Below are 55,378 nucleotides of genomic sequence, written 5' to 3' on the forward strand. Positions count from 1 at the left end.
CGAGGGCTTTTTTTACTTGGGGGGTGGCGGGGGCCCGCCCGGCCGCCCGGTGGGGGGGGGGGGGGGCGCGCGGCGCGGGGGGGGGGGGGCGCCCGCGCGCCCCCCCCCCCCCCCCGACGCGTCATGTCCCGGTGGTCAGCGCGTGTCGAGCACGTCGGCGACCGCGCGCCTCGGCGTCACCGGGCCCTGCGGGCCGTAGCCGAGCCGGATCACCATCTGGACGTGACTCATCCCCGCCAGCGGGTCGCGCACCGTCGGACGGAGTTCGGGCCACTCCAGCGGCTGCGAGGTCAGGGAGGTGACCAGACCGTCCGAGGTGGCCTGGAGCAGGACCCGCTGCATGGCCTGACCCGCCAGCAGCCAGTCTCCGGGGGCGTCGCCCGCCGTGCCCAGCAGCGCGATGTGCGGCCGGCGCTCGAAGACCGCCCATCCCCGGCTGGGTACGTGACGGGAGCGGCCGAAGTCGCGCACGGTGGCCCCGGGCCCGGACCGCACGGGCCCGAAGGCCTCGGCCGGGATCCCGTCCGGTCGTTCCTCCTCGCCGGGCGCACCCGTACCCGTCCACGCCGTGGTCTCCGCGCGCAGCGCGGGATCGGTGTCCTCGCGGTGCTCGGCGTCGTGGACCAGGCCCAGCAGCGTCTCGGTGTGCCAGGCGTCCGGCACGGCCAGGCGGCACCCCTCCAGGAGCGCGGCGCCCCGCAGGGCGTCCAACAGCGGCTCCTCGATGTCCTCCTCGGTGAAGGGAAAGCGGCTGGTGTGACGACGCCGCAGCGCGGGGTGCAGGGGGGCGAGGTCGGCGTCCGCGGACGTCGGCGACCGCAGGGCCACGGACGCCAGGAACCACGGATCGCCGCTGTCCGGCAGCAGCTCCACCACGGGACCCCAGCCCGCGTGGACGGCGGACACGCGCAGGTTGAACAGTGCGGCGGCGCAGCTCAGGTGCAGGGCCCTGTGATCCGGGTCGGCCTGCGGCATGGTCCGTTCCGGATCCCCGTGCAGCTCGATGACGCCGGTGTCCGGCCGGAAGACGAACCTCCAGGGCTGGGCGTTGTGCATGGACGGCGCCGTGATCGCGTCCTCGACGAGGGCGACGGCGGCCGGGGCGTCCAGGAGCGGAGCGGTCATGGGATTCACCTTTCACCTGCGTGCGCGGCTGCCCTCGGCGACTTCACCACTTCTCGTGCCAATTGTCTCAGGAAGGGACCATTCGGCCGGGAACGACCGGCCCGGGTCGGGGCACTTCGGACACGCCGCCGGCCGTCGTTGCCCGAGGGGCCGGACCGGCGTGCCGTACGGTGACCGGGCCCGGCTCGCCCGGAGCCGGCCTGGAGGCGAGGGATGGCCATGGGACGGACCGAGGACCCCGGGCCGACGGCTCCCGCGCACCGTGCGGGCCCGGCCCGCCGACGGGTGCTCGGCCTCGCGGCCGGCTTCGTCGTATCGGCACCGCTCCCCGCGGCCGCCGCTCCGGCTCCCGCCGGGCCCCCGGCCGCCGCTCCCGCTCCCGCACCCGTGACGGAGGTCTGGCCCCCGCCCTTCGACGTGGCGGCCGAGAACCGGCGCCCCGGCGATCCGGACTGGAGCATCACCCACGTCGGCAAGGCCCGCGCGATCGAGGGCTTCGCCGACCGCACCTCCGTCCTCCCGGGCGAGCCCCTCGGCCTGAGGGTTTCGACGAAGGCGCCCTCCTACACCGTCTCCGCCTACCGCATGGGCTGGTACGGCGGTGCCCGCGCCCGCCTGGTGTGGCGTTCGCCCGCGCTGCCCGGGGTGCTCCAGCCGGCGGTGCGGGTCGATCCGGCCACGAGGAGCGCGCGCGCCGAGTGGCGGCGGACCGCCGAGGCCGACACCACCGGCTGGCCCGAGGGGAACTACCTGCTGCGACTGGACACCGTCGGCGGTGAGCGGGCGCAGCGGTACGTCCCCGTCACCGTGCGCTCCGCCTCGGCCGCCGGCCGGATGCTCTTCGTCAACGCGGTCGCCACCTGGCAGGCGTACAACCGCTGGGGCGGCGCCGACCTGTACACGGGCACCACCGGCAAGTCGGGCTCGCGTTCCCTCGCGGTCACCTTCGACCGGCCCTACACGAACGCCCGCGGCGCGGGCCAGTTCCTCACCTACGAGGCACCGCTGCTCGCCCTGGCGGAGCGGATCGGGATGCCGCTCGCCTACGCCACCGGGATCGACGTGGCCCGCGACCGGGCACTGCCGCGGGGGGCGGTGGCCCTCGTCTCGCCCGGCCACGACGAGTACTGGAGCCCCGAGCAGCGCGGCAACGTGACCGAGGCCCGGGACGCGGGCACGAACCTGGCCGTGTTCGGGGCGAACTGCTGCTACCGGCGCGTACGGCTCCGGGAATCCACCGTGGGAGCCGACCGGACCGTCGTCTGCTACAAGGACGACTACGCCCTGGACCCCGGGTTCCGGCGCGGCCTGCCACCCACGAACGACTACCGGCGCCGGCCGTCCCCCGAGCCCGAGAGCAGCCTGCTGGGCGTCATCTACGACGGCTATCCGGTCGACGCGCCCCTCGTGGTGACCCGGCCCGGGCACTGGCTGCTCGCCGGCACCGGGGCGGCCTCGGGGGAGTCCTTCCGCCACCTCGTCGGCGTCGAGTTCGACCGGATCGACCTGAGGTACCCCACGCCCCGGCCGGTCGAGATCCTGGCCCACTCGCCGGTCGTCCACAAAGGGCGGCACACGTACGCGGACACCGTCTACGCCTCGCTGCCGTCCGGCGCCGGCCTCTTCGCGACGGGCACGATGCGCTGGGTGGAATCCCTGGAGGCGGGTCTCGCCGGCGCCAAGGTGAAACACGGACTGGACGCCCGCACCGGGAGGTTCACGCGCACCGTCACCGAGAACGTCCTGCGCGCCTTCGCCGCCGGCCCCGCGGGGAGCGCGCGGCCCGCGCTGGACAACGTGCCCCTCCACTACGGTGCGGACGGTACCCCGACAAGACCAGCCTCCGGCGTGTAACCGGAGCGCCCTGCTCCGCAGTCGCTAGCGTCGGCCTCCGACCATCCGACGACCATCCGACCGGCGACACGTCGACGGTCGGCCCCGGCTTCCTTGGAGTGTCCGATGCTGCGTCTCGCCACCGCCCTGACCCTCCTCACCACGCTGGTCTCCGGCGCCGCCTGGGCCGGCCCGCCCGCCGCCGGTTCCGCCACCGGCCGGGGGACGAACGTCCTCGTCGTCGGCATCGACAGCCGGGAAGGGCTGTCCAAAGCGGAGAAGGACCGGCTGCACGTCGGCGGCGCCGGATGCAACTGCACCGACGTCATGATGCTCGTGCACCTGTCGCAGGACGGCCGCCGGGCGAGCGTGGTGTCGATCCCGCGGGACTCGTACGTCGAGTACGCGGACGGCACCGGGGTCCGCGGCAAGATCAACGGCGCGTACAAACGGGGCGGCGGGCCCCTGACGGTCAAGACCGTCGAGAAGGTCACCGGCCTGCACGTCGACCACTACCTCGAAACCGGCTTCTCCGGCTTCGAGCAGGCGATCAACGGCCTCGGCGGAGCGACCCTCTGCACCGACAAGCACCTCCAGGACGAGAACTCCGGACTCGACCTCACCCCCGGCATCCACAACGCCAACGGCCGGATCGCGCTGCGCTACGTCCGCGCCCGGCACATCGAACGCCCCGGCGATCTCGGCCGGGTCCGGCGCCAACAGCGCGCGGTCTCGGACCTGCTGAGCCGCCTCACCCTCGAAGGCGCCCTGGCCGACCCGGTGGCGACCGCCGACACCGTACGGACCCTGCTCGGGTCCGTGCGCACCGACGAGGGCACGAACGCCGCCGACCTGGTCCGCCTCGGCATGGCGGCGGGCAGGCTGACTCCGGAACGGACCGAGTTCGCCACCGTCCCGATCCGGCTCTTCGACAACCGGGTACCCGGCGTGGGATCCACCCTCGTCTGGGACGAGGAACGCTCCCGCGCCCTGTGGGACGCGCTGGCGCAGGACCGGCGGATCACGGGCGACACCCGGATCCAGCCCGTCCCCGAGACCCCGGCGCGCACCAACCCCGCCGGCATCAAGGTCCGTGTGGACCGGGCCGACGTGGCCACGGCCCTGCGGGCCGCCGGATTCGCCGTCACCGACACCTCGGCATCGGCCCCCGCGCGACGCCCGGCGGGCCCCCCGGTGATCCGGTACGCCCCCGGGCTGGAGGACGACGCGGCGACACTGGCGGCAGCGCTGCCCGGAGCCCGCCGCCAGGTCGTCCCGGGCCACGACGCGTACTTCGACGTCGCCGTCGGCACCCGGTCCGTCGGCGTCAAGACCGTGACGTACGACCGGAACACCCTCGACGGCGCCCCGACCACCGGCGACCGGCTCGGTTGCCTGGGCTCCCGGGCCCGCCGGGCCGGGACGAGCCCGGTCGACAACTGAGCCGGCGTTCCCTCCGAGCCGGCGCACCGTCGATTCCCGGCCTGATACACCCGATCGGACGCCATACTCCGGCCGGCCCTCGCGTTCCCCGCCGCCGGGCGGACAGCATGGTGGCGGCGGATCCGGCGGCGGATCCGGCGGCGGATCCGGCGGCGCGGGACGGGACGAAGGAGCGGGCATGCGGGGCGGAACGGTGGCAGTGGTCGGCGGGAGCATCGCGGGCTGCGCGTTCGCCTCGGCGGCCGCGCGGGCCGGAGCGGAGCGCGTGGTGGTCTTCGAACGCACCGGCGGGCGGATGGCCGACCGGGGAGTGGGCCTGTGCGTCCACGACGAACGGGCCGCCGAACTCGCCGCCACGGGCACACTGCCCGCAGGGATCCCCACCCACCGGCTGACCCGCCGCCGGTGGGTGGTGCGGGACGGCTCCGCGTCGCCCGCCGGGAAGCTGTTCTGGGAGCAGCCGTTCCCCTTCCACTCGTACCACTGGGGCCTGTTGTGGCGCGGGCTGCGCGAGGCGACGCCCGCCTCCGTCGTCTATCGGCAGGGCGTCACGGTGACCTCCGTCGCCCGGGACGGGGCCGGTGAGGGCGGGCAGGTCGAGCTGGTGCTCTCGGGGCCGGCCGACGCCGGTGGGGACCTCGAACGCCACGACCTCGTCGTCGGCGCCGACGGGTACCGTTCGGTGGTCCGTGACGCGGTCTGCCCCGGATCCCGCCCGCACTACGCCGGATACGTCTGCTGGCGCGGGAACTTCGACGCCCGGCTGCTGGACGGACTCGGCGAGGCCGACGTCTGGCCCTCCGACGCCGTGACCACCGTGTGCTTCCCCGGCGGCAGTTGCGTCGTCTACCGCATCCCCGGCCCGGACGGCACCCGCGTGAACTGGGTCCTCTACGCGGTGCCCCCGCGGTCCGGGAACCTGCGCCTCGACGACCCGACGAGCTTCCCCCCGGGCCGGCTGACCGCGGAACTCGCGGACGGACTCGCCGATTTGCTCGCCCGGGAGTTCCCTCCGTACTGGGCCCGGCTGCTCGCGCTGACCCCGCCGGAGGACACCTTCGTCCAGCCGATCTACGACCTGGAGACCGCCCGGACCACCGCCGGGCGCCTCCTCCTCGCCGGTGACGCCGCCACCGTGGTGCGGCCGCACAACACCAGCGGGGCGGCCAAGGCGCTACAGGACGCGGCCGCCTTCGAATCCGCCTGGGGCGCCGCCGCCTCGTGGGACGAACTGCTGCACGCCTACCAGGAGGCGCGGGGCCCGGCCGGACGCGAACTGGTGGCGCTGGCCCGCCGCCTGGGCCGCGCCCAGGTCGAGCGGACCCCCGACTGGGCGGCGATGGGCCGAGGCGAGGTCGAAGCCTGGTGGCAGGGGCAGCTCGGGGGCGCCGCGGGGATCGGCGGCCAGGCCATGGCGTCGGCCCCCTGAGCGGTCAGTGCCGGGGGAGGTGGGTCTTGGCGTCCTCGTACGTGCCGTGGCCGGCCGAGGCGGTCGGGGAGTAGAACAGGTTCAGCACCCCGGTCCGGAAGGTCTCGCACGAGAGCAGCGTCAGCGGGACGGTGGTCTCGCCCTCCTCGAAGAGCCGCAGGCCCTTGCGCACGGCGATCGGGTGCACCAGCAGGTTCAGCTCGTCCAGCAGCCCCGCGGCCGTCAGTTGACGGACCACGGAGACCGAGCCGCTGATCCAGACGCGACCGGTGCCCGGCCCGTTCTTCAGGGCCGTGACAGCGGCGGCCAGATCGCCCTCGACGCGCTCGGAGTTGCGCCAGCCCGGGTCGAGCGGCCGGTGCGACACGACGATCTTCCTCGCGTCGCCGAGGACCTTGGCGAAGGGGGCGTCCTCACCACCGGCGGCTTCCCGCCCGGGCCAGGCCCCGGCGAAGCTTTCGTAGGTCCTGCGGCCGAGGAGCAGCGTGTCGGCCGAGCCGAGGGTGGCGTCCACGGCCGCCCCCATCTCCTCGTTGAAGTAAGGGAAGTGCCACTGGTCGGGCGCCTCCACGACGCCGTCGAGCGAGATGAAAAGCTGTGCCGCGATCTTCCGCATGCCGGCCCGTCCTCCACAGAAGCCGTCGTGATCCCTGACGCTCCCAGTAGACGGCGCCGCCGGCCGAAGCGGTCGGCGGCGCGCCCGGTCAGCCGATCGGCCGACGGGTCTCCGCGCGCACCCGGAGGGTGGTGTCGGCCAGCTTCGCGAGGTCGACGGACTTGGGGTCCTGTTGCGGACCCTCCAGCCTGACGACGCCGACCACGGCTTGAGTGTTCCCGTCCGCCCAGGCGCACATGGGCATGGTGACCGTGCCACCGTCCTGCTTCGCCGTCAGAACCTGGCAGGACAGGGTGATGTCGGAACCCGCGGGAGTGATGTTCCGGGGCGGGACCGCCAGGGTCGCGTCGTTGTTGTCGGCGGCGCCGTGCAGCATCTTCCTGCGACCCCCCACAGGGTCTTTCGACTGGCCGTACATCCCCGAAATGGCGAGGACGGTCAGCCCTTGCGGCGAGTCCGACGTGTACCGACCGGCAACACCCTGAGGGTTGCGGAGCGTGGAGGAGTACGTGTCCTCCAGATTCTCCCTGCTCTTCCGCGACAGGTCCTCGTCCAGTTCGAACTCGCCCCCCAGCAGGGTCTTCGGCAGCGTGAGCCGGTACTCGGCCTTCGGGAAGCCCGCTCCGCTCGCCATGGACATCCGGTCCACCGCGAACCCGAGGACCCCGAGTCCGACCAACGAGCCCACGACGATCCAGACCACCATGCCGGTCCGGCTCTTGCGCGGCGGCGGCCCCATCGGCGGCTGTCCCCAGGGGCCTTGACCGGGGTAGGGCTGCTGCGGGAACGGCTGCGGCGGATAGGGCTGCGGCGGGTAGGGCCGAGGCGGGTACTGCTGGGGGAACGGCTGCTGCGGGTACTGCCCTCCGCCGTACGGATTCGCGGGCTGCGGGGGCCCGTACGGGCCGGTGGGCGGCTGTTGGGGCGGCGGGGGCGTGCTCATGACCAAACGCTACTTCAGCCGGCGGCGGACCCGAGTCCCCGGGCCCGCCGTCCCACTCCGGCGCCCCCAGGGCCCGAGTCCTCGGGCCCGCCGCCCCGTGTGCGTCAGCGGCCGGACAGGACCACGTTGCCCGTGATCGCCCCGTCCGTACCGGACACCGTGACGGCGTGCCGGACGCCGTCCGGACCGACCACCACGGCCCGCCACGCGCTGCCGCCGCCCTCCTGCCCGACCACCCGGATGCCCTCGACCTTGCCGCCGGTCACGGCCGCCGCGGCCTTCTCCACCGCCTCGCCGATCGGCGGCGACGGCAGCGGCGCGGGAGCCGCCTTCTTCAGGCCCCCGGCGCCGTGCTCCCCGGGCCCGCCCGGCAGCCCCTCGCGGTGCTTGCCCATGCCCTCGGGCCGCCCGCCCTTGCCCATCCCCTCGGGACCGGCCTTGTGCGGGCCCTGCGGACCGCCCTCGCGCACCTCGAAGCGGACCGGGTGGCCGTCGCGGTGGTGGCCGGACACGGCCAGCGCCGTCAGCGCGGCCGTCCCGCCGCTCACGAGCACCACGGCCGCGCCGATCGCCGCCCAGCGGGCGCCCTTGCCGCGCGGAACGAGCCGCGCGGCACCGGCGGACTTCGCGGGTTCCGCGGCCGGCTGCTCGAACTGCGCCGTCTGCTCGGGCTCCGGGTGCGGCTGCTGCTCCGGCGGCGGGGGGAAAGACTCAGACATACGGGTGCTCCTCATGACCCCGGGCACTCCGCCCGGCTGCTCGCCCAGAGCATGCGCAGGCAAAGCTGAAGCCCACCTGAAGCCTCCTGAAGACCCCTTCAGCCTCACGTCCGCGCGGCCTGAGACCCTGGGCGCCATGCGCGTACTGGTGGTGGAAGACGAACGGCGGCTCGCCGTGGCCCTGCAGCGGGGGCTGCAGGCCGAGGGATTCACGGTGGACCTGGCCCACGACGGCCCGCAAGGGCTGTGGATGGCCACCGAGCACGACTACGACGTCATCGTGCTCGACATCATGCTGCCCGGTCTCAACGGATACCGGGTCTGTGCCCGGCTGCGCGCCGCCGGCGTCGAATCGGGCATCCTCATGCTCACCGCCAAGGACGGCGAGTACGACGAGGCGGAGGCCCTGGACACCGGCGCCGACGACTTCCTCTCGAAGCCGTTCTCCTACCTCGTCCTCGTCGCCCGCCTCCGGGCGCTCGGCCGGCGCACCGGCCGCCGCAGCCCGCAGACCATGCGCTTCGGAGACCTGGTGCTCGACCCCGCCCGCCACCTGTGCTCCCGCGGCGACACCCGGATCCGCCTGACGGCGCGAGAGTTCGCCGTGCTCGAATACCTCGCCCGGCGCCCCGGCGAGGTGATACCGAAGCGGGAGATACTCGAACAGGTCTGGGACAGCGCCTTCGACGGAGACCCCAACGTCGTCGAGGTCCACATCAGCGCCGTGCGCCGCAAGATCGACGCTCCGTTCGGCCGGGCGGCGCTGGAGACCGTGCGCGGCGCCGGCTACCGGCTGGCGGCCGACGGTGGCTGAATCCGCGGCCCCGCGCCGCCGCCCCCACGGGCCCCACCGCCTGCGCCGGCTGCCCGGGCCGCGCCGCCTGTGGCCCACGACCGTCCGCGCCCGGGCCACCGCGGGCGCCGTCGCCGTGGTCGCCCTGGCCCTGACCCTGGCCTCGTACGTCCTGCTCGGACTGCTGGAGGCCAACCTGGTCCGCGGCGCCGAGGAGGACGCGCTCCGGCAGGCCCAGAGCGTGGCCCGGCTGGCGGCCGCGGGCAACCTCGACCGGGTGCGGCCGCTCGTCCACGGAGTGGACTTCGTCCAGGTCGTCGGAGCCGACGGCCGGGTCGTGCTGGCCACCCCCAACCTGGCCGGAGTCCCCCCGATCGGCCCCGCCGAAGCCCCGGTGCCCGGCAGGCGCGTCCGGGCCTGGAAGGGCCGCCCGCTCGGCGTCGAACACCGCCAGCAGGTCGTCCAGGTCACCACGGACACCCCCGACGGCGTCATCACCGTCTACGCGGGCACCTCCCTGCGCGACGTCGACGCCGCCGACGACACCACCACCGCCGCGCTCGCCTTCGGCGTACCGCTGCTCCTGCTCACCGTCGGCCTCGTCACCTGGCGGGTCACCGGCCGGGCCCTCGGCCCGGTCGAGGCCATCCGCGCCGAGGTGGCCGCCATCACCGACCGAGACCTGCACCGCCGGGTGCCCGTGCCGGACACCCGCGACGAGGTCGCCCGGCTCGCGCAGACCATGAACACCACCCTGGACCGGCTGGAGGCCTCCGGCGTCCGCCAGCGCCAGTTCATCGCCGACGCCTCGCACGAGCTGCGCAGCCCCATCACCGTGCTGCGCACCCAGCTGGAAGTGGCCCTCGCGGTCCGGGACCCGGAGCTGTGGCCCGAGCTGATCGGCGGCGCGCTGGAGGACACCGAGCGCCTCCAGCAGCTCGCCGCCGACCTGCTCCTGCTCGCCCGCATCGACGCCGCCCAGCCCGTGGCGGCCGTCCCGCTCGACCTGACCGCACTGGTCGGGGCCGCCGTCGACGCCCGTCTGGGGGACCGCGTCCCCGTGCGGACGGAGCCGGCGCCCCCGCTCCCGGTGTCCGGCAGCGAGCTGTGGCTCACCCGGGTGGTGACGAACCTGCTCGACAACGCCCAGCTCTTCGCGGACCGCGAGGTCCGGGTCGTCCTGCACGGCGGGGAGCACACCGCCGTGCTGGAGGTCACCGACGACGGTCCCGGCATCCCTGCGGAGGACCGGGAGCGGGTCTTCGAACGGTTCACCCGCCTCGACGACGCCCGCAGCCGCGACCACGGCGGCGCCGGCCTGGGCCTCGCCATCGCCCGCGACCTGACCGCACATCACGGTGGCACGCTCACCGCCGAGGACTCCCCGCGCGGGGCCCGCTTCGTGGTCCGCCTGCCGCCGGCGCCGACGGAGGCACCGGCGTCGTCGGGGCTCAGCGCTGGGACAGCTCCGAAGGAGCCTCCTGCACGATCCAGCCGTTCCCGTCCGGATCAGCGAACGTGAGGAACGAGTTCCAGGTGTCGCCCTTCCCGTCCTCCCACCCGTCGTCGCCGATGTGCCGGACGGGCGACACGTCCACGCCCCGGGCCACCAGCTCGTCGCGGGCCGCCTCGATGTCCGTGACGCAGAGCTGGAGGCCCCGCAGGGTCCCCGGCTCCATCGGCTCCGTCCCGGGCATCGACGGCATGCCCCGTTCCATCGTGATGGAGCACCGGGAGCCGGGCGGGGTCAGCTGCAGGATGCGCACCCCGGGGGCGACCTCGGCGTCCAGGTCGACCGTGAAGCCCACCTTGTCGGCGTAGAACTCCTTCGCCCGGTCCAGGTCGGTGACGGGCACCAGGACCACTTCGAGTGTCCAGTTCACGCAGAGCCTCCTCAGCTGCGCCGGCGGGTCCGGCCGGTCCCACCGTCGCCCACGAGGCCGCCCCGGCGCACGCCGAAAACGCGACTCCGCCCTAACGGACGACGAACTCCGCGCCCGGCGCGGCGTACTCCACGGGCCCCCGGTACCGCGCGGCGGCCCGTGACACCGCCTGCTCCGGGGTGAGGGAGGGCCCCACGTGCGTGACGACCAGCCGTCCGGCCCCGGCCGCGCCCGCCGTGTCGCCGGCGTCCTCGGGCGTGTGGTGCACCCGCTCGCCGACGGCCGGCGGCTCCGTGCTGTCGGCCTCGCACAGCAGTACGTCGCACCCCCGGGCCAGCTCGGTCAGCGCGGCACACGGGGCGGTGTCCCCCGAGTACACCAGGGACCCGCCCGCGGAGCCGCCGCCGTCCTCGATCCGTACGGCGAAGGCGGGCACACCGTGCTCCACGGACCGGCTGGTCAGCGTGAGCGCACCGACCCGTGCCCGGTGGCCGTCGTACAGCTCGTGGACGGCGAACGCCGACTCGACGGGGCTGCGGTTCGAGGTGTTGGTGAGGAAGTCCGCCAGCCGGTCGGCGATGCCCGGCGGCCCGTACAGCGGGATCGGCGCGGGCAGCCGTACGTCCGCGTAGAGCGCGCCGTAGTAGGCGGTGAGGAGGTCGGCGGTGTGGTCCGCGTGCAGGTGCGAGATCCATATCGCGTCCAGCTCGTCGAGGCCCACGTGCCGCCGGAGCTGCGCCAGGGTGCCGGTGCCCGCGTCCACCCACACCCGCGTGCCGCCCCCGGACACCAGGTAGCCGGAGCAGGCGTTGTCCACGTCGGGATAGGGCGTCGCGGATCCGAGAACCGTCACACGGAGAAGATCACTGGTCATCCCGGGAGTCTAGGAGTGGCCGTTCCGGGCGGGACGCGCGCGGCGGGCCGTCCGGAAATACGATGAGGGGCGGGCTTTTCGTACGTCGGAAGCAGAGGCGAATGGATTCACCTGCACCTCGGAGCGGTCCATGAGCCCGCGGCGGACGCCGCGGGCGACCAGCGCCGAGCTGCTGAGCACCCTGCGGCGGCTCGCGGCGCAGACCCGGGAAGGGGTGGAGCACCAGCAGGCCCGTGTGGAGCTGGCCGAGGCGCTGCAGCGCGAGCTGCTGCCGACCTCGCTGCCCGTCGTGCCCGGACTGCGGGCCGCGGCCCGGTACGCGCCCGCCCGGCACGGACTGGACATAGGCGGCGACTGGTACGACGGCTTCCGGTTGTCCGAGGGCGCCCTCGCCTTCTCCATCGGCGACGTGCAGGGCCACGACGTGGAGGCGGCGGCCTTCATGGGACAGGTCCGCATCGGCCTGCGCGCCGTGGCCTCCGTGGTCGACGACCCCGGCGAAGTGCTGACCAGGGCGAACGAGGTGCTGCTGGCCATGGACCGGGAACTGTTCGCCACGTGCACCCTGCTCCGCTTCGACCCGGAGACGTGGGAGATCGAAAGCGCCAGGGCCGGTCACGTCCCCGCCGTCTGGGCCACGGTCGACGGTCGGTGCGGGATCGCCGAGGACGCCGGAGGTCCGCCGCTGGGCATGCTGCCCGGCGGCGGGTACGCGGTCACCCGCCGCCCGATCGCCGCCGCCGGGTCGATCGTCCTCCTCACCGACGGAGTGGTCGAAGGACCGGCGTTCCCTCTCGACGAGGGGCTGGAGCGGGTGGTGCGCGTGGTCAGGGAAGGGGCCGGCACCGACCCCGAGGAGCTGGCCGCCGAGGTGATGAAGGTGGCCGATTCCACCGGGCACGCCGACGACGCCGCGGTGCTCGTCCTCAGCCATGACGGGCCGGAGCGGGCCGGAACGAGGCCTGACGAGCGCTGAACGACAGCCCGTGACGGCCCATGACGAGCCACGAACGGCGGCCCATGACGGCCCATGAGGGTCCATGACGAGCGATGGCGGCCCTGAGCGGGCCGACCGGCCGTGACGGAGCCCTGACCTCCGCTCGCGCGTGTCACGGTCCGCCCGGCAGGGCGACTGTTGTCTGATGCTGTGGTGCGCACCGAGCCATGGCGACGTTTCCCCGCGGTCATCCTGCCGATCCTCGCCGTCGCCGTCGTCTACTACGCGAGCGCCCGGCTCGGCCTGCGGCATCGCGTGGTCGTCGAGGGAGCGATCGTCACGCCCCTGTGGCCGCCTACCGGCGTCGCCGTCGCCTGCCTGCTGTGGCTGGGCATCGGGATCTGGCCGGGGATCGCGATCGGCACGTACCTCGCGATCCAACAGATCACCACCTTCGACGCGCCCGGTCTGGGCATCGTCGCCGGGAACACCCTCGCCCCGTTGTGCGCGTACCTGCTGCTGCGCCGGGTCGGCTTCCGCATCGAGCTGGACCGGCTGCGCGACGGGCTGGCGCTGGTCTTCCTGGGCGGCCTCTTCCCCATGCTGATCAGCGCGAGCGCCGGGACCGGGACGCTGTTGCTGACCGGGGACCTGCCGGCCGCCGACTTCTGGCCGACGTGGTGGGCCTGGTGGGCGGGGGACGCCATGGGGGTGCTGATCGTGACCCCGATGCTGCTCGTCCTGCCCACGCTCAGGTGGCCCGCCGACGCCTACCGCGTGGCGGAGGCGGTCGCGTTGTTGGCGGCGGCGGTGGGCGTCACCCTCTTGGTCACCCAGACCAGGCTGTCCCTGCTGTTCCTGGTGTTCCCGCTGCTCATCTGGGCGGCGGTACGTTTCCAACTGGCCGGGAGCGCGCCGTGCGCCCTGATCATCTCCGTCGTGGCGATCTCGGCCGCCATCGACCGGGAGGGGCCGTTCGCCGGTCGCACCCTCTTCGAGATCATGGTCAACCTCCAGGCCCTCAACGGGGCCGCGGCCCTCACGGGCCTGCTGCTGTCGGCGCTCGTCGCCGAGCAGAACAACGTCCGCCTGAAGATCGAACAGGTCTGTGAGGACCTCGCCGAACTCGTGGACCAGCTCAGCCGTGGGAAACCCGATCGGTGACGGGTGCGCTCGCGAACACCCCCGCGCGGGCCGCCGCGACGGCGGCCGACGCCGCGCGTTCCGCCGTGGCCTCGTCCAACGGTGCTCCGGAGGTCAGGAAGCGGTAGTAGAGGGGGGCCGAGACCGCGCGGACGACCTCGGCGGCGTCGGTGCCCTCGGGTAGCTCGCCCCGCTCGACGGCCTCCCGGACGCACGGCGCCCACTCGGCGACGCGGACCTCGTAGAAGCGGTGCAGCGCCTCCGCGGTCTTCGCGTCGCTGGTGGCGGCGGCGATCACGGCCTTGAACAGCGCCCCCTGACGGGGGTCGGTCAGCGTGCGTCGCACGAGGGCGGCGTTCGCCCGCATGTCCTCCGACAGCGAGCCGGTCTCGGCGCGCGGCAGGGACTGTTCCGCCATGTCCGCCAGCAGGTCCGCGACCAGGCCGGTGACGGTTCCCCAGCGGCGGTACACGGTCGTCTTCCCCACCTCGGCGCGGCGGGCGATCTCCGCCAGGTCCAGCCCGTGGAAGCCCTGCTCGGCGAGGGTGTCCCCGGCCGCCTCCAGCACCGCGGCCCGGACCCGGGCCGTACGGCCCCCGGGGCGCACGCTTCCCGGCTCGGCTTCCCCACTGACTGTCATAACGGGTCTCCGGTTCCATTAGTGCCGATCTCCTGCTACGTTGAAGTCACCTTAACGGGTCCAACGTTCCATTACCGCTCGCTGGAGGGATCCACCATGGAACACAGGCAGCTCGGTACGTCCGGCCTCGACGTCCCCGTACTCAGCTTCGGCGCCGGCACCTTCGGTGGGCGGGGGCCGCTGTTCGGCGCCTGGGGCACCACCGACGCCCGGGAGGCGCGCCGGCTGGTGGACATCTGCCTGGAGGCGGGCATCACCATGTTCGACACCGCCGACGTGTACTCGGCGGGCGCCTCCGAGGAGGTCCTGGGCCAGGCGGTCAAGGGCCGCCGGGACCAGGTGCTGCTGTCCACCAAGGCGGGCCTGCCGACGGGCGACGGACCGGACGACGCCGGCACCTCCGGCTCCCGCCTGATCAGGGCCACGGAGGACGCCCTGCGCCGGCTCGGCACCGACCGCATCGACCTCTTCCAGCTGCACGCCTTCGACGCCGCCACCCCCGTCGAGGAGGTCCTGGCCACGCTCGACCGGCTCGTGCGGGCCGGGAAGATCCGCCACGTCGGCGTCTCCAACTTCGCGGGCTGGCAGCTGATGAAGTCCCTGGCCGCCGCCGAGGAGCACGGCTTCCCGCGCTACGCGGCCCACCAGGTCTACTACTCCCTCGTCGGCCGCGACTACGAATGGGAGCTGATGCCCCTCGGACACGACCAGGGCGTCGGCGCCCTGGTCTGGAGCCCCCTCGGCTGGGGCCGCCTGACAGGCAAGCTGCGCCGCGGTCGGCCCCTGCCCCCGGGCAGCCGCCTGCACGAGACGGCCGACTACGGCCCGCCCGTCGAGGACGACCACCTCCACGACGTGGTCGACGCCCTCGACGAGGTCGCACGGGAGACGGGCCGGACCATTCCCCAGGTGGCCATCAACTGGCTGCTGGGACGCCCCACGGTGTCCTCCGTCATCATCGGGGCCCGCGACGAGGCCCAGCTGCGCCAGAACATCGGCGCGACCGGCTGGACCCTGTCACCCGAGCAGACGGCCCGCCTCGACGCCGCGAGCCACCGGCCGGCCCCCTACCCGTACTTCCCGTACGAACGCCAGGAGGCCTTCGCCCGCCTCAACCCCCCGCTGATCCCGCGGCCGGCGAAGGCGCCGTAGCCTCGGCGCCTGTCCTTCGGATCAGGCCCCCGGACCGGTCACCGCGACCCGTCCACGGCGTACGTGAACGTGTACGCGACGGACTGCTCGCCGTGCCCGTGGTCGAAGCCGCCGGAGCCCGACAGGCCCTTCAGTTCACCCGTGCCCGAACCGGGGACCACCTCGAAGCGGCAGCGGGTGCCCGAGGAGTCGAAGTCGCCCCGCTCCTCCAGGACGAACGTCCCCGCGCGGCCGTCGACCGTGCCCGACAGGAGCTCCAGGCCCGTGTAGGTGCCGGACGTCTCCCCGGTGTACGCGATCGTGTACGAGCAGCTGGTGCCGGGCGCCTCGATCGCGCCGGAGAAGGAGTTGGTCACCGTGGCGCGGGCGAGCCGCGGTGCGGCGGCGGAGTCGGCCCCGACGGGCTGTTCCTCCCAGTCGGCGAAGGTGAAGCGGCCGCCGGTCTGCGTGGGCGTGGGTGCGGTCATGGTGGTCCTCCTGGCGCTGTGCGTCTTCGGCCGGAGGCGGTCGGTGCCCCGGCGTGGGAACAGCCTGTCCGGGGTACCTGACACCTTCTGTCAGGTACCCGGGACAATGGCCGGCATGCGCGCAGACCGGCTCCTCTCCCTGCTCCTGCTGCTCCAGAACCGGGGCCGGATGACCGCCCCCGAACTCGCCGCCGAACTCGAGGTGTCGGTCCGTACCGTCTACCGGGACATCGAAGCCCTCGGCGCCTCCGGAGTCCCCGTGCACGCCGACCGGGGCCCGGCCGGCGGGTACCGGCTGATGGACGGCTACCGCACCCGGCTCACCGGCCTCACCGACGCCCAGGCCGGCTCCCTCTTCCTCGCCGGCGTGCCCGGCCCCGCGCGGGAACTCGGTCTCGGCGCCGACCTGGCCGCCGCCCAGCTGAAGCTCCAGGCGTCCCTGCCCGCCGAACTCGCCTCCCGGGCCCGGCGGATCCAGGCCCGGTTCCACCTGGACGCCCCGGCCTGGTTCCGCGACGCCGACCCCGTACCGCACCTCGCGCAGATCGCCCAGGCGGTGTGGGACCAGCGGATCCTGCGCACGCACTACCGCCGCTGGGGCGGCGAGGTCCACCGCGAGCTGAGCCCGCTCGGCCTCGTCGTGAAGGGCGGCATCTGGTACCTGGTGGCCCGGGCGGACGAGGAGGCGGTGCGGACCTACCGCGTGGGCCGCTTCCTGGCCGTGGAGACCCTGGAGGCCGGCTTCGAGCGGCCCGCGGGCTTCGACCTCGCCGCGTACTGGCAGGAGAGCTCACGCCGCCTGGAGGGCTCGCTGCTGCGGCAGACCGCCGTCCTGCGCCTCTCCCCGCGCGCCCGGAAACTGCTGCCCATGCACTTCGGCTCGGCGGGCGTACGCGCCCTCGCCGACGCGGAGGCGGCGGGCCCGCAGGCCCTCGACGCGGAAGGCTGGCTCCACGTGCGACTCCCCGTGGAGACGCACGCCGTCGCGGTCGGGGACCTGCTGCGCCTGGGCCCCGAGGCCGAGGTCCTCGGACCGCCCGAACTCCGCCACGCGGTCGCCGAAGCGGTGGCCGTCCTGGCCGGACGCTACGGCCGGGCCGAACCGTCCCCGGGCGCGTAGACGAATCCGTTCAAGGGCGAGAGGACCTTCCAACCGAGCGTTTCGTACAGTGCCCGGCCCTGGACCGTCGCGCCCAGGACGCCGACCGACGCCCCGCTCTCGACGGCCGCGCCGGTGAGCGCGGCCATCACCACCGTCCCCAGACCGCGGCGCCGGTGCGCCGGTTCGGTGACGATCTGGTCGAAGACGCAGGCGCCACCGGTCAGACCGGTCCGGCCGCACGCGGCGAGTTCCCCGTCGGCGCCGCTCAGGACGCGCACGTGGGTGACGCCCCCCGCGGTCTCGACGGTGACCTCGTACCCGTCCGGGGCCGGCGCGCGCGACGGACGCAGATCGACGGCCATCAGGAAGCAAGGGTCGACCGGCTCCCACGCGGACGAGAACCACGGAGCCATCTCGGCCGCCGGGAGGAACGCCTTGACGCACGTGGTGGGTTCGGTGATCGTGCCGATGAGCCCCCGGGCGGTCGCGGCGTCGGCGTCGAGCAGGACGTGACGCACCGCCTCGGTCGGCCGTCCCGTCTCGACCCGCAGGCCCCAGGGCGCGTCCACCGGCGCGGGCATCCCCCGGGCCACGGCCCAGCCCTCGACCCACCGCCGTTCGGTCTCCAAAATGCAGCCCCCCTGGACACGCGTACGGCCTACCGTGGCGCGGTGACGACTCGAATGATCATTCTCAACGGTGGTTCCAGCTCGGGCAAGTCCGGCATCGTGCGCTGCCTTCAGGCCGAACTGCCCGACTCCTGGCTGGCGTTCGGATGCGACTCGTTCGTCGACGCGCTGCCCGCGCGGATGCGGGCGTCCGACGACGGGATCGACTTCGACGCCGACGGCGGGGTGAGCGTCGGCGCGGAGTTCCGGGCGCTGGAGGAGGCGTGGACGGAAGGCATCGTCGCGATGGCCCGGGCCGGAGCCAGGATCATCATCGACGACGTCTTCCTCGGCCGGGCGGCGTCCCAGGAGCGTTGGCGCAAGGCCCTCGGGGACCTGGACGTGCTCTGGGTGGGCGTCAGGTGCGAGAGCGCCGTCGCAGAGGGCCGTGAGATCGCCCGCGGAGACCGGGTCCGCGGCATGGCCGTGGCGCAGGCGGACCTGGTCCACGAGGGCGTCGCCTACGACGTGGAGGTGGACACGACGCACACCGAGTCGCTGCTCTGCGCCCGGACCATCGCCGCCCACCTCCGCTGACCGGGTTTCAGGAGATCGCGTACCACTGGCTGGCCCAGCCCGTGTTGATGGTGCTGGTGGACTGCTCCGCGAGGTTCACCGTGCGCGGCAGCGAGGTCTGGCCGGTCAGCACGGTGCTGTAGCGGAGCAGCGGGGGCGCCAGGCCCGCGTTGACCGAGATGCCGGCGCCCGTGGCCTTGAGGGTGAGCACGTTCGTGGCCCAGTTGCCGTTGAGCAGCAGGGCGATGAAGTAGGTCCCGGGGGCGGCCGTGAACGGCTTGGAGAGGGCGAAGGGCTTGGCGATCGCGTCGGTCATCAGCTGCGGCGAGATGTCCTCGGTGGTCCCGACCAGTGCGCCGCCGGCGTCGTACACACCGAGGTAGCAGTTGGCGAGCTGGGCGTTCGGGTCGATGCCGGCCAGCCCGAGCCAGATGTTCGACCAGGTGATCCGCTCGCGCAGGACGATCCGTACCAGGGTGACCCGCCCGCCGACGCCCGCCGCCGACTGGGCGGTGACGTGCCCCGCGTCATTGGGGTCGCCCGTCCAGGCGAGGAGGTTCTGGTCCTGGGGCCGGGGCCCCTCGAAGGTGCCGCCGCCCGTGCCCGGAGCGGACGCGGGCGCGGAAGCGGGGGCCGGGGTGGACGCCGCCCCGTTCCGGCCCCCGCCCGGAGCGGTGCACCCGCCCAGGATCAGCATCGTTGCGAGCGCGGCAACGAGGCCGGTCGTGGCGGTGGTGGTGCGGGTGCGCATGGTCCCCCCCATGAGGTGCGGTTGTGCCGACGGGACATCGTCACACGGGCCGCCGGCGTGATCGTCGCCGGGCGGATCCGAAAAACCCGGGCCGGCACCGATGAGTTCCGGCGGCGGCGTCGGTCCACCCCCGTGACGGCCGACGACCGAACACCGAGGAGACACGGATGACCGAGACCAAGACCCACACGCTGGACGCCGCGGGCGCCGAGATCACCTACGACGTCCGCGACGCCGCGGACGGCGGCCCCGCCGGTGACCCCGTACTGCTGCTGGTCGGCTCGCCGATGGACGCCGCCGGGTTCGCCACCCTCGGCTCGTACTTCACCGACCGCACGGTGGTCACCTACGACCCCCGGGGAGTGGGCCGCAGCCCCCGCACCGACGGCGCACCCGAGAACACCGTCGAGGAGCACGCCGACGACCTGCGGCGCGTGATCGAGGCCCTCGGCACGGGGCCGGTGGACGTGTTCGCGAGCAGCGGCGGCGCCGTGAACGCGCTGGCCCTCGTGGCGGGACACGGGGACCTGGTGCGCACCCTCGTCGCGCACGAGCCGCCCTCGGCGCGGGTGCTCGCGGACCACGAGGTCGTACTGGCCGTCTGCGCGGACATCCACGCGACGTACCTGCGCGAGGGGACGGGGCCCGCGATGGTCAAGTTCTTCTCCGTGGTCTCCCGCAAGGGGCCCTTCCCGGCCGACTGGGCCGACGAGCCGCTCGCTTCGCCCGCCGAGTTCGGACTGCCGACCGAGGACGACGGCAAGCGGGACGACCCGCTCCTGGGCCTGAACATGCGGACCTGCACCGGCTACCTGCCCGACATCGACGCGCTGCGGGCCGCGCCGACCCGCATCGTCGTCGCGGCGGGCAAGGAGTCGGAGGGCGAGTTCCCCGCCCGCGCCGCGGCGGAGATCGCCGCCTCGCTCGGCACCGGGCTGAGCGTGTTCCCCAGCCACCACGGAGGCTTCCTGGGCGGCGAGTACGGCCGGGAGGGCGCCCCCGAGGAGTTCGCGCGGGCGCTGCGCGCGGCACTGCGTACCGGCGAATGACGCATCCGCCCGGCACCCGCCCGATGCCCGCCCGGTGCCGGGCGGGCATCGGGCGGAACCGATCAGGATCGGAGAAGCCCTGCCCACGGGGGCGCGGCTAGCGTGAAGGACATGGACAACACGGACATCACCGTTCACTGGACCTTCCTCCCGCACACCGACCCCGAGGCCTCCCTGGCCTTCTACCGCGACGTCCTCGGCTTCGAGGTCCGCAGCGACGTCGGACAGGGCGCGATGCGCTGGATCACGGTCGGCCCCGCCGGCCGGCCCGGCACGTCGATCGTGCTGGAGCCGCCGGCCGCCGACCCCGGCATCACCGAGGACGAGCGCCGTACCGTCGCCGAGATGATGGCCAAGGGCACCTACGCCCGCGTCGTCCTCGCCACCGCCGACCTCGACGGCACCTTCGAGCGGCTGAAGGCCGGGGGAGCGGAGTTCGTGCAGGAGCCCACCGAGCAGCCCTACGGCGGACGCGACTGCGCGTTCCGCGATCCCGCCGGCAACTTGATCCGGATCAACGAGGTGGGCCGGGCCCGGAGGTGATTGGATCGAACAGACCCTGCACAGAGACGGAGACACGATGAGCAAGGCCACGAGGACGGACACGCCGCCGCCCGCGCCGCACGTCGCAGACAGCCACGGTTTGATCCGCGTGCACGGTGCGCGCGAGAACAACCTCAAGGACGTCAGCATCGAGATCCCGAAGCGGCGGCTGACGGTCTTCACCGGGGTGTCCGGTTCGGGCAAGAGCTCGCTGGTCTTCGACACCATCGCCGCCGAGTCGCAGCGGCTGATCAACGAGACCTACAGCGCCTTCGTGCAGGGCTTCATGCCCACCCTGGCGCGGCCCGAGGTCGACGTCCTCGACGGGCTCACCACCGTGATCACCGTCGATCAGCAGCGGATGGGTGCCGACCCCCGCTCCACGGTCGGCACCGCCACCGACGCCAACGCGATGCTCCGCATCCTCTTCAGCCGGCTCGGCACGCCGCACATCGGCTCGCCGAAGGCGTACTCCTTCAACGTCGCGTCGATCAGCGGGGCGGGCGCCGTCACCGTGGAGCGCGCCGGACAGAAGGTGAGGGAACGCCGCAGCTTCAGCATCACCGGCGGCATGTGCCCGCGCTGCGAGGGCCGGGGCACGGTCACCGACCTCGACCTGACCCAGCTCTACGACGACTCCAAGTCGCTCGCGGAGGGCGCGATCACGGCCCCCGGCTACACGGGCGGCGGCTGGAACTCCCGGCTCTACAGCGAATCCGGCTTCTTCGACCCGGACAAGCCGATCCGCAAGTTCACCAAGAAGGAACTGGCCGACTTCCTGTACCGCGAGCCGACCAGGATGAAGATCGCGGGCATCAACATGACCTACGAGGGTCTGGTCCCGCGGATCCAGAAGTCGATGCTCGCCAAGGACAAGGAGGGCATGCAGCCGCACATCCGGGCCTTCGTCGACCGGGCGGTCACCTTCACCACCTGCCCCGACTGCGACGGCACCCGGCTGAGCGAGGGCGCCCGTTCCTCGAAGATCAAGGGCGTCAGCATCGCCGACGCGTGCGCGATGCAGATCAGCGACCTCGCCGAATGGGTCCGCGGCGTGCAGGACCCCTCGGTGGCGCCGCTGCTCGACGCGCTGCGGCACACCCTCGACTCGTTCACGGAGATCGGCCTGGGCTACCTCGCCCTCGACCGGCCGGCGGGCACGCTGTCGGGCGGCGAGGCGCAGCGCGTCAAGATGATCCGCCACCTCGGCTCCTCGCTCACCGACGTCACGTACGTGTTCGACGAGCCCACCACGGGCCTGCACCCGCACGACATCCAGCGGATGAACGACCTGCTGCTGCGCCTGCGCGACAAGGGCAACACCGTGCTCGTCGTCGAGCACAAGCCGCAGACCATCGCGATCGCCGACCACGTCGTCGACCTCGGCCCCGGCGCGGGACAGGCGGGCGGCAGCGTCTGCTTCGAGGGCACCGTGGAGGGGCTGCGCGCCGGCGACACCATCACCGGCCGCCACCTCGACGACCGGGCCGCCGTGAAGGAGAAGACCCGTACGGCGACCGGGACGCTGGAGATCCGCGGGGCGACGGCGCACAACCTCCGCGACGTCGACGTCGACGTGCCGCTCGGTGTGCTCTGCGTCGTCACCGGGGTCGCCGGCTCCGGCAAGAGCTCGCTCGTGCACGGCTCGCTGCCCCATCTGTCGGGGGCCGCGGGGGAGGGGGTGGTGTCGATCGACCAGGCCCCGATCCGCGGTTCGCGGCGGAGCAACCCGGCGACGTACACCGGACTGCTCGACCCGATCCGCAAGGCCTTCGCCAAGGCCAACGGCGTGAAGCCGGCCCTGTTCAGCGCCAACTCCGAGGGCGCCTGCCCCAATTGCAACGGCGCCGGGGTCATCTACACCGACCTCGCGATCATGGCGGGCGTCGCCACCACCTGCGAGGAGTGCGAGGGCAAGCGGTTCGACGCCTCCGTGCTGGAGTACAAGCTCGGCGGTCGCGACATCAGCGAGGTGCTCGCGATGCCGGTGACCGAGGCCGAGGCCTTCTTCGGCGCCGCCGACGGCGAGGCGCGGACGCCGGCCGCCCACAAGATCCTTGAGCGGCTCGCCGACGTCGGCCTCGGCTACCTCAGCCTCGGCCAGCCGCTGACCACCCTGTCCGGCGGCGAGCGGCAGCGACTCAAGCTGGCCACGCACATGGGCGACAAGGGCGGGGTCTACGTGCTGGACGAGCCGACCACCGGCCTCCACCTCGCCGACGTCGAGCAGTTGCTCGGGCTGCTCGACCGGCTGGTCGACTCCGGCAAGTCGGTGATCGTCGTGGAGCACCACCCGGCGGTCATGGCGCACGCCGACTGGATCATCGACCTCGGTCCAGGGGCCGGTCACGACGGCGGGCAGATCGTCTTCGAGGGCACGCCCGCCGACCTCGTCGCCGCCCGCTCCACCCTGACCGGCGAGCACCTGGCGGCGTACGTGGGCGGCTGAGACGACGGGCCGCCGGTGCGGCTACCGGCGCAGGTCGAGGACGAGGTGCGCGCGGAGCGCGCCGAGGAACTCGGCCGCGTCGAACGCCGCTCCGGCGGACAGGACCCCGGACGGCGCCGTGGTCCGCCCCGACAGGACCCGGTGGACGGCCTCCACCGCGAGCGGCGCGCTGACGGCGTAGATGTCCCGGCCGCTCGCGGTGGCGCGACGCTCCTCGCCGCCGGAGCGCACGAGGACGTCGACGAGGAAGGACTGCGCGGACCGCCCGCGCCCGTCGACCGCGGTGGGCGCCGGGGTGTCGGGCGCCGCGAGTTCGCCCGCCGCCTCGACCGTCATGTAGGTGCGGACCTCGGGGACGTCCAGGTGGCTGGGGACGGTGACGACGTCGGCCATGGTGAACTCGCCGATCACCTCGCGCTTGCCCAGTGGCTCGGGGAAGGCCCACCGCAGGGTCGGCAGCGCGTCGTCGTGGTACTCCAGGCGCCCCCGGCTGTAGCGGACGCGCCGGCCGTCCCGGCGCTCCCCGGAGACCTTGCCGGCGGCGCGGGTGCCGGCGGTGGGGTGCCAACTGTCCAGCCCGTACGCGACGTGGACCTCGTCGGCCCGCGTCCAGTCGCCCTTCGCCGCGGTGACCAGCAGGTCGCCGAGGCCCCCGAAGAAGGCCATCGCGGGGATCACCAGGCTCCCGGCGGCCCGGGCGGGATCCGCGAACCGCCCGAAGGCGTCCGCGTTGGCCTCGATCTCGGCCGCCACGTCCACGTACGGGATCCCGGCGCGCAGGGCCGCCTCGATCACGGGGGCGCCGGTCGTGGCGAACGGCCCGGCGGTGTTGATCACGGCGGCCGCTCCCGCGAGTGCGCGGTCCAGGGAAGCCGGGTCGTCCACCGAGGCCGGTCGGACGTCGACCCCCGGGTGGGAGGCCGCGAGCTCCCGCAGCCTTCCCGCGTCGCGCCCGGACGCGATCGGGACGAACCCGCGCTCCAGCAGTTCCGCCACCACGAAACGGCCCGTGTGCCCGTACGCACCGAACACCGCAACCCTCTGACCCGCACCCATCGGCTTCTCCCGCCGCTCTCGAACGCTGAACTGTCAACAGCATGTGGGGGATTGGCGACCGATACGAGTGTCCGGAACGACACGGCCCGTACAATTCCGGACATGAACTCCGTCGCGCTCGCCGTCACCGACGGGATGCTGCACTTCGAACTGTCCCTGGCCTGCGAGGTCTTCGGTTCCGACCTGACCCATCTGGTCGACCCGTGGTACGACTTCGCCCTCTGCGGGCCGGGCCCCGTGCGGGTCGGCAGGTTCACGATGGAGCCCGACAGCGGGCTCGACGCCCTCGCCTCCGCCGACCTGGTCATCGTCCCCGGCTGGGCCGACATCGACGCGGCCCCGCCCGCCGACCTGGTCGACGCGGTCCGCGCCGCCCACGAGGCCGGCGCGCGGGTGGCCTCCCTGTGCACGGGCGCGTTCGTACTGGCCGCCGCCGGCCTGCTGGACGGCCTGCGCGCGACCACGCACTGGGCGCACACCCGCGCCCTGGCCGACCGCCATCCGCGGGTGGAGGTCGATCCGGACGTGCTCTACGTGGACAACGGCAGCGTGCTCACCTCCGCGGGCAAGGCCGCCGCCATGGACCTGTGCCTGCACCTGGTCCGCCTCGACCACGGCTCGGCGGTCGCCAACACCATCGCCCGACGCCTGGTCGTGCCCCCGCACCGGGCGGGCGGCCAGGCCCAGTTCGTCTCCGCCCCCGTGCCCGCCCGGGACGACCATCCCCTGGCCCCGCTGTTCCCCTGGGCGATCGAACGCCTCGACCGGGCGCTGAGCGTGGAGGACCTGGCCCGGCGCGCGAACATGAGCTCGCGCCATCTGAGCCGCCACTTCAGGGCGGTCACCGGCACCACCCCGCTGCAATGGCTGCTGACGCAGCGCATCCGGCGCGCCCAAGAGCTCCTGGAGACCACCGGGGACGGCATCGACGCCATCGCGGAAGCCACCGGAATGGGCACCGCCGCGTCACTGCGCCGGCACTTCAACCGCACCGTCGGCGTCCCCCCGGACACCTACCGCCGCACGTTCCGCACCTCACGGGCCACCGGCCGCTGACCGGGGTCCGACTGGCCGGCGAGCAGCGCGACCAGGGCCAGGCCGAACCCGGCGAGCTGCCCGGGCGTGAAGGCCTCGCCGAGCATCAGCGCACCGATCAGCGCGGCGACCAGGGGCGACAGCAGCACGAGCATGCCGGTCGCCGTCACCGGAAGGCGTCCGATGCCGCGGAACCACAGCACGTGGGCGATGAATCCCCCCACGGTGCCGAGCCACAGGTACCCGGTCACGGCAGCCCCGTCCAGCCGTGGGGGAGCGCCCTCGAAGAGCACCATGAGGGGCAGCAGGACGAGTCCGCCGGCGGTCAGCTGCCAGCCGGCCAGTGCACCGGGACCGACTCCGGCGGGACGACCCCAGTGTTTGGTGAGGACGATCCCCAGCGCCATCGAACCGGCCCCCGCGAGACCCGCGAGCACGCCGACCCCGTCGAGCCGCGCACCGGGACCGAGGATCACGAGTCCGACGCCGACGGCTCCGGCGATGCCCCAGCCGATGCGCCAGACCGAGACCCGCTCGCGGAGAACGGCGACCGCCAGCAGTGCGACCATGATCGGCTGGATGGCGGCGAGGGTGCCCGCGACACCACCGGGCAGCAACTCGGCGGCCACGAAGAGGAGTGCGTAGACGGCCCCGATGTTCAGTGCGCCGAGCACGGCGGACTTCCACCACCACGCGCCGCGCGGCAGCACCCGGGTGAGCAGCAGGAGCAGCAGCCCGCCGGGCAGTGAGCGCATCACGGCGGCGAACAGCGGGTGACCGGGCGGCAGAAGCTCCGTCGTGACCGCGTACGTGGTCCCCCACGAGGCCGGCGCGAGCGCCGTGGCGGCGATCAACGCGACGGCGCCGCCCGCCCCGCGTGTGCGTCCGGTGCCGTGCGGGCCCGGTGCCCGCACGTGTTCCCGTACCTTCTCCCGCTGAGGTGAATTGCTCATACGGGGAGTCTCGTCGTGCCGTCACCCATACGTCCAAGACATGGTTGTCATCGGATCGATCGCACCGGAGGATGGATGGCATGGAACTGCGCCAGCTCCGGTACGTCGTAGCCGTCGCCGAGACCCGCAACTTCACCCGGGCCGCGGCACGTTGCTTCGTCGCCCAGTCGGCGCTCAGCCGCCAGATCGGGAACCTGGAGCGGGAGCTGGGGGTGAAGCTGTTCGCCCGGACCAGCCGGCGGGTCGAACCGACCCCCGCGGGCGAGGCGTTCCTCGTGGGAGCCCGCCAGTCCATCGAGGCCGCCGAGCGGGCCGCGGCCGACGCGGCCGCGGCGGTGGGCGAGGTGCGGGGCCGGCTGACGATCGGGATCATCCCCACGGTGGTCGCGGTCGACATCGCGGAGGTCCTCCAGCGGTTCCGCGGACGGCACCCCCGGGTGCGCGTGGGACTCCACGTGGGGGCGAGCGACGTGATGACGACCCAGGTCGCCGCCGGCGAGCTGGACGCGGCCTTCCTGGGCCTGCCCGGCGGCGCCGAGCCCCAAGGCGTCGCCGCCCTCGAACTCGGCCGGGAACGGCTCGTCGCCGTGGTCCCTCCCACGCACGAACTCGCCCACCACGACACGGTCACCCTGCGCCGGCTCGCCGAGTCGCCGTTCGTCGACTTCCCGGCCGGCTCCCCGGGCCGGGCGCAGAGCGACCAGGCCTTCGAGGCGGCGGAACTGGAGCGCGAGGTCGCCTACGAGATGATGTCCGTCGAGCTGATGACGAGGCTCGTCGCCCGGGGCCTCGCCGTCGCCCTCCTCCCCGCCGCCATCGCCCGCTCCGCCCCGTCCGTCCGCGCACTTCCGGTGGACGGCGCCCCGAGCCGCGTCGAGTACCTGATCTGGAGCAGGTTCAACCCCACCCCCGCGACGCGCGCGTTCCTGTCCCCGTTCGACCCCAGCCCGTGACGGGCCCCCAGGCCCTCCCACCGCCGCCACGACCGGGCCCTCCCGGCCAGAGCACTAGGGTGGGGGCATGAGCGTCGCCGGCACGCCCCCGGAGCAGCGTGGTGTCCCGGCACCCGCCCCCGCGCCCCCCTTCGACCCCGAACTGGACGTCGTGCTAGCGGCCTTGGGCGGGGCGGTGAGGGAGCCCATCACTCCGGCCAACCTCCGGGCCAGGCAGGAGAGGGACGCCGCCGCCAGACCCAGGCCGACGGCCGAAGAGCTGCGTGCCGACGGCCGGTTCGAAGTGACGGAGTTCCGTGTGCCGGGGCCGCCGGACGGACCGGACGTCACGCTCGTGAGCGCCAGGCCGTCCGGACTCGCCGGTTCGCTTCCCCTGCTGTACTACATGCACGGCGGCGGCATGATCATGGGCAACGCGTGGTCCGTGCTGCCGCGGATCCTCCGCGAGTGGGCCTTCCCGCTGGACCTGGCCGTCATCTCCGTCGAGTACCGGCTCGCGCCCGGTACCGAGTACCCCGGCCCGCTGGAGGACTGCTACGCCGGACTCGTCTGGGCGGCCGGCCACGCGGCGGAACTGCGGATCGACCCGGCGCGCATCGTGATCGGGGGGAAGAGCGCGGGCGGTGGACTCGCCGCGGCCCTCGCGCTGCTCGCCCGTGACCGCGGCGGCCCCGCGGCCCTGGGGCAGTTGCTGCTCTCCCCGATGCTCGACGACCGCGGCGACACGTTCTCCGGCCACCAGATGTCCGGCCTCGGCGTGTGGGACCCCACCTCCAACGAGACCGCGTGGAAGGCCCTGCTGGGCGACCGCCACGGCGCCGCCGACCTGCCGCCCTACGCGGCGCCCTCCCGTGCCACCGACCTGTCCGGCCTCCCGCCGGCCTACATCGACACCGGGTCGGCGGAGATGTTCCGGGACGAGAACGTGGGGTACGCGAACGCGATCTGGCGGGCCGGAGGCCGGGCAGAGCTGCACGTGTGGCCCGGTGCCTACCACGGCTTCGACGGCTTGGCGCCGCACGCGGCCCTCACCCGCGACGCGGGCCACGCCCGGGTCCGCTGGCTCCGGCGCCTCCTCGCGAAGCCCGCGCCGTGACCGCCGCTCGACCAGGGGCCGCCGGTCCGGCGGACATGCTCAGACCTCGGCCTGCGCGGGCTCCGCGGGACCCGTGGGTCCTGTGGCTCCTGTGGCTCCTGTGGCTCCTGTGGGTCCCACAGGAGCCACAGGTCCGTCCTGTGCGGGGGGTTCGGGGCGCGCGGCCTGCGCGGGGACTTCCGTCTCCGCGTCGCGGGTGGCCGGCGTGACCTCCGCCGCCTCCGCGGCAGGCGTACGGGCGGCGGCGCCCGTCGGCCCCTCCAGTGCCGCCGCCATCGCCCGCTGTCGGCGCACGCGGCGGCCGCGCACGACGGCGTACAGGACGGCGGTCATGATGCCGGCGGCGCACCAGGCGCCGACGACCACGGAGATCGTGGTGAGCACGGCCACGACGGCTCCTCGGGGTGTGAGACGGCTGAAAAACGGGGCGGGCACGGCGGCGGTGTCGGCCGCCGTGCCCGGAGAACGAGCGGCAGGGCGTTCCCGGTTCGGTCGTGAACACCGGCAGCCGGAGTGAACCCGACACGTCGCACGCCGGGTTGCCGCGGCCTGCGCCCCACCCGCGCCGGGGAATGCCGTACGACCGCGTCAGGACTCACGACGAACCGCCTTCGGGCAACGACCGTGACCAGTACCGCCACTCAGGGCGATGTGGTGATTGCTCACCGTGGCCGAGGTGTACCCCGAGGGCGCCCGCTTCACGCCCGGATCGGCCGCCGCTTCCCGCGGTGGGTGTGTTCCGGCCCGTTTCCCCCGGAAGGGTGGCAGGGTGGAGGCATGTGCGGTCGATATGCCTCCTCCCGGGCCCCGGAGGACCTCGCGGGTCTCTTCGACGCCGAGCGGGATCCCGCGATCACGGAACTCGGGCCCTCGTGGAACGTGGCCCCGACCGATGACGTGTGGGCCGTCCTGGAACGGGCCGACCGCACCACCGGCGAAGTGGCCCGGCGGCTGAGGCCGGTGCGGTGGGGGCTGGTCCCGTCCTGGGCGAAGGACCCCGGGGTCGGCTCGCGGATGATCAACGCGCGGGTGGAGACCGTGCACGAGAAGCCCGCGTACCGGCGGGCGTTCACCCGGCGGCGGTGCCTGCTGCCCGCGGACGGCTTCTACGAATGGGTCGCCGTGCCCGCCACCGGCTCGACCAAGGCCTACAAACAGCCGTACTTCATCCGCCCCGAGGACACGGGCGTGATGGCCATGGCGGGGCTGTACGAGTTCTGGCGCGACCCGTCCGTCAAGGACGACGACGACCCGGCGGCCTGGCTGACCACGGCCACCATCATCACCACCGAGGCCACCGACGCGGCCGGCCGCGTCCACCCCCGCATGCCGCTGGCCCTCGACCCCGGGGACTACGACGTCTGGCTCGATCCCGCCCACCAGTCCACGGCGGACCTCCGCGCCCTCCTCCACACGCCCGGCGGAGGCCGACTCGCGGTGACGGCCGTCTCGACCGCGGTCAACAGCGTCCGCAACAACGGCCCCGAGCTGCTGGAGCCCGCCTCCCCCTGACCCTCCCCGCCGTCGTCAGTCGACCCGCCCGGCCAGGACCTGCCCCGGCCGGGCCCCTTCGAGGAACGGATCGGTGCGGATGAAGCCGGCCCGCTCGTAGGACGCGACCAGCTCGCCCCCCCGCCGCCCGCCCGGCAGTCGACGCGCATACGGCGTCGTGCCCCCTGCTCCGTGTTCCCCCGGCCGTTCGTCCAGGCGACCGCGGCGTCGGGCATGCCGAGGACGGCCGGTACGTCGGCCGGGCCGCCCTGTCGGATCCGTATGCCCTGGTCATGCCGGGTGTCGTGGTTCATGGCGAAAGCCCGGGCAGCTGCCGGACCCCGCGGGCGCCGGGAGATGATGACGGGACGCACGAGGGGGAGGGGACACGGCGGACGTGAACGACGACAGGCTGCGCGACGACGAGAGCTACCGGGCGCTGATGGCCTGCATGGGGCTGGAGCCGCTGGGCACGTGGTGGCTCCCGGGGATACGGAAGGCGGCCACGGCGCGCCGGCTGCTGGCCGCCGCCGACGCCGGAGGCGAACCGGCGGTGGACCCCGCCGAGGCGGCCGGGCTCGTGCTGGGCGGCGGCCGGGAGTTCCTGCTCGCGTTCGCCGGGGCCCACGCCCCGCGCGGCCGCATGGGCGGCGCGTGGCGCCGGGTCCGGATCCTCGCCGCCGACCCGGTCCGGGCCCTCACCGGCCTGCTCGGCGGGGCGGACCCCGACCCGCGCGGGCTGCTGCTCTCCGCCGTGGACGGCGAGACCTTCGCCGGACCGGTGGACGGCGCGGACGGAGCCCCACGGCTGCTCGCCCTGACCGGCGTCGGCGCCCGGATCGACGAGGCCGCGCGGGCCGCGGCCCGCGAGAGCGCCGAGGAGAGCGCGGCGGCCTGGGACGCCTTCCTGGCCGCACCCGACCCGGCCCCGGCCGTCATCAAGTCCTGGACCGACGGCCTCGGTGCCAACCGGCACACGCCAAAGAGCATCCGTCTCGAACTGTTCCGCCGGTCCCCGAAGCAGCTGTGGCGGCTGCCGCCGGACGAGTTCGTGGAGACGGTCCTGGCGTACTCGGACCGGAAGGCCAGACTCCACGCGGTCGACGACAACCCGCACCTGAGGCCCGCCGACTGGACGCGGCTGATCCGCCTGGCCGGTACCGAACACGAGCGCTGGTACCTCGCCATGCTGGCCGTCGATCGGCGGACCGTGCTGGAGGACGAGGCGTACGCGCTTCTCGTCGGCGATCCGTCCGTCCGTGTCCGGGCCGAGGCCGTCGCACTGACCGGCCTGCCCCCACGGCACGCCGTCGCGCTGACGGAGGACTCCAACCCGGGCGTCCGGGCGTCCGCCTGCTCGCCGGCCTGGCCCGCACTGCCGGCCGAGCGCCGCAAGGCCCTGCTCGACGACGAGGCCGCCGGCGTACGGAAGCAGGCGCTGCTGCGCCACCACCGGGACGAGCCGCTCTCCCGGGAGACCTACGTACGCGAGGAGCCGGGGGAGCACGCCGTGGAGCACTGCCGTCTCGGCCCCGACCTCGTGGAACACCTCCTGGAGACCGGGGACGCCCGCCTGCGCGCGGTACTCGCCGCCAACCCCCGCCTGGACGCGCAGACGGTGGCCCGCCTTGCCGCCGACCCGGACGACGGGGTCCGTTCCGCGGTCGCGCTCCGCGGCGACATCACCGAGGAGCAGCGGACGGCGATCTGCACGGACATCGGTCCCGGGGACAGCTCGCGGACCCTGCCGTGGGTCGCGGAACTCCACGACGACCCGGAGGCCATGCGGCGCCTCGCCGCCTCCTCCCACCTCGGCGTACGCCGGAGCGTCGCCCGGGCCCGGCGGCTCCCGCCGGACGTGGCCCGGCGCCTGGCCTGGGACCCGGACCGGGTCGTGCAGCTGTTCCTCGCCGAGTCCTGCGACGACGCGCCCGCCGAGATGCTGCTGCGGGTGTGGACCTGGTGGACGGGGAGCGTGTCCTTCCCCGGACGCCCGCGTACGCACCCCAACTTCCCCCGCGAGGGCCTGCTGCGGTACGCCGACGATCCGCACGGCCGGATGCGCCGGCTCGCCCTGGACGACCCGCTCGCACCCGCCGAACTCGTCGCCCGGTTCGCCCGGGACCGCGACCCGGAGGTGCGCGGGCGGGCGGCGGACGACCCGCGCCTGCCCGTCGCCGACGCGGTCCGCATGACGGAGGATCCGGACGACTCCGTACGCGGAACCGTCGTGCAGTGCCGGCTCCTTCCGGCGAGCGTGCTCGCGGCGCGGCTGCGCGACCCCGACACGGCCTGGGCCGCCGCCTGCAATCCGGGCATCCCGCAGCACGTGATCCGCGGCATGGCGGCTCGCGTGCTGCGGGAGCCCGGGGGGACGACCTAGAGCCGCGGGAGGTCCTTGACGAACACGATCCCGTCGCCGCCCGCCAAATGGGCCGGGTCGAACGGGGCGTAGCCGAACCACGGGGACACGCGCGGCGTGGGCGCCGCGTCCCCGAGGGCGGTGGCCAGTCGGCGGGCGTCGACGACGCAGTTGTCCTCGGGGAGCGCGTACAGGAGCCCCTCGACGGTGTCCGGCGGCGGCGCGTCCACTCCTCGGTGCCGGATCGTGCCGAGTGCCGTGTGCACGAAGGCGTAATCGCCGCCGAGGTGCGCGCTCACGACGGCCCCGGCGCTCCACCACTCCAGCGGAATGTCGCCCAGCCGCATGCTGCTCTTCTCGCGCTGGAGATGGGAGTTGTGGGCGTGGACGAGCACCGGGCCCCGCTCGGCGAGGGCGAGGAGGTTACGGGCCATGATCTGGCCCCGCAGGCCCACGAGGCGGGTCAGGCGCGCCGGTGAGGCGTCGGCCATCCAGTGGTGGTAGCGCAGCAGACCGGTCGCGGTGCGCCCGTACAGGCACGCGCGGTCCCAGTCGTCCCGCGATGTCGACGCGAGCAGGTGCGGCGTCTGCTCGTCGAGCAGGGCCACCAGATCGTCGGCGAGCAGCCGCAGCTCCGCCGCCTCGGGCGACTGCCCCGCGGAGCGGGCGGGGTCCGTCATCGCCGCGGGCTCGGTCCACCGGCCGTCGTCGCCGAGCAGACGGTCGAGCGCTTCCGCGGTGCAGGGGAGCAGGCCCGGGTCCACCCCGGCGGCGGCGAGGTAGCCGTGGAGTGCGGTGAGGGCCTGCCGGGGACTCGCGGCGCCGGTCATCTCGAGCGGGCCGTCGACCCCGGCGAAACGGATCCGCTCGGACGCGGGCAGGCCCTCGTTGTGGGCGCGCATCCAGCGCACCAGTTCGCGGTTGGCCGCGGAGGTGCCCCAGCCGTGGCTGATCCCCCGTTCCACGACCTCGTCGAGGGTGCCCGTGCCCGAGGTGACGTGGTCGTCCACGACCAGAGCCGCCATGCAGTCGCTCTCGATCGCGATCGTGCGGTAGCCCTCCTGTTCGACGAGCTGCCGGAAGAGCGCGTTGCGCAGGTCGAGGAGGGTGTCCTCGCCGTGGGTGGGCTCGCCCAGGGCGAGCACCCGGGGCCGGGCCGGCAGGAGCCCCATGACGGAGTCGGCATCGAAGGGATGGACGGTGTCCTGGATGTCTTTGACCATGCCTTCAACGCTATCGTTGAACCCTCGGTTGAAACTTATCGGCGAAATGGTCAGGGCTGCGATGCGAAACCTTCAAAACGGCAGCCGGCTCAGGCCGATCGATCTGGCGCGCCGGCACGGTCTGTCCACGCAGGCCGTCAGGAACTACGAGGACGCCGGCATCCTTCCGGCCGCGGACCGCACGCCGAGCGGCTACCGCACCTACACGCCGCTGCACGCGCGGGCCCTGGACGCCTTCCTCGCCCTGATGCCGGGCCACGGCCATGCCACGGCGACGTCCGTCATGAGGGCCGTGAACCAGGGGGAGACCGACGAGGCGCTCCGACTCATCGACGAGAGCCACGCCCGGCTGCTCGACGACCGGCGGACCCTCCAGGCGGTGGAGCGCGCCCTGCGCGACCTGCCGCCCGCCACCGGACCCGGACCCGGCACGGCGGTGGGCGGACCTCGCGGCAGGTTCGTCGGGACGCTCGCGGCAGAGCTCGGGATCCGGCCCGCGACACTGCGCAAGTGGGAACGCGCCGGGCTGGTGAAGCCGCGCCGCGACCCGCTCACCGGGTACCGCGTGTACGACGAGGCCGACGTACGGGACGCCAGGCTGGCCCACCAGCTGAGGCGGGGCGGCCATCTGCTGGAGCAGATCGCCCCGTTGATCGCCCAAGTGCGGTCGGCGGGAGGGCTGGAGCCCCTCGAAGCCGTACTGGGCGGCTGGCACGAGCGGCTGTCCGCGCGCGGGCGGGCGATGCTGACCGGCGCCGCCGAACTGGAGGCGTACCTCCGCGAGCGGGGCTGAGAGCGGGAGACAAAGAAAAGGACGAGGAGTCGCCTCTCCTCGCCACTATCAACCTATAGCGCACTGGGGGGCTTGTGGCAAGGCCCCCTTTCTGTCGCACAATCATCGGCCTCAGCCGGATACCTGCGGAAATGCGGAAATGTGGTTTTGATGATTGATGTGATCGTTGTGGGCGCGGGCCCCACCGGCCTGATGCTCGCCGCCGAACTGCGGCTGCACGGCGTGCGGGTGGTCGTGCTGGAAAGGGACGCGGAGCCGACCCGGATCGTCCGTGCCCTCGGCCTGCACGCCCGCAGCATCGAGGTGATGGACCAGCGCGGCCTGCTGGACCGGTTCCTCGCGCTCGGCAAGCAGTACCCGGTCGGAGGGTTCTTCGCCGGCATCGCCAAATCCGCGCCGGCCCGGCTGGACACGGCGCACCCGTACACCCTCGGCATTCCGCAGCCCGTCACCGACCGCCTGCTGACCGAGCACGCCACCGAACTCGGAGCCGAGATCAGGCGCGGCACCGAAATCGTCGCCGTGGGGCAGGACGAGCACGGAGTGACGGCGGAGCTGGCCGACGGCACTCGGCTGCGCTCGCGCTACCTCGTCGGCTGCGACGGCGGCCGCAGCACGGTGCGCAAGCTGCTCGGGATCGGCTTCCCCGGCGAGCCCAGCCGCGTCGACACCCTGCTGGGCGAGGTGGAGCTGACCGCATCGCCGGAGGAACTCGCCGCCGTGATGGCCGAAGTCCGCAAGACCCAGGTGAGGTTCGGTGCCATGCCGCTGGGCGACGGGCTGTACCGCGTCGTCGCGCCGGCCGAAGGGGTGGCCGAGGACCGCACGGTCCCGCCGACCCTGGACGAGCTGAAGAAGCAGCTGCGGGCGACCTCGGGGACCGACTTCGGCGTGCACTCGCCGCGCTGGCTGTCCCGGTTCGGCGACGCCACCCGGCTGGCCGAGCGCTACCGGGACGGCCGGGTGCTGCTCGCCGGGGACGCGGCGCACATCCACACCCCGGCCGGCGGGCAGGGCCTCAACCTCGGTGTCCAGGACGCCTTCAACCTCGGATGGAAGCTGGCCGCCGAGGTGGCCGGGTGGGCGCCGGACGGGTTGTTGGACAGCTACCAGGCCGAACGGCAGCCGGTTGCCGCGGCCGTCCTGGACAACACCCGCGCGCAGTGGGAGCTGATGTCCCTCGAACCGGGACCGCAGGCCGTACGCCGACTGCTCGCGGAACTGATGGAATTCGAGGACGTGAACCGGTACCTGATGGAGAAGATCACCGCGATCGGCGTCCGTTACGACTTCGGCGAGGGGCATGAACTGCTCGGCCGGCGGATGAGGGACGTGGAGCTGAAGCAGGGGCGCCTGTACGAGCTGATGCACGCCGGCCGCGGGCTGCTGCTCGACCGGACGGGCCGGCTCTCGGTGGAGGGCTGGGCCGACCGGGTCGACCACGTCGTCGACGGTAGCGAGGAACTCGACGTTCCCGCACTGCTGTTGCGGCCGGACGGGCACGTGGCATGGGTCGGTGACGAGCAGCACGACCTGCTCGCCCACCTGCCGAAGTGGTTCGGATCCGCCGCGGGATCCGCCGCGGGATCGGCCACGCCCTGAGCGCTCACACCGGATTCCCCCACATCCGACGGTTCCCGGATGTGGGGGAATCCGCCTTTGTGCACCCGCCACACGGTACGGGCCGGGTGATCGTGCCGACGGAGCACACGGTGCGCGCCGGCTCCCACGTGCTCGTACGGGAACGGCCGACCTGACCACCCGCACCCGACATGCCCTAGCAGGGCCGCCTCTGCCGGTCAACGGGGCGCGGACCACAGGCATTTCGGCGGGCTGTGGTGCGCAGCACCGTTCTGGACCGGGCTCCTCGGATCCTACGGTGGCCCGCACCCCAACCCGTCCGGCCGCCCCAGGCCGGTCAGCCGTACAGGAGCCGCCATGGACTCCCCGGCTCCCCGACCGTGCGCCCGTCCACCGGAGGTATCCGTGCTCCTGCCCCGCATCACCACCCTGCGCAGGGCCGTCGCCGCGGCGGCGGCGCTCGTCACCCTCGCCGCCGTCCCCGCGGCCGCCGCCCAGGACCCGAACGGCGCCGGTGACGCCGCGTCCTGCGCGCGGCTCCAGTGGCTGAGGGTGCCGGGTGCCGAACGCCAGGAGAAGGCCTGCCTCGCCGAGCTCACCACGGCCGGGACCGTCGCCTCCGGCCACACCGACCCGGCCGACTGGGCCGGGCTGACCCCCGCCGGGCTCTCCGTACCCAGCGGCGTCCCCGGGATCCAGATCGACGGATACTTCCCGGACACCTCGACGACCAACACCAACCACGGTTGGCAGCACGACGCCCAGTTCGTGATCCGCCTGCCCGACCGGTGGAACGGCGGCCTGGTCGTCGCCGGTTCACCGGGCGTCCGGGAGCAGTACGCCAACGACCGCGCCATCGGGGACTGGGTGCTGGCCCGCGGCTACGCGTTCGCCTCGACCGACAAGGGCAACACCGGCGCCGCCTTCCACCGCGACGGCCGTACGCCGGGTGACGCGATCGCCGAATGGAACCGCCGGGTCACCCAGCTCACCCGCGCCGCCCGCGCCGTCGTCGCCCAGCGCTACGCGCGGCCCCCCGCACGGACGCTGGCCACCGGCATGTCCAACGGCGGATACCTGGTGCGCCGGCAGTTGGAGACCCACCCCGAGCTCTATGACGGCGGTGTCGACTGGGAGGGCACCCTCTGGCGCGAGGAGGGCCCGAACCTGCTCACCTTCCTGCCGCCCGCCCTGGCCGCCTACCCCGCCTACGCGGCGGGGGGCGAGGGGGCCGAGGAGGCCCACCGGCGGATGATCGCGGCGGGCTTCCCCGCCGGCTCGGAGTTCCTGTGGCCCTTCCACCACCAGTACTACTGGGACCTGACCCAGCGCATCTACCGCGAGGAGCTCGACCCGGACTTCGACGGCGCGCTGGAGGCCGGACGGCCCTTCTGCGCCCCCGGAACCCCGGTCTGCGACGCCGACTACGACTACGCGTCACGTCCCGACGGAGTACGGGAAGCGGTGTCGAAGATCGCCCTCACCGGCCGGATCGGCAAACCCCTCATCACGGTGCACGGAACCCTCGACGTGCTCCTGCCCATCGGCCGGGACTCCGACGTCTACGCCCGCATGGTGGCCGACGCCGGCCGCGGCCGGCTCTTCCGTTACTACCGGGTCGAAGGGGGCACCCACGTCGACTCGCTGTTCGACGCCTTCCCCGACCGGCTCCGGCCCCTCCTCCCGTGCCACCGGGCCGCGTTCACGGCCCTGGAGGACTGGATCGGCCGCGGCGTGCAGCCGCCGCCGGGGCGCACCGTCCCCCGTCCCGCCTCGGCCGGCCCCGAGGAACTGCTGACGAGCTGTCCGCTCGCCCCGTGAGACCCACTGGTGGGCTCCACCACCGAGCCGGTCCCGACTGTGGAGGGCAGACACATGGGAGCGGCACCCGCCCGTCGCGCATGATTCCCGGCATGACAAGCGGAATCACACCCCCGTCCGACGCGGCCGCGGGCGTCGACCTCAAGGGCCGTACCGCCATGGTGACGGGCGCGGGCAGCGGGATCGGCCGGGCCTGTGCCCGGGCGCTCGCCGCCGCCGGCGCGCTCGTCCACGTGGTCGACCTCGACGCCGCGGCGGCGGAATCGGTCGCCGATTCCATCGGGGGACACGCCCACGTGGTCGACCTCGCGGAGGGCCGGCTCCTCGCGGAGCTCCCCACCGACGTCGACATCCTGGTCAACAACGCGGGACTCCAGCACGTCGCACCCCTGGACGAGTTCCCCGTGGAGCGGTTCGAACTCCTCCAACGGGTCATGGTCCAGGCCCCGTTCCTCCTGATCCGCCGGACCCTGCCGCACATGTACGCACGCGGCTGGGGCCGCGTCGTCAACATCTCCAGCGTGCACGGCCTGCGCGCCAGCGCGTTCAAGGCCGGCTACGTGACCGCCAAGCACGCGATCGAGGGGCTGAGCAAGGTCGCGGCCCTCGAAGGCGCACCGCACGGGGTCACCAGCAACTGCGTCAACCCCGGCTACGTCCGGACCCCGCTGGTGGAGCGGCAGATCGCCGCCCAGGCCGAGGCCCACGGCATCGCCCCGGAACAGGTGGTCGGGGAGGTGATGCTCAGCCGCTCCTCGATCAAGCGGTTGATCGAACCGGAGGAGGTCGCCGACGTCGCCGTATGGCTCTGCGGCCCGCACACGGGCTACATCACCGGGGCGTCCATCCCCGTCGACGGGGGCTGGAGCGCCGCGTGAGCATCCGTCGACGGCAGCCTGGGCGTCCCGGCAGCCCGCGTAGCCGTGCAGCACCGGGTGCAGTCGGGGAGGCCAGGGGCGGGTGACGTCCTTCTCCCTCCCGCACCCGGTCCCCGCGGCACGTCCCGTTCCTCAGTGCCAGGAGGGGTGGCCTTCGCCGGAGGTGGCGGTGGTGAGCATGCGCTCGCCGGTCCCGTCGGCACGTACGGCCCAGATCACCGGCTTCTCGTACGGGCCCCGGACGAAGGCCACCCAGCTGCCGTCCACGGACCAGGTGGGGTCCATCTCGTGGGCGCCGGTGGCCGCCAGCGCGCGGTCGTCGGTGCCGTCCGCGTTCACGAGGCGGATGTCGCCCTGCGTGCCCTTGCCGTAGGTCCCGGCGGTGTACGCGAACGTCTTGCCGTCCGGCGACCACACCGCGTCGAGCGCCGGATGGGGCAGCCGGGTCACCTGCTCCGGGGCGCGGTCCGGGGCGGCGGGGTCGACGAGGTGGATCTGCCAGTTCTCGGGTTCCGTCTGCAGGGAGACCGCGATGTGCTTGCCGTCCGGGGACCATGCGGGGTCCTCGACCTGGCCCGTGCCGAAGGTGAGCTGCCGGGCCGTGCCGTCGGCCACGTCGACCGCGTACAGCTGCTGTACGCCGTCCTTCTTGCGCAGCACGGCGAGCCGGCTGCCGTCGGGCGACCAGGACGCCCTGCCGCCGGAGACCGGGGCGACCCGGCGGGCGTTCGATCCGTCGGCGTTGGCGGTCCAGAGGGCCGTGCCCTCGGAGGTGGTGCGGGTGAACGCGAACGACTTGCGGTCGGGGGACCACTGGGGCAGTACGTCGCACGTGCTTCCCGTGACGAGCTGTACGGGCGTGTCCGTGGCGGGGTCGCGGCGGGAGATGACGCCGTGACAGGTGCCGGGCCAGCCCGGGGCGGTGTCCTGCCGGATGAGCAGGGAGTCGGTCGGGAGCGGGGCGGGGCCGGAGGCGGTGGGTGCGATGGCTCCGGACTTGCCGCCGTCACCGGCGGAACCGCGCCCGTCCCAGGGCTGCCACACGAACAGCCCGGCGGCCGCGAGGGAGACCACGAGCGCCGCCGCCACCACGGCGAGGCGCCGACGGGACCGGTTCGCGTCGGCCGGGTCCGGGGTCTGCGGGGCCTCCGGGGGCGCGGGGGAGAGCGGTGTCGTGGGCCCCGTCACGGTGAGCGGCCGCTCCGGACGGGTCTTCGCGACGCCGACGGAGTCCGGTGCGGTGAGGTCCCGGGGCGCGGGGTCGGGGGCCGGGGTGTTCAGGGCCGGGGCGTTGGTGCCCGGGGCGTCCCGGGCGGGCGTCCGGGGGTCCCCGGCCGGAGTGTTCGGAGCCGGGGTCTTCCGGAGGTCCGGAACCGGGGCGTCCGGTGCGGTGGCCTGGGCGGTGGGCTTCAGAACGGGCCCCGCGGCGGGCTGTGCCGCCGGTTCGTGCGGGGGGAGCAGTTGCGAGGCGGCGTCCGGCAGCCAGCCGTCACCGGCCGGGTGGCGGACGGTCAGGCTGCCCAGGAAGTCGGTGGGCGTGGGCCGGTCGTCCGGGTCCTTGGACAGGCAGGCGCCGATCAGTCCGCGGAGTTCGCCGGGGACGGCGGTCAGGTCCGGCTCCTCGTGGACGACCATGTAGTGCCGGGCCGCGGACGGGCCGTTGCCGAAGGGGGAGCCACCGGCCGCCTGGGTGAGCACCACCCCCAGCGCGAACATGTCGACGGCGGGGGTCACGGTGCCGCCGGTGAGCTGCTCGGGTGCCAGGAACCCCGGAGTGCCGATCTGCAGGCCCGTCTGCGTCAGGGCGGTTCCGTCGAGCGCCCGGGCGATGCCGAAGTCGATCACGCGCGGCCCGTCCTCCGCGACGATGATGTTCGCCGGCTTGAGGTCGCGGTGGATGACTCCCACCCGGTGGATCGCCTCCAGTGCCTCGGCCAGGCCGGCCGCCAGCACGGTGAGCGTGTCCAGCGGCAGCGAACCCACGCTCGCGAGCACCGCCTGGAGGGTCGGGCCGGGTACGAAGGCGGTCACCAGCCAGGCCGGATCGCCGTCCGGGTCGGCGTCGACGACCGGTGCGGTGTGGAAGCCGCCGACCCGCCGCGACGCCGCCACCTCGTCGGCGAACCGCCGCTTGAAGCCCGGCTCGTTGCACAGCTCCGGGCGTACGACCTTGACGGCGACCGCACGGCCGGACTGGGACCGGCCCATGTAGACCACGCCCATGCCCCCCTGTCCGAGCCGTCCCAGCAGCCGGTAGCGGCCCTCGCCGACCGAGGTGGGATCGCCCGCTTCGAGCGGCTTCATGGGTTCCCCGTTTCACACGTTGTGCAATGAACAGCCTCTCCCTACCCGTCGTGCCGCATGGCAGTCAAGCGCGGTCCACACAGTGACGTGGGCGATTGGTCCGGTTCGTTCCTGAGCCGATCCTGCGGGCTTCCTTAAGAGACCTTGAAGAAGGCCTCCTGGCAGCTCTTTTGGCTGGTCACAGCCCTAGGCTCGGTCGCACCCGTCCACCCCCTCCCCTCTGAGGTGCCACAGGCATGAGTCGCAGCCGAACTCCCGGAACACCGTCCCGCGCCGGGGCGCGACGGAAGAAGAAGGTGCGCACGCGCGTCGTGCTCTCCCTCACCGCGGCGGCCGCGGCGGTCGCGGTCGGCGTCGCGGTCGCCGACTCCGACGGCGGCGGGCGCGCGGACCGGCACGCCGATGCCGCCGGGAAGACGAACTCCGGATCGGCGGGCTCCGCCGACGGGGGCGCGACGGCGACCCCCTCCGCCCCGCTCCCCGACGGTTCGGCGTCCGCTACGGCCGCGACGCCGACCGGGACTCCCGGCGCCGACGCCACGGCATCCGCCGCCCCCACGAAGTCCGAGGCGCAGGAGAGCCGTCCGTCGAGCTCGGCCCCGGCCCCGGCCGGAAAGCCCGCGCGTCCCCCGGCCACGACCGGCGGCGGCTCCGGTGGTTCCGGCGGTTCGGGTGGTTCCGGTGGTTCGGGCGGCTCCTCGGGGGCGTCCGATTCCGAGTCGGCCGTCCTCGCCCTCGTCAACAAGGAGCGGGCCGCGGCGGGGTGCGGTCCGCTCAGCACGAACGCCAAGCTGAGCGCCGCGGCGCGGGCGTACAGCGACACCATGGCCCGCAGCGGTGTCATGTCCCACACCGGACCCGACGGGTCCACCATGACATCCCGCGTGGAGGACGCCGGATACGGCTGGTCCCGTCTGGGCGAGAACATAGCCCGCGGCCAGGCGGACGCCGACGCCGTGATGGACGCGTGGATGAACAGCCCCGGCCACCGGGCCAACATCCTCAACTGCGGCTTCAAGGAGATCGGCATAGGCGTCCACAAGGGCGACGGCGGTCCCTGGTGGACGCAGGACTTCGGCGCGCCGAAGTAGGCGCGGAGCAGGCGCCGAAGCGTCAGTCCCCGCACCGGCCCCGCCTCCCCGTGGCCGGGCGGCACCCGTCCTCCCGACCCGTACGCGGGTCGGGGGGACGTCGGCGTTCCCCCGTCCGGCCCGGGGCGGTCGTGCCCGCTCGGGGGAGGAGGTGACGGGCGGCCCGGCGCGTCGGCCACTATGGGGCCGTGCCAAGAATTCCGCGCTACCTGCTCATATGGCTGTCCTGTACGGCCGCCAGCGTGACCGCCGTGCTCGGCACGGTCCGCTTCGTCGTCGGCTCGACCCGGCATTCGCCCCCGGTCGCGCAGTCCGCCCCCATGGTCTTCGATTCGCCGCCGGCGTGGCAGGCGGGGCAGGGCCAGTCACCGGGGCCGCAGTCCCCGAGCGCGTCCGCCTCCGGTTCGCCCACCGAGAGCGCGCGGCCGTCCTCCCCGGCTCCGGCGCCGACCGCCGTGAAGGCCTCGACCGCAACACCCCGTACCACGCCGCCGAAGCCCCCCGTCGACTGCGACGGCGGCCCGGGGCTGCACACCGTGCCCTCCGAGGGCGGCAAGGCCACGGTGCGGTACGGGAGCCGCGGCGTGTGCCTGATCTCCGCGATCCCCGGCCCCGGATTCAAGGTCACGACGTCCCAGAGCGCGAACGACACCCTGACGGTCACCTTCACCGGCTCGGACCACCGCTCGGTCATCACGGCGACGATCGAGCCGATGGCGAAGGCCAGTGTCCGGGAGACGTCGTTCTGACGGCTCCCGGTCCGTTTGGGGGTTTCACCCCTCCGTATGCGCTCATCTCCCGGGTTCCGGCGAAGCGGAATCTGAGCTCTTCCTTAGGGGAATCTCAAGATCGCGCCGACACGGTTCCGGCGGCCCCGGGCGGTCCTATGCTCGCGTCAACCGAGTGGCCCTCGGCGCCCGGACGTGACGCCCCGGCGATCCGACGGGCCGCCGGTTCCACCGATCCGGGAGGCGCTCGGCCTTCCCGCAATCCGAACCGTGCCCTGGGGTGTCTTCGCCATGAGTTCTCGCATACTCCGACCCGCTCTCGTCACCGCGGCCGTGGTCGCCGTCGGGCTGACCACGGCGTGCGGACCGTCCACCCAGTCCGCGGGCGCCACCGTGTCGGCCGCGACGGGATCCTCGTCGGACGCCCCCGCCCCCGACGCCACGGCCTCCGCCTCCGCGTCCGCCTCCCCGAGCACCTCGGCCTCCGCGTCGGCGTCGGCCAGTGCCTCGGCCGGCTCCTCGCCGAGCCCCTCCCGCGCCCAGACCCAGGCCGCCGCGCCCAAGCCCTCCCGTACCTCCGCCGCGCCCGCCCCGGCGAAGGTCCCCGGTCCCGGCTACGACAGTTCGGCCGACGCGCAGCAGCTGATCAACGCGGCCCTGAGCTCGGCCAAGGCCGACGGGAGGAACGTGCTGCTCGACTTCGGCGCCAACTGGTGCGGCAACTGCAAGGCGGCCGACAAGGTGTTCGGCCAGTCGCAGACGGCGGCGCTCCTCGGGGCCTCGTACCACCTGGTCAAGATCGACATCGGCGGCAACAGCTCCGCCAACTCCGCGCTCCTGCGCAAGTACAGCCCCTCGGGCGGCACGTACACGATGCCCGTCCTGGTCGTCGTCAGCCCGTCCGGGACGGTGAAGGTCGACACCCACGTCACCGGCAACCCCAGCCCCACCTCGGAGGGGATCAACTCCTTCCTGCGCAAGTGGGCGTCATGAGAAGACCGGTTCCGCGGCCCGCCGCCCTGGCGGTCGGCGGGCTGGTGGTGGCGGCCGCGGGCTGCCTCTTCGCGGCCACCGGGAGCGGCGCCCACTCCGGCGCGGCGGACGCCGGCCGGGCCGACGGCGGCGCGCTCGGCGCCGCCGCCGCGGCCGGGATCGTCGACCCCGGCGCCCGGCCGGCCGCCCCCGCCCTGGCGGGCGAGGACCTGGACGGAAAGCCCGTCAGCCTCGACGGGTTCCGCGGGCAGGTCGTCGTGCTCAACGTCTGGGGTTCGTGGTGCGGGCCCTGTCGGGCGGAAGTCGACGACCTCGCGCGGCTCGGCGAGTCGACCCGGTCCCAGGGGGTCCGGTTCCTCGGGATCAACACCCGTGACCGGGACCGCGCGGCCGCGCGGTCCTTCGTACGCGCCCACGGCATCGACTTCCCCAGCCTCCACGATCCCGACGGCGAGCTCCTGCTCCGCTTCCCGCCCGCGCTCCTCAACCCGCAGACCATCCCCTCGACCCTCGTGATCGACCGCCGCGGACGCATCGCCGTCAGCATCGGGGGAGCGGTCACCGACGAGGAACTGGGCCCGCTCGTCGCACGCGTGGCGCAGGAGGCGTCATGACGGCCCTCGCGGGCGTGACCCTCGCCGCCGCGGACGCCCCGTCCCTGCTGCACGGGACACTGGCCGTCGCCGCCCCCGTGGCCCTCTTCGCGGGGCTCGTGTCCTTCCTCTCGCCGTGCGTCCTGCCGCTGGTGCCGGGCTACCTCAGCTACGTCACGAGCCTGTCGGTCTCCGACCTGGCGGACGCCCGGGGCGGGCAGCGCAGCCGTATGGCGGCCGGAGCCATGCTGTTCGTCGCCGGCTTCACGGCCGTCCTCGTCTCCGGGGGCGCCCTGTTCGGGTACTTCGGCCGGTCCCTGCTCGCCCACCAGGCCGTGGTCACCCAGGTGCTCGGTGTCTTCACCGTGCTGATGGGGCTGTCCTTCATGGGGCTCCTGCCGGGCTTCACCCAGCGGGAGTTCCGCAGCCACCGCAGGCCCGTGCTGGGCCTCGCGGGCGCACCCCTCCTGGGCGCGGTGTTCGCGGTCGGGTGGACGCCCTGCATCGGCCCGACGCTGGCCGCCGTCCAGGCACTGGCCTGGAGCGAGGCGAGCGCGGCACGCGGCGCCCTGCTGATGGCGGCCTATTGCCTGGGGCTGGGCCTGCCCCTCGTGCTGGCGGCGCTGGCCTTCCGACGGGCGCTGGGCGCCTTCGGCCTGGTCAAACGGCACTACCAGTGGGTCCTGAGGCTCGGCGGCGGGATGCTCGTACTCGTCGGAGTGCTGCTGGCCACCGGAGTGTGGAACGACCTCGTCTACCGGCTGCAGTTGTGGAGCGCCGACTTCACCGCGGCCTTCTGACCCCCTTCCCCTTCTCCCCTTTCCCGAGACGAACGCGCAGAGGCAGAGATCCACCGATGAGCATTTCCGAGTACGTCGGGCGTTCCCGCAAGGCCCGCATCGCGGCCGCCCTGATCCCCCTGGCCGCCCTCGTGGCCTGCGGCGGGCAGTCCGACAAGGCCGGCGGCGGCGGCGCCGCGCCCACGACGCGCTTCACCGAGAACGGGGTCACCGTCACGCTCACGGTCTCCGACTGGCACGCCCCGAACGGCACCCTGACCGCCGTCTTCACCCCGGAGGGGAAGGGTTTCCACCTCTACAGCACCGACCTGCCGGCCGCCGGGATCGAGGGCGTGGGTCGACCGACCGCCGTGGACGTCACCGGGGTCCTGCGGGCGGACGGGAAGCTGACGGCCTCCGCGGGCGTACGGACGATCAACGTGCCCGGTGTCGAGGCCCCGGTCCCCGTCTACCCGGACGGACCCGTCACCACCAAGCTGCCCATCCGCGCGGACGGCAACGGCGAGGCCACGGTCCTGCTCGGCTACGCGAGCTGCAGTTCGAAGGAAGGCTGCACCATCCCGGTCTCCGACCGTCCCGTGCACCTGAGCGTCGGCGACGACGGCCCGACCTTCGGTGCCCGATAGGAACGACCGTTCACCTAAGGTGTGCGCATGCCGAGCGTCCTGGTCGTGGAAGACGACCCCAGCATCCGCCAGTCACTCATAGAGGTCCTGGCGGAACACGGGTATGCCGTCCGCAGCGTCGGCGACGGATTCGGCGCCCTGCGCGAGGTCACCCAGACGCCCGTCGACGCGGTCGTCCTCGACCTGGGGCTGCCCGATCTGGACGGAGGGGACGCACTGCGCATGATCCGGGGCATATCCTCCGTCCCGGTCATCGTGGCCACCGCCCGCGACGACGAGACGGAAATCATCCGGCTCCTCAACGCGGGCGCCGACGACTACCTGGTCAAACCCTTCTCGGGGGGACAGCTCATCGCACGTCTCTCCGCCGTCCTGCGGCGCGCCGGCCACGTCCCCTCCGGCCCCGCCGCGCCGCACGCCGGCCAGGGTTCGTGGCCCGCACCGGCGGCCGAACCGCTGCGCGCCACCATCGTCGGCGAGTTGGCGGTCGACCCCGGGGCGCGCACCGCCCACCTCGCCGGCCGGGAGCTCCACCTCACCCGCCGCGAGTTCGACCTGCTGGCCTTCCTCGCCCACCACACCGGGCAGGTCGTCTCCAAACGGCGGCTGCTGACCGAGGTCTGGCGCGAGCCGTACGTGGACGACCAGACCGTCGACGTGCACCTTTCGTCCCTGCGTCGCAAGCTCGGCGAACGGGCGGCGGCCCCGCGCTACCTGCTGACCGTCCGCGGTGTCGGCATCAAGCTGGTGGAGCCGAGATGAGACGTTCCCTGGCCGGAGTGGCGCTCGCCGTCACCTCCATGGTCGCCCTGTCCTTCCTCATCCCGCTGGCGGCGCTGGTGATGTCGCTGGTCAAGGAGCAGAGCGTCACCGCGGCCGAGCAGCGGGCCGCGGCCCTGGCCCCCGTGCTGACGCTGACGACGGACCCGGGCGCCCTGCGGGAGTCCGCCGCGAGCCTCGACGCGACCGAGCGGCTCGTCGTGCACCTGCCGGACGCCGCCGCCCTCGGCACCTCCCGGGCTCCCGCCGCCCTGCTCGAACGGGCGCAGCAGGGGCGCGAGTCCATCTCACAGGCGATCCCCGGCGGGTGGATCTGCCTGCAACCGGTGGTGCTGCCCGGCGACCGGGTCGCCGTCATCGAGAACTTCGTACCGGAACAGGACCTGACCCGCGGGGTCAAGGCCTCGTGGGCGGTCATGCTGCTCCTCGCCGTGGGTCTGATCGGCGGTTCCGTACTGGTCGCCGACCGGCTCGGCGCGAAGGTCGTCAGGTCCTCCAAGCGGCTCGCCCACGCCTCCCAGGCGCTGGGACAGGGCAATCTGGACGCCCGCGTGGAGCCCATGGGGCCGAGGGAACTGCGGGACGCGGGCGTCGCCTTCAACGCGATGGCCCACCGGATGACCGAACTGCTCGCCGTCGAACGCGAACTGGTCGCCGACCTGTCCCACCGGCTGCGCACCCCCCTGACCGCCCTGCACCTGGCATCGGAACGCATGGGCGCCTCACCGGAGTCGGCCAGGGTGGAGGCGGCCGTGTGCGAGCTGGAAACGGAACTCCAGGCCATCATCACCGCGGCGCGCACCCCGCTCGCAGTGGGCCCGATGGGCCAGGGCATGCTCGGCACGGAGCCGGGCACGGGTCACCCCGCCACCGGCGAGGTACCGACCGGACCGCGCTGCGAGGCGGCCGACGTCGTCCGCCGCAGGACCGCCTTCTGGGCGGTCCTGGCCGATCAGCAGGACCGGCCCTGCTCCCTCGACATCACCCAGGAGCCCACGCCCGTCGCCCTGTCCGACGACGACCTCGCCGCGGTGGTGGACGCGCTCATCGGCAACGTCTTCCGGCACACCCCGTCCGGGACCCCGTTCGGGGTCCGCGTCGTCCGCACCGCCCTGGCCGTGGAACTCGTCGTGGAGGATGGCGGTCCGGGCATCCCCGAACCGGACCGGGCCCTCTCCCGCGGGAGCAGTACGGGATCCTCGGGCCTCGGCCTCGACATCGCCCGCCGGGCGGCGGCCGTCACCGGCGGCTCGACGCAGATCACCCGCGGCCCCCGCGGCGGCGCGCACATCACCGTGTCCTTCGAGCTCGCCTCCCCCGCTCCGGCCGGCCGCCGACCGCGCACGTCCCGACGGCGCACGGGCCGGCCACGCGGCCGGTCACAGGGTTAGGGCCCGTCTTTCGGGTCAGGACCCGGCGGACCGCTCGACAGGTCCACGTGCAGGCCGTCGGATTCGACGCGTACGGACGTGGCCTTCAGCCCGAGCGGATACTCCTTCGGTGCTCCCGGCTCCGCACCGAGTGCGCCGTCGCCCGCCCCCAGACGGTCGGCGGGGACCGACCTGCCGAACAGGGTGAGCCCGTCGACCGCGAGGGTGACCCTGCCGTCCGCGAGTACGGGACGCAGCGTCAGCTGCCCGGCGCCGCCCGGGCCGACGGAGGCGAGGACGGTGCCCCGCGCCGGGTCGGTGGTGACCGAGCCCACCCTCACGGACGGTGCGGCGGCCCGGATCGCGGCGGCGATGGACTCGGTGGGAGCCGTCACCCGGGCGCGGGAGGCACCGACGCCGGCCTTCCCGCCGAGGCGCACGTCGTCGAGCCGCGCCCGGACCCGGAGGTGGTCGAGCCTGCCGGCGCGGGCGTCGTCGCTGCTGACGTCGAGCCGGGGAATGCGTCCCGTCAGCAGCTCCCACAGGACCCAGTCGCCGTCCGAATCGACCGTCAGGTCGTCGCCGAGGGCGGGCGCCGCCTGCGCGATCCGGTCCCGGACCAGGGCGCGGGCGGTGAACTCGGCCGCTCCCGCGCCGAGGACGACGACCAGGACCACGGCGGCCGTGACGGTGCGGGCCCGGTGACGGCGCAGCGCCGCACGGATCCTCGTCGGGTGTCGCCTCACGGGCGCTCTCCCCGGGCGCGTACCAGCACGGGGGCGGGCGCCGGCGGCGTCGGGAGGGCAGGCCCTTCCGGGTCCAGGTGCGGGAGGAGACGGTCCAGCCAACCGGGGATCCACCAGTTGGCGCGCCCGAACAGGTACATGGACGCCGGTACCAGGAGCAGCCGCACCACCGTGGCGTCGATGATCACGCTGACGCCCAGGCCGAGCGCGAGCATCTTGACGGCGACGTTCGTGGAGAGCAGGAACGCCAGGAAGACGCTGGTCATGATCAGTGCCGCGCAGGTGATCACGCGCGCCGTGGCGGCGAGGCCGGTGGCGACGGCGAGGTGGTTGTCCCTCCGGTGCAGCCACGTCTCGCGGATCCGGGAGAGCAGGAACACCTCGTAGTCCATGGAGAGCCCGAAGACGATCGCGAACATCATCATCGGCACGTACGACTCGACGGGCACCTTCTCGGTGACACCGAGCAGCGAACCGCCCCAGCCCCATTGGAAGACCGCGACGACCACGCCGTACGCGGCGGCGATCGAGAACAGGTTGAGCACGGCGGCCTTGAGCGCGATGAGCGGGCTGCGGAAGACCGTGAGCAGCAGCAGGAACGCGGCGGCGACGACCACCCCGATGATCAGGGGCAGTTTGGCGGCGAGGGTGTCGGTGAAGGTCTGCCCGGAGGCCGCGGTGCCGGTGACGTAGCCGGTGGCCCCGGTGCCCGACAGCACCCGCGGCAGGGTCTCGTCCTGCACGGTGTGGATCAGGTCGCCGGTGGCCGCGTCCTGCGGGCCGGTGACGGGGGTGACCGTGGTGATGAGCAGGACGTGGTCGGGGGAGGTGACCGGGGCCGTCACGGAGGCGACCCCGGGCACGGCCTCCAGGCCGCCGCGCAGCGAGGCGGCGAGTTCCCGGCGCTGCGCCTCGTCGGCGACCTGCCGGCTGTCGAGCTGGGTGACCACCGTGAGCGGGCCGTTGGCGCCGGGGCCGAAGCCCTCGGTGATCAGGTCGTAGGCACGGCGGTCGGTACGGCTCGTGGACTGCGCCCCCGCGTCGACGTGCCCGAGCCGCATCGAGGCGAAAGGCACCGCCAGGACGCCGAGCACCAACATGCCGCAGGCCAGGAACAACCAGGGGCGGCGGCTGACCAGGACGGCCCACCGGTGCCACACGTCCGACTCGCCGGTGGGTTCGGTGACGGGGGTGCGCACGTGCAAGCGGTCGATGCGGTGCCCGAGCAGGCCCAGCAGCGCGGGAGTCAGCGTCACGGACGCGGCCGCGGCCACGACGACGCTGAGTCCGGCCGCGACACCGAGGGAGCCGATGAAGCCCACCCCGGAGACGCACAGCCCCGCCAGGGCCATGGCGACCGTCGCGGCGGCGACCAGCACGGCGCGCCCACTGGTGGCGACCGTACGCCCGACGGCCTCCGCGGGGTCGGCTCCGGCGTGCAACAGGGCCCGGTGGCGGGTGGCGAGGAACAGCGCGTAGTCGATGCCGACGCCGAGGCCCATCATCGAGGCCAGCGTCGGGGCCGCCTGCCCGAAGTCGAAGTGCCCGGCCAGCAGTCCGAGACCGGCCAGGCTGACGGCCAGGCCGAGCACGGCCGTCACCAGCGGCAGTCCGGTGGCGGCGACGCTGCCGAAACCGATCAGCAGCACGAGCACCGCGACGGCCAGGCCGATGGCCTCCGAGGTGCGGTCCGCGGACTTCGGCGTGGCCAGCTGACCGAGCGGGGCCCCGTACTCGACGGTGACGCCGTCGGCGCGCAGTGGCTCGACGGCCGCGTCCACCCCCGAGAGGTACGAGGAGCCGAAGGAGGCCGGATTGCCGTCGAAGCGGACCGTCACCTGCGCGATGTCGCCCTTCGCGGACACCGCGCCGGGGGTGGCGAACGGGTCGGACACCGACAGTACGTCCGGCAGCCGGCCCAGGTCGCCGACGGCCGATTCGATCGCGGCCCGGTGCCCGGCGACGGACCCCTGGTCGGACCGGAGCACGAGGGGGGCGGCCGTGCCCCCGGAACCGGTGGTGTGGGCCTGGAGCAGGTCGGCCCCGGTCTGGGTCCGGGTCCCGGGCAGCGAGAAGCCGTCCGCGAAGGCGCCGCCCCAGGCGCGGTTGGCGAGCCCGAGGCCGACGAGGAGCAGCACCCACAGGGCGACGACCCGCCAGGCGTGCCGGGCGCACCAGCGGCCGCTGCGGTGGAGGAGGCCGGGCCGTACGGCCGATGGAGATCTCATGGGCCCCACGGTGCGCGGCGCGGGTAAGGGGGACGTTGGCGCATTGTTCGGGGAATGTACGGGCTCACGGCCCGGCGCGCGACCCCCCTCACGCGCCCCTGGGCGCCGGCGGCAGGGCGACGGTGAAACAGGCCCCGCCCTCCGGGCCGTGCCCCTCGACGCCGAGGGCGCCGCCGAGGCGGCCGGTCAGGCGGCGGGCGATGGCCAGCCCCAGACCGCTGCCGACGGGCCGGCTGCCGCGGTAGCGCTCGTGCAGGGCCCCGGGATCGAAGGCGACGCGCACGTCGTCCTCGGTGAGCCCGGGCCCGCCGTCGCGGACCTGCACCTCGGCCCCGCCGCCTGCCGCGGCACGCACGGCGAGGACCAGGGGCGCGCCCTCGGGTGTGACCCGCAGGGCGTTCTGGACGAGGCCGTCGACGAGTTGGCGCACCCGGAAGGCGTCCGTGTCGACGACGACGGCCCCGTCGGGCCGCTCCAGGCGCAGCTCGACACCGTGGCGAGCGCACGGCCCTTCCCAGAAGGCGGCGGCCTCGGCGAGGACCGCGCCGAGGTCGGCCGGGGCCACGTCGAGGCGGAACTCGTCCGCCTCCAGCCGGGCCAGGTCCAGCAGGTCCCCCAGGAAGCGGTCCAGGCGACGGGTCTCGTCGGCGAGGATCCCACCGACCTCGGACACCCGCTCCGGTTCGATCAGGCCGTCGGCGAGCGCCTCGGCGTACCCCTGCAACGCGGTCAGCGGAGTGCGCAGTTCGTGGGAGACGGACAGCAGGAACTCCCGCTGCCGGTTCTCGCTGCGCGCCAGCGCCCCGTCCAGGACGTTCAGGGCGCGCCCGATGTCCGCCGCCTCCCGGGGCCCGTCCACCGGTGCCGGTACGCCCCGTTCGCCGTCGGCGAGCCGGTGCGCGATCTGCGCGGCCGTCACCAGCGGGCGGGCGATCCGGCGGGCCAGGAGCGCTCCGGCCAGCGCCGCGCCGAGCATGCCGGCGAGCAGCGGCGCCAGCACGTTGCGGCGGATCTGGTTCGTGTTGTCGGTGACGACCGTGTACGGCTCGGTCAGCACCACCGCGCCGCCGCGCACCCCGGGCTGCCCCACCAGCAGGACGTCCCGACCGCCCAGGATGCCCGTCGTGGAGACCGGCTTCCCGGCCAGCAGCGCCGATTTCGACGCGCGGTCGACGGCCGGGGTGGCCGATCCGCTCACCGTGCCGTCCGGGGCGACCACCGCGAGCTGTACCTCGTTCGGCCCGCCGAGCACCTGGGCTCCGCGGAACAGCGCCTCGGACAGGGCCGGCAGCCGGCTCAGCACGGTCGCCTGACGCGTCAGCCGGTCCCGTTCGCGTTGCTCCGCACCGTGCGCCGCCGTCTGCCAGGCGATCAGCCCGGTCAACGCCACCGCGAGCGCCGCCACCACCGTGGTCAGCACCACGATGTTGCGTGCGAGGGAGCCTCGACGCCGGTCCTCGGGGCGGGAGGCGGTCACGCGCCGGGAGCCGTCGCGCTGTACCCGACGCCCCGGACCGTACGGATCGGACTCGCGTCGCCGAGCTTGGAGCGCAGCTGCGAGACGAACACGTCGACCATGCGGGTGTCGCGGTAGCCCGGATACCCCCACACCTGGGCGAGCAGCTGTTCCCGGGTGAAGACCTGGCCCACGTGCCGCAGCAGGTGTTCGAGCAGGTTGAACTCCGTGGCGGTGAGTTCCACCGGCTCGCCGTCGCGGCGCACGGTGCGGCTGACCGGGTCCAGGCTGAGCCGCCCCACCGGGTCGGGCGAGCGGCCCGGAGGGCCCGCCGCCCGGCGCAGCACGGTCTTGACCCGGGCGACCAGCTCGCGCGGCGAGAACGGCTTCGTCAGGTAGTCGTCCGCGCCCAGTTCGAGGCCGAGGATCCGGTCGGCCTCCTCGCCGCGCGCGGTGACCAGCAGCACCGGCGTCCAGTCGCCCGCGTCGCGCAGCGCACGGCAGAAGGCGATGCCGTCCATGCCCGGCAGACCGATGTCCAGCACGATCGCCACCGGCCGCATCCGGCGCGCGGCCGCCAGCCCGGTGGACCCGTCCGCCTCGACGTGGACTCCGAAGCCCTCACGCGCCAGGTACAGCCGCTGCACGTCGGAGATGTGGCGCTCGTCCTCGACGATCAGCACGAGGCCCTTGGACTGCGTCATCACTGCCTCTCACGTGCGGCACACCCTGCCGATGGCCGATGCTAGCCGCACCGACCCGGCCACCCGGTGGGCGCGCCGCCGCCCGTACATTCCCCGAACAATCGGCCTGCCGCCCCGGGTCACACCGCCGGGAAGACAGGGGGGATCCCGAGGGCCGGGGCGATCGTCCGCCAGATCGTCGACTGGGCGGTGTCGAGGTCGACCCGCGGGTCCTCCAGCATCACGCGGATGCCGAGCCCGTCGCACAGGGCCAGCACCAGGGTGGCGAGCGCGGCGACGTCGCAGTCGGTGAACTCCCCGGAGGCGATGCCCCGTTCCACGACCCCGCCGACCCACGCGTGCAGCTGGTCGTACAGGTCGACGGCGAGGTGCCGGGCCGTCGCGTCGCGCTGGGAGCGCACCCACAGCTCCTGCCAGAGCTTCCAGTCCTGGTGCAGTTCCGTGTCCGTGGGCAGCATGCTCCGTACGATCCGGGCCAGGACCACGGCCGCGGGAAGCGAATCGTCCTCGCTGCCGGTGTCCGTGCCCGTCTTCGCGAAGGAGTGCGTCATCGCCTCGGCGAAGAGCTTCTCGCGGGTGTCGAAGTGGTAGTGCAACAGGGCCTTGGACACGGCCGCGTGCTCGGCGACCTTGCGCATGCTGACGTGCTCGAAACCGATCTCGGCGATCACTTCGCACGCGGCCGTGAGGATTCGCTCACGAGTCTCCAGTGCGCGCTCGGCCTTGGTCACGTCGGCTGCTCCCGGTGTCGGCGCCCGTCGGCGGGTGAGTGGGTGGAAGGCGCCGGTACGGCGGTCCGGCCCGCCGCGCCCGAGCCACCCGTACCCCCATCCTTGCCCATGCCGTCCCCCGTGCTCCGGTAGACGTGGAATCCGCGGCCCGTCTTGCGGCCGAGCAGGCCCGCCTCCACCATCCGGGACAGCAGCGGAGGCGGGGCGTACAGCGGCTCCGGGTACTCCGCGTACATCGACCGCGCGATGGACCGTACGGTGTCCAGCCCGATGAGGTCGGCCAGCGCGAGCGGCCCCAGCGGATGGGCGCAGCCCAGGGTCATGCCCCGGTCCACGTCCTCGGCGGACGCCGCCCCGGCCTCGACCATCCGCACCGCGGCCAGCAGGTAGGGCACCAGCAGGGCGTTGACGATGAACCCCGCCCGGTCGCGGGCGCGCACCACGTGCTTGCCCAGGACCCCGGAGGCGAAGGCCTCCGCCCGGCGCACGGTCTCCTCGCCGGTGAGCAGGGAGGGCACGAGTTCCACCAGGGGGAGCACCGGGACCGGGTTGAAGAAGTGCAGGCCGATCACCCGCTCCGGCCGCGAGGTGGCGGCCGCCAGGCGGATGACGGGGAGGGAGGAGGTGTTCGTCGCCAGTACGGCGTCGGGGCGTTCCACGACCTCGTCGAGCCGGGCGAGGACGTCGAGCTTGGCCCGCTCGTCCTCGGCCACCGCCTCGATCACCAGGTCCCGGTCCACCATGCGCTTCAGGTCGGTGGTCACGGTGATGCGGGCGGCCGCCTCCGCCGTCTCGGCGGCGGTGAGTTTGCCGGCCGCCGCGGCGCGGGCCAGCGAGCGGGTGATCCGTTCCAGGCCCGCGTCCGCGGCCGCCCGGCCGCTCTCCGCGACCACGACGTCGAGTCCGGCGCGCGCGCAGACCTCGGCGATGCCCGATCCCATCAGTCCGCAGCCCACGACCCCGACCCGGTCCGTACCGGGGGTCCCCTCGGCCGCCCGACCGGCGGCGGTCACCCGACCGCCGCCGGTGGACAGTACGTCGTCGGTCACCGGGCGCCCGCGCCCTCGTCGGCCGGCATCTGCAGAACGCCCGTGCCCCGCTTGACGAGTTCCCCCGCGATGATCAGGCGCTGGATCTCGGAGGTGCCCTCCCAGATCCGGTCGACGCGCAGCTCGCGGTAGAGGCGTTCGACCGGGTACGAGCGGTCGTAGCCGCGCCCGCCGAAGATCTGCAGGCACCGGTCGACGACCCGCCCCGACGCCTCGCTCGCCGCCAGCTTCGCGATGGCCGCCTTGGCGTGCAGCGTCTTGCGGTCGACGAGGCCCTCGTCGACCTCCCAGGCGACCTGGTGGGTGTAGGCGCGGTTGACGGCGATGTCGACGGCGCAGTCGGCGAGCATGCCCTGGATCAACTGGAAGTCGGCGATGGGCGAGCCGAACTGGCGCCGTTCCACGGCCCAGTCCCGGGCCAGTTCCAGGGCCCGTTCGGCGGCGCCGATCGTACGCGCGGCGATCATCAGACGCTCCTCGGTGAACCAGGAGCGGGTGATGTCGTAGCCGTTGCCGACCTCCCCGAGCACGGCGTCCTCCGGCACGTGCACTTCGGTGAAGGTGAACTCGGGGTGCTCGTAGACGAAGGTGTGCATCCAGCGCGGCACCCGGGTCATCTCCACGCCGGGGGTGTCCTTGTCGACGAGGAACAGGGTCGGTGCCCGCTCCTCCCCGGCCGCCGCGAGCACGATCATGAAGTCGGCGTGGTCGCCGACCGTGACGAACCACTTCTCGCCGTTCAGAACCCAGCCGCCCGCGGTGCGCGTCGCCGTGGTCCGGATGCTCTGCGGGTCCGAGCCGGCCTCGGGCTCGCTCACCGCGTAGCAGTCGCGGCGCCGGCCCCGGATCACCGGCACCAGGT

The 55,378-nt window shown here is 73.8% G+C and carries 52 protein-coding genes (1 of these 52 cut by a window edge); 30 read left to right on the forward strand and 22 right to left on the reverse strand.

Translation table 11 applies throughout. The annotated features are described in order from the left end of the window. Positions 1-135: 135 nt before the first annotated feature. Positions 136-1,125 (reverse strand): Acg family FMN-binding oxidoreductase, encoded by a 990-nt coding sequence (locus ACFYZL_RS28700; RefSeq protein WP_388682877.1) that lies wholly within the window; start codon positions 1,123-1,125, stop codon positions 136-138. 219 nt (positions 1,126-1,344) lie between these two features. Between ACFYZL_RS28700 and ACFYZL_RS28705 the strand changes: the two genes are divergently transcribed. The 3 genes from ACFYZL_RS28705 to ACFYZL_RS28715 all read left to right on the forward strand — a co-directional run bounded on the left by ACFYZL_RS28705 (position 1,345) and on the right by ACFYZL_RS28715 (position 5,830). Beyond that, on the forward strand, positions 1,345-2,979 hold the full coding sequence (locus ACFYZL_RS28705; RefSeq protein ID WP_388682879.1) for a N,N-dimethylformamidase beta subunit family domain-containing protein: 1,635 nt from the start codon (positions 1,345-1,347) through the stop codon (positions 2,977-2,979). 105 nt (positions 2,980-3,084) lie between these two features. Then, on the forward strand, positions 3,085-4,401 hold the full coding sequence (locus ACFYZL_RS28710; RefSeq protein ID WP_384746294.1) for an LCP family protein: 1,317 nt from the start codon (positions 3,085-3,087) through the stop codon (positions 4,399-4,401). Between the two features lie 178 nt (positions 4,402-4,579). Then, entirely contained in the window at positions 4,580-5,830 is a 1,251-nt protein-coding gene (locus ACFYZL_RS28715) for an FAD-dependent monooxygenase (protein WP_388682882.1), read from the forward strand. Between the two features lie 4 nt (positions 5,831-5,834). Here ACFYZL_RS28715 and ACFYZL_RS28720 read toward each other — a convergent pair whose 3' ends face one another. The 3 genes from ACFYZL_RS28720 to ACFYZL_RS28730 all read right to left on the reverse strand — a co-directional run bounded on the left by ACFYZL_RS28720 (position 5,835) and on the right by ACFYZL_RS28730 (position 8,108). Then, entirely contained in the window at positions 5,835-6,446 is a 612-nt protein-coding gene (locus tag ACFYZL_RS28720) for a dihydrofolate reductase family protein (protein WP_388682884.1), read from the reverse strand. A gap of 88 nt (positions 6,447-6,534) precedes the next feature. Continuing rightward, the gene (locus ACFYZL_RS28725; RefSeq protein WP_388682887.1) at positions 6,535-7,389 is read right to left on the reverse strand and encodes a hypothetical protein; all 855 of its coding nucleotides are present in this window, start codon (positions 7,387-7,389) and stop codon (positions 6,535-6,537) included. 104 nt (positions 7,390-7,493) lie between these two features. Continuing rightward, complete coding sequence (locus ACFYZL_RS28730; protein ID WP_384746298.1) at positions 7,494-8,108, reverse strand: hypothetical protein; 615 nt, start codon at positions 8,106-8,108, stop codon at positions 7,494-7,496. A 136-nt stretch (positions 8,109-8,244) separates the two neighbouring features. On the opposite strand from ACFYZL_RS28730, the gene ACFYZL_RS28735 reads away from it, so the two are divergent. Both ACFYZL_RS28735 and ACFYZL_RS28740 read left to right on the forward strand, forming a co-directional pair. Further along, the gene (locus ACFYZL_RS28735) at positions 8,245-8,922 is read left to right on the forward strand and encodes a response regulator transcription factor (RefSeq protein ID WP_384746299.1); all 678 of its coding nucleotides are present in this window, start codon (positions 8,245-8,247) and stop codon (positions 8,920-8,922) included. 67 nt (positions 8,923-8,989) lie between these two features. Further along, positions 8,990-10,423, forward strand: a complete 1,434-nt coding sequence (locus ACFYZL_RS28740; RefSeq protein WP_388683070.1) for an ATP-binding protein — start codon at positions 8,990-8,992, stop codon at positions 10,421-10,423. Here the strand turns inward: ACFYZL_RS28740 and ACFYZL_RS28745 are convergent. Continuing rightward, a complete protein-coding gene (locus ACFYZL_RS28745; RefSeq protein ID WP_384746300.1) occupies positions 10,353-10,784 on the reverse strand; it encodes a VOC family protein in 432 nt (143 codons plus the stop codon). The genes ACFYZL_RS28740 and ACFYZL_RS28745 overlap by 71 nt on opposite strands. Before the next feature lie 91 nt (positions 10,785-10,875). Next, on the reverse strand, positions 10,876-11,658 hold the full coding sequence (locus ACFYZL_RS28750; protein WP_388682890.1) for an MBL fold metallo-hydrolase: 783 nt from the start codon (positions 11,656-11,658) through the stop codon (positions 10,876-10,878). Positions 11,659-11,788: 130 nt separating this feature from the next. Between ACFYZL_RS28750 and ACFYZL_RS28755 the strand changes: the two genes are divergently transcribed. Together ACFYZL_RS28755 and ACFYZL_RS28760 are read left to right on the forward strand one after the other, a co-directional pair. Then, entirely contained in the window at positions 11,789-12,634 is an 846-nt protein-coding gene (locus ACFYZL_RS28755; protein WP_388682893.1) for a PP2C family protein-serine/threonine phosphatase, read from the forward strand. Between the two features lie 171 nt (positions 12,635-12,805). Further along, positions 12,806-13,759 (forward strand): MASE1 domain-containing protein, encoded by a 954-nt coding sequence (locus tag ACFYZL_RS28760; RefSeq protein WP_388682895.1) that lies wholly within the window; start codon positions 12,806-12,808, stop codon positions 13,757-13,759. On the opposite strand, the gene ACFYZL_RS28765 is transcribed toward ACFYZL_RS28760, so the two are convergent. Continuing rightward, complete coding sequence (locus ACFYZL_RS28765; protein WP_388682897.1) at positions 13,734-14,378, reverse strand: TetR/AcrR family transcriptional regulator; 645 nt, start codon at positions 14,376-14,378, stop codon at positions 13,734-13,736. The two genes, ACFYZL_RS28760 and ACFYZL_RS28765, sit on opposite strands and share 26 nt — an antisense overlap. A gap of 96 nt (positions 14,379-14,474) precedes the next feature. Here ACFYZL_RS28765 and ACFYZL_RS28770 point away from each other — a divergent pair, with 96 nt between their 5' ends. Further along, on the forward strand, positions 14,475-15,530 hold the full coding sequence (locus tag ACFYZL_RS28770; protein WP_384746305.1) for an aldo/keto reductase: 1,056 nt from the start codon (positions 14,475-14,477) through the stop codon (positions 15,528-15,530). A gap of 38 nt (positions 15,531-15,568) precedes the next feature. Here ACFYZL_RS28770 and ACFYZL_RS28775 read toward each other — a convergent pair whose 3' ends face one another. Further along, positions 15,569-15,997, reverse strand: coding sequence for a DUF3224 domain-containing protein (locus ACFYZL_RS28775; RefSeq protein ID WP_384746306.1), 429 nt, complete (start codon positions 15,995-15,997; stop codon positions 15,569-15,571). A 115-nt stretch (positions 15,998-16,112) separates the two neighbouring features. On the opposite strand from ACFYZL_RS28775, the gene ACFYZL_RS28780 reads away from it, so the two are divergent. Next, complete coding sequence (locus ACFYZL_RS28780; protein ID WP_384746307.1) at positions 16,113-17,117, forward strand: helix-turn-helix transcriptional regulator; 1,005 nt, start codon at positions 16,113-16,115, stop codon at positions 17,115-17,117. Here ACFYZL_RS28780 and ACFYZL_RS28785 read toward each other — a convergent pair. After that, positions 17,084-17,728, reverse strand: coding sequence for a GNAT family N-acetyltransferase (locus ACFYZL_RS28785; RefSeq protein WP_388682901.1), 645 nt, complete (start codon positions 17,726-17,728; stop codon positions 17,084-17,086). The genes ACFYZL_RS28780 and ACFYZL_RS28785 overlap by 34 nt on opposite strands. A 42-nt stretch (positions 17,729-17,770) precedes the next feature. On the opposite strand from ACFYZL_RS28785, the gene cpt reads away from it, so the two are divergent. After that, positions 17,771-18,304, forward strand: a complete 534-nt coding sequence (gene cpt, locus ACFYZL_RS28790) for a chloramphenicol phosphotransferase CPT (RefSeq protein WP_384746309.1) — start codon at positions 17,771-17,773, stop codon at positions 18,302-18,304. Positions 18,305-18,311: 7 nt separating this feature from the next. Here cpt and ACFYZL_RS28795 read toward each other — a convergent pair whose 3' ends face one another. Beyond that, positions 18,312-19,034 carry a hypothetical protein gene (locus tag ACFYZL_RS28795; protein ID WP_384746310.1) on the reverse strand — a complete coding sequence of 241 codons (723 nt, stop codon included), beginning with the start codon at positions 19,032-19,034 and terminating at the stop codon, positions 18,312-18,314. 167 nt (positions 19,035-19,201) lie between these two features. Here ACFYZL_RS28795 and ACFYZL_RS28800 point away from each other — a divergent pair, with 167 nt between their 5' ends. The 3 genes from ACFYZL_RS28800 to ACFYZL_RS28810 all read left to right on the forward strand — a co-directional run bounded on the left by ACFYZL_RS28800 (position 19,202) and on the right by ACFYZL_RS28810 (position 23,075). Beyond that, the gene (locus ACFYZL_RS28800; protein WP_388682904.1) at positions 19,202-20,083 is read left to right on the forward strand and encodes an alpha/beta fold hydrolase; all 882 of its coding nucleotides are present in this window, start codon (positions 19,202-19,204) and stop codon (positions 20,081-20,083) included. Between the two features lie 111 nt (positions 20,084-20,194). After that, the gene (locus ACFYZL_RS28805; RefSeq protein WP_384746312.1) at positions 20,195-20,626 is read left to right on the forward strand and encodes a VOC family protein; all 432 of its coding nucleotides are present in this window, start codon (positions 20,195-20,197) and stop codon (positions 20,624-20,626) included. 37 nt (positions 20,627-20,663) lie between these two features. Next, entirely contained in the window at positions 20,664-23,075 is a 2,412-nt protein-coding gene (locus ACFYZL_RS28810) for an ATP-binding cassette domain-containing protein (protein ID WP_388682907.1), read from the forward strand. A gap of 21 nt (positions 23,076-23,096) precedes the next feature. Here the strand turns inward: ACFYZL_RS28810 and ACFYZL_RS28815 are convergent, their stop codons facing one another. Then, on the reverse strand, positions 23,097-24,131 hold the full coding sequence (locus ACFYZL_RS28815; RefSeq protein ID WP_388682910.1) for a saccharopine dehydrogenase family protein: 1,035 nt from the start codon (positions 24,129-24,131) through the stop codon (positions 23,097-23,099). A gap of 102 nt (positions 24,132-24,233) precedes the next feature. On the opposite strand from ACFYZL_RS28815, the gene ACFYZL_RS28820 reads away from it, so the two are divergent. Continuing rightward, positions 24,234-25,187, forward strand: coding sequence for a helix-turn-helix domain-containing protein (locus ACFYZL_RS28820; protein WP_384746315.1), 954 nt, complete (start codon positions 24,234-24,236; stop codon positions 25,185-25,187). On the opposite strand, the gene ACFYZL_RS28825 is transcribed toward ACFYZL_RS28820, so the two are convergent. Further along, positions 25,145-26,119, reverse strand: coding sequence for an EamA family transporter (locus tag ACFYZL_RS28825; protein ID WP_388682912.1), 975 nt, complete (start codon positions 26,117-26,119; stop codon positions 25,145-25,147). The two genes, ACFYZL_RS28820 and ACFYZL_RS28825, sit on opposite strands and share 43 nt — an antisense overlap. Before the next feature lie 80 nt (positions 26,120-26,199). Here ACFYZL_RS28825 and ACFYZL_RS28830 point away from each other — a divergent pair, with 80 nt between their 5' ends. After that, positions 26,200-27,072 carry a LysR family transcriptional regulator gene (locus ACFYZL_RS28830; RefSeq protein WP_388682916.1) on the forward strand — a complete coding sequence of 291 codons (873 nt, stop codon included), beginning with the start codon at positions 26,200-26,202 and terminating at the stop codon, positions 27,070-27,072. Between the two features lie 67 nt (positions 27,073-27,139). Continuing rightward, a complete protein-coding gene (locus ACFYZL_RS28835) occupies positions 27,140-28,168 on the forward strand; it encodes an alpha/beta hydrolase (protein WP_388682918.1) in 1,029 nt (342 codons plus the stop codon). 39 nt (positions 28,169-28,207) lie between these two features. Here ACFYZL_RS28835 and ACFYZL_RS28840 read toward each other — a convergent pair whose 3' ends face one another. Further along, positions 28,208-28,558 carry a hypothetical protein gene (locus ACFYZL_RS28840; protein ID WP_388682920.1) on the reverse strand — a complete coding sequence of 117 codons (351 nt, stop codon included), beginning with the start codon at positions 28,556-28,558 and terminating at the stop codon, positions 28,208-28,210. Between the two features lie 387 nt (positions 28,559-28,945). On the opposite strand from ACFYZL_RS28840, the gene ACFYZL_RS28845 reads away from it, so the two are divergent. Further along, positions 28,946-29,680 (forward strand): SOS response-associated peptidase, encoded by a 735-nt coding sequence (locus ACFYZL_RS28845; RefSeq protein ID WP_384754186.1) that lies wholly within the window; start codon positions 28,946-28,948, stop codon positions 29,678-29,680. A gap of 376 nt (positions 29,681-30,056) precedes the next feature. Further along, on the forward strand, positions 30,057-32,042 hold the full coding sequence (locus ACFYZL_RS28850; RefSeq protein ID WP_384754190.1) for a PE-PGRS family protein: 1,986 nt from the start codon (positions 30,057-30,059) through the stop codon (positions 32,040-32,042). Here ACFYZL_RS28850 and ACFYZL_RS28855 read toward each other — a convergent pair. Beyond that, positions 32,039-33,244, reverse strand: coding sequence for an erythromycin esterase family protein (locus tag ACFYZL_RS28855; protein WP_388682923.1), 1,206 nt, complete (start codon positions 33,242-33,244; stop codon positions 32,039-32,041). The two genes, ACFYZL_RS28850 and ACFYZL_RS28855, sit on opposite strands and share 4 nt — an antisense overlap. Before the next feature lie 61 nt (positions 33,245-33,305). On the opposite strand from ACFYZL_RS28855, the gene ACFYZL_RS28860 reads away from it, so the two are divergent. The 4 genes from ACFYZL_RS28860 (at position 33,306) to ACFYZL_RS28875 (ending at position 38,317) form a co-directional block, all read left to right on the forward strand. After that, the gene (locus ACFYZL_RS28860; RefSeq protein WP_388682925.1) at positions 33,306-34,037 is read left to right on the forward strand and encodes a TioE family transcriptional regulator; all 732 of its coding nucleotides are present in this window, start codon (positions 33,306-33,308) and stop codon (positions 34,035-34,037) included. Between the two features lie 150 nt (positions 34,038-34,187). Next, positions 34,188-35,639, forward strand: coding sequence for a rifampin monooxygenase (rox, locus tag ACFYZL_RS28865; protein ID WP_384754197.1), 1,452 nt, complete (start codon positions 34,188-34,190; stop codon positions 35,637-35,639). Between the two features lie 336 nt (positions 35,640-35,975). Then, positions 35,976-37,439: a 3-hydroxybutyrate oligomer hydrolase family protein gene (locus tag ACFYZL_RS28870; RefSeq protein ID WP_384754200.1), complete on the forward strand. Its 1,464-nt coding sequence runs from the start codon at positions 35,976-35,978 to the stop codon at positions 37,437-37,439. A gap of 92 nt (positions 37,440-37,531) precedes the next feature. After that, positions 37,532-38,317 carry a 3-hydroxybutyrate dehydrogenase gene (locus ACFYZL_RS28875; protein ID WP_384754202.1) on the forward strand — a complete coding sequence of 262 codons (786 nt, stop codon included), beginning with the start codon at positions 37,532-37,534 and terminating at the stop codon, positions 38,315-38,317. 132 nt (positions 38,318-38,449) lie between these two features. Here the strand turns inward: ACFYZL_RS28875 and ACFYZL_RS28880 are convergent, their stop codons facing one another. After that, positions 38,450-40,621, reverse strand: a complete 2,172-nt coding sequence (locus ACFYZL_RS28880; protein WP_388682930.1) for a protein kinase — start codon at positions 40,619-40,621, stop codon at positions 38,450-38,452. A gap of 236 nt (positions 40,622-40,857) precedes the next feature. Here ACFYZL_RS28880 and ACFYZL_RS28885 point away from each other — a divergent pair, with 236 nt between their 5' ends. The 8 genes from ACFYZL_RS28885 to ACFYZL_RS28920 all read left to right on the forward strand — a co-directional run bounded on the left by ACFYZL_RS28885 (position 40,858) and on the right by ACFYZL_RS28920 (position 47,623). Beyond that, positions 40,858-41,712, forward strand: a complete 855-nt coding sequence (locus tag ACFYZL_RS28885; RefSeq protein WP_384754207.1) for a CAP domain-containing protein — start codon at positions 40,858-40,860, stop codon at positions 41,710-41,712. Positions 41,713-41,900: 188 nt separating this feature from the next. Further along, positions 41,901-42,461, forward strand: a complete 561-nt coding sequence (locus ACFYZL_RS28890) for a hypothetical protein (protein ID WP_388682933.1) — start codon at positions 41,901-41,903, stop codon at positions 42,459-42,461. Between the two features lie 270 nt (positions 42,462-42,731). Then, positions 42,732-43,433, forward strand: coding sequence for a thioredoxin family protein (locus ACFYZL_RS28895; protein WP_384754211.1), 702 nt, complete (start codon positions 42,732-42,734; stop codon positions 43,431-43,433). After that, complete coding sequence (locus ACFYZL_RS28900; protein ID WP_388682935.1) at positions 43,430-44,047, forward strand: TlpA disulfide reductase family protein; 618 nt, start codon at positions 43,430-43,432, stop codon at positions 44,045-44,047. The genes ACFYZL_RS28895 and ACFYZL_RS28900 overlap by 4 nt, the downstream gene beginning before the upstream one ends. Next, positions 44,044-44,826, forward strand: coding sequence for a cytochrome c biogenesis CcdA family protein (locus ACFYZL_RS28905; RefSeq protein WP_388682938.1), 783 nt, complete (start codon positions 44,044-44,046; stop codon positions 44,824-44,826). Before ACFYZL_RS28900 ends, ACFYZL_RS28905 begins: the two co-directional genes overlap by 4 nt. Before the next feature lie 56 nt (positions 44,827-44,882). Continuing rightward, positions 44,883-45,452 carry a hypothetical protein gene (locus tag ACFYZL_RS28910; RefSeq protein ID WP_388682941.1) on the forward strand — a complete coding sequence of 190 codons (570 nt, stop codon included), beginning with the start codon at positions 44,883-44,885 and terminating at the stop codon, positions 45,450-45,452. Between the two features lie 27 nt (positions 45,453-45,479). Further along, the gene (locus ACFYZL_RS28915) at positions 45,480-46,214 is read left to right on the forward strand and encodes a response regulator transcription factor (protein WP_388682943.1); all 735 of its coding nucleotides are present in this window, start codon (positions 45,480-45,482) and stop codon (positions 46,212-46,214) included. Then, the gene (locus tag ACFYZL_RS28920; RefSeq protein ID WP_384753530.1) at positions 46,211-47,623 is read left to right on the forward strand and encodes an ATP-binding protein; all 1,413 of its coding nucleotides are present in this window, start codon (positions 46,211-46,213) and stop codon (positions 47,621-47,623) included. Before ACFYZL_RS28915 ends, ACFYZL_RS28920 begins: the two co-directional genes overlap by 4 nt. Here the strand turns inward: ACFYZL_RS28920 and ACFYZL_RS28925 are convergent. The 7 genes from ACFYZL_RS28925 to ACFYZL_RS28955 all read right to left on the reverse strand — a co-directional run. Beyond that, on the reverse strand, positions 47,620-48,348 hold the full coding sequence (locus ACFYZL_RS28925) for an LmeA family phospholipid-binding protein (RefSeq protein ID WP_384753533.1): 729 nt from the start codon (positions 48,346-48,348) through the stop codon (positions 47,620-47,622). The genes ACFYZL_RS28920 and ACFYZL_RS28925 overlap by 4 nt on opposite strands. Then, positions 48,345-50,576: an MMPL family transporter gene (locus ACFYZL_RS28930; protein WP_388682947.1), complete on the reverse strand. Its 2,232-nt coding sequence runs from the start codon at positions 50,574-50,576 to the stop codon at positions 48,345-48,347. Before ACFYZL_RS28930 ends, ACFYZL_RS28925 begins: the two co-directional genes overlap by 4 nt. 88 nt (positions 50,577-50,664) lie before the next feature. Then, complete coding sequence (locus ACFYZL_RS28935; protein WP_384753538.1) at positions 50,665-52,053, reverse strand: histidine kinase dimerization/phospho-acceptor domain-containing protein; 1,389 nt, start codon at positions 52,051-52,053, stop codon at positions 50,665-50,667. Beyond that, positions 52,050-52,736 (reverse strand): response regulator transcription factor, encoded by a 687-nt coding sequence (locus ACFYZL_RS28940; RefSeq protein ID WP_384753540.1) that lies wholly within the window; start codon positions 52,734-52,736, stop codon positions 52,050-52,052. The genes ACFYZL_RS28935 and ACFYZL_RS28940 overlap by 4 nt, the downstream gene beginning before the upstream one ends. Positions 52,737-52,855: 119 nt before the next feature. Continuing rightward, positions 52,856-53,467 (reverse strand): TetR/AcrR family transcriptional regulator, encoded by a 612-nt coding sequence (locus ACFYZL_RS28945; RefSeq protein ID WP_384595112.1) that lies wholly within the window; start codon positions 53,465-53,467, stop codon positions 52,856-52,858. After that, a complete protein-coding gene (locus ACFYZL_RS28950) occupies positions 53,464-54,480 on the reverse strand; it encodes a 3-hydroxybutyryl-CoA dehydrogenase (protein ID WP_388683072.1) in 1,017 nt (338 codons plus the stop codon). Before ACFYZL_RS28950 ends, ACFYZL_RS28945 begins: the two co-directional genes overlap by 4 nt. Before the next feature lie 32 nt (positions 54,481-54,512). After that, on the reverse strand, positions 54,513-55,378 hold the 3' portion of the coding sequence (locus ACFYZL_RS28955) for an acyl-CoA dehydrogenase family protein (protein WP_388682952.1). The gene runs 322 nt beyond the window's last position; the window shows 866 of its 1,188 coding nt (coding positions 323-1,188); its start codon lies off the right edge, out of view — the gene reads right to left on this strand; it ends in the stop codon at positions 54,513-54,515.

The organism is Streptomyces sp. NPDC001717, assembly GCF_042892775.1.
Classification (GTDB): domain Bacteria; phylum Actinomycetota; class Actinomycetes; order Streptomycetales; family Streptomycetaceae; genus Streptomyces.

Excerpts from the sequence above, each read along its gene's own strand:
- ACFYZL_RS28700 (WP_388682877.1), bottom strand. The coding sequence starts at position 1,125 with ATGACCGCTCCGCTCCTGGACGCCCCGGCCGCCGTCGCCCTCGTCGAG.
- ACFYZL_RS28705 (WP_388682879.1), top strand. The coding sequence starts at position 1,345 with ATGGGACGGACCGAGGACCCCGGGCCGACGGCTCCCGCGCACCGTGCG.
- ACFYZL_RS28710 (WP_384746294.1), top strand. The coding sequence starts at position 3,085 with ATGCTGCGTCTCGCCACCGCCCTGACCCTCCTCACCACGCTGGTCTCC.
- ACFYZL_RS28715 (WP_388682882.1), top strand. The coding sequence starts at position 4,580 with ATGCGGGGCGGAACGGTGGCAGTGGTCGGCGGGAGCATCGCGGGCTGC.
- ACFYZL_RS28720 (WP_388682884.1), bottom strand. The coding sequence starts at position 6,446 with ATGCGGAAGATCGCGGCACAGCTTTTCATCTCGCTCGACGGCGTCGTG.
- ACFYZL_RS28725 (WP_388682887.1), bottom strand. The coding sequence starts at position 7,389 with ATGAGCACGCCCCCGCCGCCCCAACAGCCGCCCACCGGCCCGTACGGG.
- ACFYZL_RS28730 (WP_384746298.1), bottom strand. The coding sequence starts at position 8,108 with ATGTCTGAGTCTTTCCCCCCGCCGCCGGAGCAGCAGCCGCACCCGGAG.
- ACFYZL_RS28735 (WP_384746299.1), top strand. The coding sequence starts at position 8,245 with ATGCGCGTACTGGTGGTGGAAGACGAACGGCGGCTCGCCGTGGCCCTG.
- ACFYZL_RS28750 (WP_388682890.1), bottom strand. The coding sequence starts at position 11,658 with ATGACCAGTGATCTTCTCCGTGTGACGGTTCTCGGATCCGCGACGCCC.
- ACFYZL_RS28755 (WP_388682893.1), top strand. The coding sequence starts at position 11,789 with ATGAGCCCGCGGCGGACGCCGCGGGCGACCAGCGCCGAGCTGCTGAGC.
- ACFYZL_RS28765 (WP_388682897.1), bottom strand. The coding sequence starts at position 14,378 with ATGACAGTCAGTGGGGAAGCCGAGCCGGGAAGCGTGCGCCCCGGGGGC.
- ACFYZL_RS28770 (WP_384746305.1), top strand. The coding sequence starts at position 14,475 with ATGGAACACAGGCAGCTCGGTACGTCCGGCCTCGACGTCCCCGTACTC.
- ACFYZL_RS28775 (WP_384746306.1), bottom strand. The coding sequence starts at position 15,997 with ATGACCGCACCCACGCCCACGCAGACCGGCGGCCGCTTCACCTTCGCC.
- ACFYZL_RS28780 (WP_384746307.1), top strand. The coding sequence starts at position 16,113 with ATGCGCGCAGACCGGCTCCTCTCCCTGCTCCTGCTGCTCCAGAACCGG.
- ACFYZL_RS28795 (WP_384746310.1), bottom strand. The coding sequence starts at position 19,034 with ATGCGCACCCGCACCACCACCGCCACGACCGGCCTCGTTGCCGCGCTC.
- ACFYZL_RS28800 (WP_388682904.1), top strand. The coding sequence starts at position 19,202 with ATGACCGAGACCAAGACCCACACGCTGGACGCCGCGGGCGCCGAGATC.
- ACFYZL_RS28805 (WP_384746312.1), top strand. The coding sequence starts at position 20,195 with ATGGACAACACGGACATCACCGTTCACTGGACCTTCCTCCCGCACACC.
- ACFYZL_RS28810 (WP_388682907.1), top strand. The coding sequence starts at position 20,664 with ATGAGCAAGGCCACGAGGACGGACACGCCGCCGCCCGCGCCGCACGTC.
- ACFYZL_RS28815 (WP_388682910.1), bottom strand. The coding sequence starts at position 24,131 with ATGGGTGCGGGTCAGAGGGTTGCGGTGTTCGGTGCGTACGGGCACACG.
- ACFYZL_RS28820 (WP_384746315.1), top strand. The coding sequence starts at position 24,234 with ATGAACTCCGTCGCGCTCGCCGTCACCGACGGGATGCTGCACTTCGAA.
- ACFYZL_RS28825 (WP_388682912.1), bottom strand. The coding sequence starts at position 26,119 with ATGAGCAATTCACCTCAGCGGGAGAAGGTACGGGAACACGTGCGGGCA.
- ACFYZL_RS28830 (WP_388682916.1), top strand. The coding sequence starts at position 26,200 with ATGGAACTGCGCCAGCTCCGGTACGTCGTAGCCGTCGCCGAGACCCGC.
- ACFYZL_RS28835 (WP_388682918.1), top strand. The coding sequence starts at position 27,140 with ATGAGCGTCGCCGGCACGCCCCCGGAGCAGCGTGGTGTCCCGGCACCC.
- ACFYZL_RS28845 (WP_384754186.1), top strand. The coding sequence starts at position 28,946 with ATGTGCGGTCGATATGCCTCCTCCCGGGCCCCGGAGGACCTCGCGGGT.
- ACFYZL_RS28855 (WP_388682923.1), bottom strand. The coding sequence starts at position 33,244 with ATGGTCAAAGACATCCAGGACACCGTCCATCCCTTCGATGCCGACTCC.
- ACFYZL_RS28860 (WP_388682925.1), top strand. The coding sequence starts at position 33,306 with ATGCGAAACCTTCAAAACGGCAGCCGGCTCAGGCCGATCGATCTGGCG.
- rox (WP_384754197.1), top strand. The coding sequence starts at position 34,188 with ATGATTGATGTGATCGTTGTGGGCGCGGGCCCCACCGGCCTGATGCTC.
- ACFYZL_RS28870 (WP_384754200.1), top strand. The coding sequence starts at position 35,976 with ATGGACTCCCCGGCTCCCCGACCGTGCGCCCGTCCACCGGAGGTATCC.
- ACFYZL_RS28875 (WP_384754202.1), top strand. The coding sequence starts at position 37,532 with ATGACAAGCGGAATCACACCCCCGTCCGACGCGGCCGCGGGCGTCGAC.
- ACFYZL_RS28880 (WP_388682930.1), bottom strand. The coding sequence starts at position 40,621 with ATGAAGCCGCTCGAAGCGGGCGATCCCACCTCGGTCGGCGAGGGCCGC.
- ACFYZL_RS28885 (WP_384754207.1), top strand. The coding sequence starts at position 40,858 with ATGAGTCGCAGCCGAACTCCCGGAACACCGTCCCGCGCCGGGGCGCGA.
- ACFYZL_RS28895 (WP_384754211.1), top strand. The coding sequence starts at position 42,732 with ATGAGTTCTCGCATACTCCGACCCGCTCTCGTCACCGCGGCCGTGGTC.
- ACFYZL_RS28900 (WP_388682935.1), top strand. The coding sequence starts at position 43,430 with ATGAGAAGACCGGTTCCGCGGCCCGCCGCCCTGGCGGTCGGCGGGCTG.
- ACFYZL_RS28905 (WP_388682938.1), top strand. The coding sequence starts at position 44,044 with ATGACGGCCCTCGCGGGCGTGACCCTCGCCGCCGCGGACGCCCCGTCC.
- ACFYZL_RS28910 (WP_388682941.1), top strand. The coding sequence starts at position 44,883 with ATGAGCATTTCCGAGTACGTCGGGCGTTCCCGCAAGGCCCGCATCGCG.
- ACFYZL_RS28915 (WP_388682943.1), top strand. The coding sequence starts at position 45,480 with ATGCCGAGCGTCCTGGTCGTGGAAGACGACCCCAGCATCCGCCAGTCA.
- ACFYZL_RS28920 (WP_384753530.1), top strand. The coding sequence starts at position 46,211 with ATGAGACGTTCCCTGGCCGGAGTGGCGCTCGCCGTCACCTCCATGGTC.
- ACFYZL_RS28930 (WP_388682947.1), bottom strand. The coding sequence starts at position 50,576 with ATGAGATCTCCATCGGCCGTACGGCCCGGCCTCCTCCACCGCAGCGGC.
- ACFYZL_RS28940 (WP_384753540.1), bottom strand. The coding sequence starts at position 52,736 with ATGACGCAGTCCAAGGGCCTCGTGCTGATCGTCGAGGACGAGCGCCAC.